At 71.3% G+C, this 56,979-nt stretch carries 59 protein-coding genes and 3 pseudogenes (1 of these 62 cut by a window edge); 29 read left to right on the forward strand and 33 right to left on the reverse strand.

Annotated features, from left to right (window positions below):
* Window positions 1–362: 362 nt before the first annotated feature.
* The 4 genes from I4I82_RS02810 to I4I82_RS02825 all read right to left on the reverse strand — a co-directional run bounded on the left by I4I82_RS02810 (window position 363) and on the right by I4I82_RS02825 (window position 3,088).
* Complete coding sequence (locus I4I82_RS02810) at window positions 363–566, reverse strand: hypothetical protein (protein ID WP_218595138.1); 204 nt, start codon at window positions 564–566, stop codon at window positions 363–365.
* Window positions 567–883: 317 nt separating this feature from the next.
* Window positions 884–1,453, reverse strand: coding sequence for a hypothetical protein (locus I4I82_RS02815; RefSeq protein ID WP_218595139.1), 570 nt, complete (start codon window positions 1,451–1,453; stop codon window positions 884–886).
* A 561-nt stretch (window positions 1,454–2,014) separates the two neighbouring features.
* Window positions 2,015–2,347, reverse strand: coding sequence for an NUDIX hydrolase (locus I4I82_RS02820; protein WP_218595140.1), 333 nt, complete (start codon window positions 2,345–2,347; stop codon window positions 2,015–2,017).
* A gap of 267 nt (window positions 2,348–2,614) precedes the next feature.
* Entirely contained in the window at window positions 2,615–3,088 is a 474-nt protein-coding gene (locus I4I82_RS02825) for an Rv3235 family protein (RefSeq protein ID WP_218595141.1), read from the reverse strand.
* Window positions 3,089–3,454: 366 nt separating this feature from the next.
* Here I4I82_RS02825 and I4I82_RS02830 point away from each other — a divergent pair, with 366 nt between their 5' ends.
* The 3 genes and pseudogenes from I4I82_RS02830 to I4I82_RS02840 form a co-directional block, all read left to right on the forward strand.
* The gene (locus I4I82_RS02830; RefSeq protein WP_218595142.1) at window positions 3,455–3,868 is read left to right on the forward strand and encodes an IS110 family transposase; all 414 of its coding nucleotides are present in this window, start codon (window positions 3,455–3,457) and stop codon (window positions 3,866–3,868) included.
* Window positions 3,817–4,053, forward strand: a complete 237-nt coding sequence (locus I4I82_RS02835; protein WP_218595143.1) for a hypothetical protein — start codon at window positions 3,817–3,819, stop codon at window positions 4,051–4,053. Before I4I82_RS02830 ends, I4I82_RS02835 begins: the two co-directional genes overlap by 52 nt.
* 395 nt (window positions 4,054–4,448) lie before the next feature.
* Window positions 4,449–4,655: pseudogene (locus I4I82_RS02840) on the forward strand (transposase domain-containing protein); the annotation flags it as partial.
* Here I4I82_RS02840 and I4I82_RS02845 read toward each other — a convergent pair.
* The 4 genes and pseudogenes from I4I82_RS02845 to I4I82_RS02860 all read right to left on the reverse strand — a co-directional run.
* Window positions 4,648–4,971, reverse strand: a pseudogene (locus I4I82_RS02845) (transposase domain-containing protein); the annotation flags it as partial. The pseudogenes I4I82_RS02840 and I4I82_RS02845 overlap by 8 nt on opposite strands.
* 929 nt (window positions 4,972–5,900) lie before the next feature.
* Window positions 5,901–6,071, reverse strand: coding sequence for a hypothetical protein (locus I4I82_RS02850; RefSeq protein ID WP_218595145.1), 171 nt, complete (start codon window positions 6,069–6,071; stop codon window positions 5,901–5,903).
* A 408-nt stretch (window positions 6,072–6,479) separates the two neighbouring features.
* The gene (locus tag I4I82_RS02855) at window positions 6,480–7,235 is read right to left on the reverse strand and encodes a CbtA family protein (RefSeq protein WP_218595146.1); all 756 of its coding nucleotides are present in this window, start codon (window positions 7,233–7,235) and stop codon (window positions 6,480–6,482) included.
* Window positions 7,236–7,252: 17 nt separating this feature from the next.
* Window positions 7,253–7,462, reverse strand: coding sequence for a CbtB domain-containing protein (locus tag I4I82_RS02860; protein ID WP_218595147.1), 210 nt, complete (start codon window positions 7,460–7,462; stop codon window positions 7,253–7,255).
* Between the two features lie 143 nt (window positions 7,463–7,605).
* Here I4I82_RS02860 and I4I82_RS02865 point away from each other — a divergent pair, with 143 nt between their 5' ends.
* Window positions 7,606–8,172 (forward strand): histidine phosphatase family protein, encoded by a 567-nt coding sequence (locus I4I82_RS02865; protein WP_218595148.1) that lies wholly within the window; start codon window positions 7,606–7,608, stop codon window positions 8,170–8,172.
* A gap of 386 nt (window positions 8,173–8,558) precedes the next feature.
* A complete protein-coding gene (locus tag I4I82_RS02870; protein WP_218595149.1) occupies window positions 8,559–9,809 on the forward strand; it encodes a VldE C-terminal domain-containing protein in 1,251 nt (416 codons plus the stop codon).
* A 294-nt stretch (window positions 9,810–10,103) separates the two neighbouring features.
* On the opposite strand, the gene I4I82_RS02875 is transcribed toward I4I82_RS02870, so the two are convergent.
* Entirely contained in the window at window positions 10,104–10,634 is a 531-nt protein-coding gene (locus tag I4I82_RS02875) for a DUF2269 domain-containing protein (protein WP_218595150.1), read from the reverse strand.
* A gap of 282 nt (window positions 10,635–10,916) precedes the next feature.
* Between I4I82_RS02875 and I4I82_RS02880 the strand changes: the two genes are divergently transcribed.
* The gene (locus I4I82_RS02880) at window positions 10,917–11,477 is read left to right on the forward strand and encodes a TetR/AcrR family transcriptional regulator (protein WP_226369842.1); all 561 of its coding nucleotides are present in this window, start codon (window positions 10,917–10,919) and stop codon (window positions 11,475–11,477) included.
* 217 nt (window positions 11,478–11,694) lie between these two features.
* Entirely contained in the window at window positions 11,695–13,005 is a 1,311-nt protein-coding gene (locus I4I82_RS34610; protein ID WP_218595152.1) for an ATP-binding protein, read from the forward strand.
* A gap of 28 nt (window positions 13,006–13,033) precedes the next feature.
* Here I4I82_RS34610 and I4I82_RS02895 read toward each other — a convergent pair whose 3' ends face one another.
* The 15 genes from I4I82_RS02895 to I4I82_RS02965 all read right to left on the reverse strand — a co-directional run bounded on the left by I4I82_RS02895 (window position 13,034) and on the right by I4I82_RS02965 (window position 27,621).
* On the reverse strand, window positions 13,034–14,476 hold the full coding sequence (locus I4I82_RS02895; protein WP_225920492.1) for an NADH-quinone oxidoreductase subunit N: 1,443 nt from the start codon (window positions 14,474–14,476) through the stop codon (window positions 13,034–13,036).
* A complete protein-coding gene (locus tag I4I82_RS02900; protein ID WP_218595153.1) occupies window positions 14,473–15,981 on the reverse strand; it encodes a complex I subunit 4 family protein in 1,509 nt (502 codons plus the stop codon). Before I4I82_RS02900 ends, I4I82_RS02895 begins: the two co-directional genes overlap by 4 nt.
* A 3-nt stretch (window positions 15,982–15,984) precedes the next feature.
* Entirely contained in the window at window positions 15,985–17,811 is a 1,827-nt protein-coding gene (locus tag I4I82_RS02905) for an NADH-quinone oxidoreductase subunit 5 family protein (protein ID WP_226369843.1), read from the reverse strand.
* Window positions 17,812–17,816: 5 nt separating this feature from the next.
* The gene (gene nuoK, locus I4I82_RS02910) at window positions 17,817–18,122 is read right to left on the reverse strand and encodes an NADH-quinone oxidoreductase subunit NuoK (protein WP_218589719.1); all 306 of its coding nucleotides are present in this window, start codon (window positions 18,120–18,122) and stop codon (window positions 17,817–17,819) included.
* Window positions 18,119–18,679: an NADH-quinone oxidoreductase subunit J gene (locus I4I82_RS02915; RefSeq protein ID WP_218589720.1), complete on the reverse strand. Its 561-nt coding sequence runs from the start codon at window positions 18,677–18,679 to the stop codon at window positions 18,119–18,121. The genes nuoK and I4I82_RS02915 overlap by 4 nt, the downstream gene beginning before the upstream one ends.
* On the reverse strand, window positions 18,680–19,630 hold the full coding sequence (locus I4I82_RS02920) for a complex I subunit 1 family protein (RefSeq protein WP_218589721.1): 951 nt from the start codon (window positions 19,628–19,630) through the stop codon (window positions 18,680–18,682).
* Window positions 19,623–20,657, reverse strand: coding sequence for a hypothetical protein (locus I4I82_RS02925; RefSeq protein WP_226369844.1), 1,035 nt, complete (start codon window positions 20,655–20,657; stop codon window positions 19,623–19,625). Before I4I82_RS02925 ends, I4I82_RS02920 begins: the two co-directional genes overlap by 8 nt.
* Window positions 20,658–20,662: 5 nt before the next feature.
* Window positions 20,663–21,013 (reverse strand): NADH-quinone oxidoreductase subunit A, encoded by a 351-nt coding sequence (locus tag I4I82_RS02930; protein WP_218595155.1) that lies wholly within the window; start codon window positions 21,011–21,013, stop codon window positions 20,663–20,665.
* A gap of 166 nt (window positions 21,014–21,179) precedes the next feature.
* Entirely contained in the window at window positions 21,180–23,453 is a 2,274-nt protein-coding gene (locus I4I82_RS02935; protein ID WP_218595156.1) for a heavy metal translocating P-type ATPase, read from the reverse strand.
* Window positions 23,454–23,473: 20 nt separating this feature from the next.
* Window positions 23,474–24,442: a DUF8832 domain-containing protein gene (locus I4I82_RS02940; RefSeq protein ID WP_218595157.1), complete on the reverse strand. Its 969-nt coding sequence runs from the start codon at window positions 24,440–24,442 to the stop codon at window positions 23,474–23,476.
* Window positions 24,443–24,465: 23 nt separating this feature from the next.
* Window positions 24,466–24,672, reverse strand: coding sequence for a heavy-metal-associated domain-containing protein (locus I4I82_RS02945; RefSeq protein WP_218595158.1), 207 nt, complete (start codon window positions 24,670–24,672; stop codon window positions 24,466–24,468).
* A 17-nt stretch (window positions 24,673–24,689) separates the two neighbouring features.
* Window positions 24,690–24,971, reverse strand: coding sequence for a metal-sensitive transcriptional regulator (locus I4I82_RS02950; RefSeq protein ID WP_218595159.1), 282 nt, complete (start codon window positions 24,969–24,971; stop codon window positions 24,690–24,692).
* Window positions 24,972–25,075: 104 nt separating this feature from the next.
* A complete protein-coding gene (locus tag I4I82_RS02955) occupies window positions 25,076–25,504 on the reverse strand; it encodes a carboxymuconolactone decarboxylase family protein (protein ID WP_225920493.1) in 429 nt (142 codons plus the stop codon).
* A gap of 182 nt (window positions 25,505–25,686) precedes the next feature.
* Window positions 25,687–26,175: a universal stress protein gene (locus I4I82_RS02960; RefSeq protein WP_218595161.1), complete on the reverse strand. Its 489-nt coding sequence runs from the start codon at window positions 26,173–26,175 to the stop codon at window positions 25,687–25,689.
* Between the two features lie 15 nt (window positions 26,176–26,190).
* Window positions 26,191–27,621: an MFS transporter gene (locus I4I82_RS02965; protein WP_225920494.1), complete on the reverse strand. Its 1,431-nt coding sequence runs from the start codon at window positions 27,619–27,621 to the stop codon at window positions 26,191–26,193.
* Between the two features lie 156 nt (window positions 27,622–27,777).
* Between I4I82_RS02965 and I4I82_RS02970 the strand changes: the two genes are divergently transcribed.
* Window positions 27,778–27,984, forward strand: a complete 207-nt coding sequence (locus tag I4I82_RS02970; protein ID WP_218595163.1) for a heavy-metal-associated domain-containing protein — start codon at window positions 27,778–27,780, stop codon at window positions 27,982–27,984.
* Between the two features lie 14 nt (window positions 27,985–27,998).
* Here I4I82_RS02970 and I4I82_RS02975 read toward each other — a convergent pair whose 3' ends face one another.
* The 7 genes and pseudogenes from I4I82_RS02975 to I4I82_RS03005 form a co-directional block, all read right to left on the reverse strand.
* Window positions 27,999–31,145 (reverse strand): ATP-binding protein, encoded by a 3,147-nt coding sequence (locus tag I4I82_RS02975; RefSeq protein ID WP_218595164.1) that lies wholly within the window; start codon window positions 31,143–31,145, stop codon window positions 27,999–28,001.
* Window positions 31,146–31,362: 217 nt separating this feature from the next.
* Window positions 31,363–31,611 (reverse strand): hypothetical protein, encoded by a 249-nt coding sequence (locus tag I4I82_RS02980; RefSeq protein WP_218595165.1) that lies wholly within the window; start codon window positions 31,609–31,611, stop codon window positions 31,363–31,365.
* Window positions 31,608–32,009, reverse strand: a complete 402-nt coding sequence (locus I4I82_RS02985; protein WP_226369845.1) for an arsenate reductase ArsC — start codon at window positions 32,007–32,009, stop codon at window positions 31,608–31,610. The genes I4I82_RS02980 and I4I82_RS02985 overlap by 4 nt, the downstream gene beginning before the upstream one ends.
* Before the next feature lie 11 nt (window positions 32,010–32,020).
* Entirely contained in the window at window positions 32,021–32,674 is a 654-nt protein-coding gene (locus I4I82_RS02990; RefSeq protein ID WP_218595167.1) for an arsenate reductase ArsC, read from the reverse strand.
* Between the two features lie 45 nt (window positions 32,675–32,719).
* Window positions 32,720–33,802, reverse strand: coding sequence for an ACR3 family arsenite efflux transporter (gene arsB, locus I4I82_RS02995; protein WP_218595168.1), 1,083 nt, complete (start codon window positions 33,800–33,802; stop codon window positions 32,720–32,722).
* The gene (locus I4I82_RS03000; RefSeq protein WP_218595169.1) at window positions 33,799–34,149 is read right to left on the reverse strand and encodes an ArsR/SmtB family transcription factor; all 351 of its coding nucleotides are present in this window, start codon (window positions 34,147–34,149) and stop codon (window positions 33,799–33,801) included. The genes arsB and I4I82_RS03000 overlap by 4 nt, the downstream gene beginning before the upstream one ends.
* A gap of 91 nt (window positions 34,150–34,240) precedes the next feature.
* Window positions 34,241–34,581: pseudogene (locus I4I82_RS03005) on the reverse strand (YnfA family protein).
* Window positions 34,582–35,977: 1,396 nt separating this feature from the next.
* Between I4I82_RS03005 and I4I82_RS03010 the strand changes: the two are divergent.
* The 8 genes from I4I82_RS03010 to I4I82_RS03045 all read left to right on the forward strand — a co-directional run bounded on the left by I4I82_RS03010 (window position 35,978) and on the right by I4I82_RS03045 (window position 44,580).
* The gene (locus I4I82_RS03010) at window positions 35,978–36,274 is read left to right on the forward strand and encodes a hypothetical protein (protein ID WP_218595170.1); all 297 of its coding nucleotides are present in this window, start codon (window positions 35,978–35,980) and stop codon (window positions 36,272–36,274) included.
* A 12-nt stretch (window positions 36,275–36,286) separates the two neighbouring features.
* Entirely contained in the window at window positions 36,287–36,940 is a 654-nt protein-coding gene (locus I4I82_RS03015) for a DUF8175 domain-containg protein (protein ID WP_218595171.1), read from the forward strand.
* Complete coding sequence (locus I4I82_RS03020; protein WP_218595172.1) at window positions 36,937–38,079, forward strand: TrbL/VirB6 family protein; 1,143 nt, start codon at window positions 36,937–36,939, stop codon at window positions 38,077–38,079. The genes I4I82_RS03015 and I4I82_RS03020 overlap by 4 nt, the downstream gene beginning before the upstream one ends.
* On the forward strand, window positions 38,076–39,566 hold the full coding sequence (locus I4I82_RS03025; RefSeq protein ID WP_218595173.1) for an SCO6880 family protein: 1,491 nt from the start codon (window positions 38,076–38,078) through the stop codon (window positions 39,564–39,566). The genes I4I82_RS03020 and I4I82_RS03025 overlap by 4 nt, the downstream gene beginning before the upstream one ends.
* Window positions 39,567–39,859: 293 nt before the next feature.
* Complete coding sequence (locus tag I4I82_RS03030; protein ID WP_218595174.1) at window positions 39,860–41,071, forward strand: putative type IV secretion/conjugal transfer ATPase; 1,212 nt, start codon at window positions 39,860–39,862, stop codon at window positions 41,069–41,071.
* On the forward strand, window positions 41,068–42,921 hold the full coding sequence (locus I4I82_RS03035) for a type IV secretory system conjugative DNA transfer family protein (protein WP_218595175.1): 1,854 nt from the start codon (window positions 41,068–41,070) through the stop codon (window positions 42,919–42,921). The genes I4I82_RS03030 and I4I82_RS03035 overlap by 4 nt, the downstream gene beginning before the upstream one ends.
* A complete protein-coding gene (locus tag I4I82_RS03040; protein WP_218595176.1) occupies window positions 42,918–43,436 on the forward strand; it encodes a DUF4913 domain-containing protein in 519 nt (172 codons plus the stop codon). The genes I4I82_RS03035 and I4I82_RS03040 overlap by 4 nt, the downstream gene beginning before the upstream one ends.
* 4 nt (window positions 43,437–43,440) lie before the next feature.
* Window positions 43,441–44,580: a VldE C-terminal domain-containing protein gene (locus tag I4I82_RS03045; protein ID WP_218595177.1), complete on the forward strand. Its 1,140-nt coding sequence runs from the start codon at window positions 43,441–43,443 to the stop codon at window positions 44,578–44,580.
* Window positions 44,581–44,587: 7 nt separating this feature from the next.
* Here I4I82_RS03045 and I4I82_RS03050 read toward each other — a convergent pair whose 3' ends face one another.
* Window positions 44,588–45,142: a hypothetical protein gene (locus I4I82_RS03050; RefSeq protein WP_218595178.1), complete on the reverse strand. Its 555-nt coding sequence runs from the start codon at window positions 45,140–45,142 to the stop codon at window positions 44,588–44,590.
* A gap of 277 nt (window positions 45,143–45,419) precedes the next feature.
* On the opposite strand from I4I82_RS03050, the gene I4I82_RS03055 reads away from it, so the two are divergent.
* The 13 genes from I4I82_RS03055 (at window position 45,420) to I4I82_RS03115 (ending at window position 56,828) form a co-directional block, all read left to right on the forward strand.
* Window positions 45,420–46,016 carry a hypothetical protein gene (locus I4I82_RS03055; RefSeq protein ID WP_218595179.1) on the forward strand — a complete coding sequence of 199 codons (597 nt, stop codon included), beginning with the start codon at window positions 45,420–45,422 and terminating at the stop codon, window positions 46,014–46,016.
* Between the two features lie 86 nt (window positions 46,017–46,102).
* Window positions 46,103–46,921 (forward strand): hypothetical protein, encoded by an 819-nt coding sequence (locus I4I82_RS03060; protein ID WP_226369846.1) that lies wholly within the window; start codon window positions 46,103–46,105, stop codon window positions 46,919–46,921.
* Window positions 46,918–47,565, forward strand: coding sequence for a hypothetical protein (locus I4I82_RS03065; RefSeq protein ID WP_218595181.1), 648 nt, complete (start codon window positions 46,918–46,920; stop codon window positions 47,563–47,565). The genes I4I82_RS03060 and I4I82_RS03065 overlap by 4 nt, the downstream gene beginning before the upstream one ends.
* Before the next feature lie 3 nt (window positions 47,566–47,568).
* Window positions 47,569–48,369 carry a CpaE/TadZ family protein gene (locus I4I82_RS03070; RefSeq protein WP_218595182.1) on the forward strand — a complete coding sequence of 267 codons (801 nt, stop codon included), beginning with the start codon at window positions 47,569–47,571 and terminating at the stop codon, window positions 48,367–48,369.
* Window positions 48,370–48,626: 257 nt separating this feature from the next.
* On the forward strand, window positions 48,627–49,757 hold the full coding sequence (locus I4I82_RS03075; protein WP_218595183.1) for a TadA family conjugal transfer-associated ATPase: 1,131 nt from the start codon (window positions 48,627–48,629) through the stop codon (window positions 49,755–49,757).
* Window positions 49,748–50,647 carry a type II secretion system F family protein gene (locus I4I82_RS03080; RefSeq protein ID WP_218595184.1) on the forward strand — a complete coding sequence of 300 codons (900 nt, stop codon included), beginning with the start codon at window positions 49,748–49,750 and terminating at the stop codon, window positions 50,645–50,647. Before I4I82_RS03075 ends, I4I82_RS03080 begins: the two co-directional genes overlap by 10 nt.
* Window positions 50,644–51,543, forward strand: a complete 900-nt coding sequence (locus I4I82_RS03085; RefSeq protein WP_218595185.1) for a type II secretion system F family protein — start codon at window positions 50,644–50,646, stop codon at window positions 51,541–51,543. The genes I4I82_RS03080 and I4I82_RS03085 overlap by 4 nt, the downstream gene beginning before the upstream one ends.
* A 25-nt stretch (window positions 51,544–51,568) precedes the next feature.
* On the forward strand, window positions 51,569–51,775 hold the full coding sequence (locus tag I4I82_RS03090) for a hypothetical protein (protein WP_218588791.1): 207 nt from the start codon (window positions 51,569–51,571) through the stop codon (window positions 51,773–51,775).
* A gap of 12 nt (window positions 51,776–51,787) precedes the next feature.
* Window positions 51,788–52,183, forward strand: a complete 396-nt coding sequence (locus I4I82_RS03095; protein ID WP_218595186.1) for a TadE family protein — start codon at window positions 51,788–51,790, stop codon at window positions 52,181–52,183.
* Window positions 52,180–52,623 carry a TadE/TadG family type IV pilus assembly protein gene (locus I4I82_RS03100; protein ID WP_218595187.1) on the forward strand — a complete coding sequence of 148 codons (444 nt, stop codon included), beginning with the start codon at window positions 52,180–52,182 and terminating at the stop codon, window positions 52,621–52,623. Before I4I82_RS03095 ends, I4I82_RS03100 begins: the two co-directional genes overlap by 4 nt.
* Window positions 52,620–53,054, forward strand: coding sequence for a TadG family pilus assembly protein (locus tag I4I82_RS03105; protein WP_218595188.1), 435 nt, complete (start codon window positions 52,620–52,622; stop codon window positions 53,052–53,054). Before I4I82_RS03100 ends, I4I82_RS03105 begins: the two co-directional genes overlap by 4 nt.
* On the forward strand, window positions 53,051–56,197 hold the full coding sequence (locus I4I82_RS03110) for a LysM peptidoglycan-binding domain-containing protein (protein WP_218599910.1): 3,147 nt from the start codon (window positions 53,051–53,053) through the stop codon (window positions 56,195–56,197). The genes I4I82_RS03105 and I4I82_RS03110 overlap by 4 nt, the downstream gene beginning before the upstream one ends.
* 7 nt (window positions 56,198–56,204) lie before the next feature.
* Window positions 56,205–56,828, forward strand: coding sequence for a prepilin peptidase (locus I4I82_RS03115; RefSeq protein ID WP_218595190.1), 624 nt, complete (start codon window positions 56,205–56,207; stop codon window positions 56,826–56,828).
* On the opposite strand, the gene I4I82_RS03120 is transcribed toward I4I82_RS03115, so the two are convergent.
* Window positions 56,818–56,979, reverse strand: partial view of a hypothetical protein gene (locus tag I4I82_RS03120; RefSeq protein ID WP_218595191.1) — the end only. The gene runs 732 nt beyond the window's last position; the window shows 162 of its 894 coding nt (coding positions 733–894); its start codon lies off the right edge, out of view — the gene reads right to left on this strand; its stop codon occupies window positions 56,818–56,820. The two genes, I4I82_RS03115 and I4I82_RS03120, sit on opposite strands and share 11 nt — an antisense overlap.

The raw sequence follows: 56,979 nt of genomic DNA on the forward strand, positions 1-56,979 counted from the left end.
GGACCCGAGGCACCGTCAGGGCCGCGACCTGCTCGCCGGGTTCGGCAACCTCCGCGCCCGGCTCCCACCGATCATGCCCTCCGCCGCAGCCGGCGTCGCTCCCTCCAACAATGCGTCCGGGCGAGCACTGCGTCGCCTTCCGCCGCAGCGGTAACAGGTGGTTGCCGATGGCACCCAGGCACCTCGACGAAGGCCTACTGGACATCACCCACAGAAGACAGGGTGGCCAGTGAGCGCAGGGCCCCACCCCGTCGCGGGCCAACCAGGCCAGGTCGTCGCGCTGCTCGCGAAACAGGGCCGCGTGAGTCGCCGTCGGCCTTGTCCCTCAGCTCGGACCTGATCTCTTGTTCGCAAGCGTCACATCACCTTTTTCTCCCGCTGCGGCCGTCCTCGTCCGCGGTGTACAGCGGAGTGATCCTGATCCTCTGCCCCGGCTGCCAGGGATACAGCTCGAGCAGGCGGTACAGGCCGTTCATCGGATTGGCCTCGATCACGCTGGCGGTGGTGCCGTCGATGTAGAACACCTCGAGACGGAAACTGTCAGCGGCCCTGTCCATCAGCGCCACCCTGTCGTCTCGTGATCAAATAAGCGTTCGTATGAGTTTCGCAACAGATCACCATTTCGCTCGGCTCATTGATGACGCAGCAGGCATAGAGCCATACCGCAGCATCGGAGGTAGTGAAGAAAAGAGGTCGACGTGCAGCGGATTGCGGTACAGTTCGCACACTTCCGGAAGTCGGCGATTGACGCCGTTGAATCGCTCCGTATCGGGACAGCGTCACCTCAGGTCCCAAACCGGTCGTGCTCAGGACCGGACGCCGCACCAGTCTCGAAGGGTCCGTTGACCCTCCGGAACGGAAACGAGTTGGCGCGCCACCCGCCTCAAACAGGCAGGAGTGTCCCGCGAATCACGTGCGGCGGTCCTCGCCTGACCACGGCGTCTCGGCAGACGAGGCGGCTCGACCGCTTCGGTGCCGACGCGGCGCGCCGCAGAACAACAGGTGGTGCAGGACGCACCGGATGCAAGGTAAGTCGGACCCAGCATGCGTAGATCGCGCCGGTCAGAGCAAGAACGAGTCGCTCGGCGAGACAGATCGCGGTGACGACAACAATGACCAAGGCGAGTTGGGTGCCACCGACAGCGACGTCAGCGTAGCCAACCTCGGAACCGTCTGCGTGCTGCAGCGAGCCGTGCGGCACGCGCTTCATCATCGCATGCACGGCCGGCTGGGCGGTGACGCAAGACGCGGAGAACTGGAGCACGTGCCGGTGGCGGCCGCCGAGACGTACTCGCAGACCGGCCACGGCGGCGACGACGGCACCCAGCGTCGCCACGTGGAGTGGCGCTTCACCGGCCGCGAGGTCGGAGACCACCGCGACCAGCACCGTGAGTACGGCGGTGACCGCCAGCACTGCTCGGCCAGGGAAGCCGCGCGGGTCGAGTGCCACCACCCTCGCAGCATACGTTCGGCAGCCGATCGCGGCTCGATCTGTCACGAGAGGTCCACCTACGTGCCGCAGCAGACCAACGATGTCGGCACCCTAGTCGATTTGCGTCGCCTGCGGACCACTGCCACGGTCCGTTGGCACCCGTGTCCGTGCCGCGCTCGTCCGGCCTCATCGAGTACCTGCGTCCCGCAGCCATGGCCACCCCACGCCGGGAGCCGGACTCCTCGGGCTGATGACGTCGCTCGGGACCCACCGGCTGCTGCTTCTGCTGGGCATGCACACCGGCCGAGCGATGTCGCGGCCCGTTGTGGCGGAAGCTCGTCTCAACGACAGCGTCCGATCCGCCCTTCGCTCCTCAGTGCCGCCGCTCGCCCGCACGCGACGCGAGGTAGTCGCGGACCGCGTCGCACAGGTCCGGCACCAAAGTCTCGACCTCCCCGAACTCCACCCACCGCATTTCGACAGCATCCTCAGGTGCAGCGACTCGGACCGCCGTTCCGGCTACCGGCGAGCAGGCCACGTAAACGGTCATCTCGCTGGTCTCCGGGCGTCGGCGCTGTCCGATCACCTGCTCCGCTGTGAGGTGCAGGCCGGTCTTCTCGGCGCATTCCGCACCGCTGCCTCACCCGGGGTGTCGCCTTCGATCCAGCCACCGGGCAACACCCAGGGCGGGATCCTGTCAGGGTGCCGCCCTACCAGCACTCCGTCCGGTCCCGTGACAACCGCGACGGCCAGGTCACGCTCCGAGGACAGCCAGTTGCGCGCGGATGGATCGTCCAGTGTCGAGACCTCGACGTGGTGCGACAGAGCGGCGAGCAGGGCGGCCAGCCACCGCCGCTCCTGCGCGTCCACCAGCCGGTCCGCCGCCGCGCCCAGGTGCCCGCGCAGCCGGGACACCGAAGATCGCCCCGCGCAGGCCGGCGGCCACGTCGTCGACCACACGAACCAGGTCGGGTATCGCGACCGCGACCGTGCGGGGTGCCGGTAGGAAGTCCAGGCCGCGTTCCTCCGCGACGCGCTGCCACAACTCGGCCACCTCACGCGCCGTCGACGCTCCAGCACCCGCAGACGGTTCGATCGGCATGACGTCATCGTCGCGGAAACGCCACGGCGGGCCCGCCCATCCACAGGCCCGCCGCCATCCACACCTTCCGGCCGGATCGGTCACAGGATCCGGACCGATGTGCACAACCACTCCCCCGCCTCGAGCTCCAACCCGGCCGCGACTGCCCGCACCCGCCCGTTCAGCGCCACCACCGCCGACGCCTCCACCGCATTCTCAGCGGGCCGCGATACCCGCCACGACCGCACCTGCCCCACCCGCCGCGGCCTGCGGGTCGGGCAGGCAGCCCGGACGTAGCGCAGCACCGGGGGCGCCGCGACCCGGCGCAACTGCTCCACCGGGCGCCGCCCGTCGACCACCTCCACCAGCGCGTTGAACAGCCGGGCCACCGGCGCCCGCACTGATTCGACCTCGAACACCACCACCGCAGGCACCGCACGCAGGACCGGGAGTACCCGCACCGGCGCGACGTCGACCGGGCCACCGCAGTGCGGGCACCCGACAGTCCGCTCCGCGGCGGCGGGCTCATACCGGGTCTGCGCGAGGTGCAGGTGGGGTACGGGGCTGCTGGTCACGGTGGCCTCCCGAGATCGGTGGGAGGGTCTGTCGGCCCGTCCCCCTGGGGTGGCGGGGCGTTGTTCCCCCGCCGCCTTGGGGCGACCCGGCACGGCCTGCGAGGCTCGCGGTCACTGGAGGAGCCTTGGTTCTGCCGGGCCCGTCGGGTTCGGTGCGCATCCCGGACCGTCGGGTCATCGCCCAGGCTCGCGTGGCCCTCGAGGCCCGCCTTGACAATCGCGAGGCCCGACGGGACGGGGCGTGCTGACCGGCGATGGAGTTGTGCGCCTCGAGCGCTTCAGTGACCGACCGGCAGCCGCGCCCACCCGGGAACGCTCACCCGCGGGACGGGAACGACGATGCCAGGAAGCAAGACAGAACCCGCCTTGACCAGCTCCGACACCGCCGGCAACGCCGACGCAGGGCCGGTCAGGTGGGCCGGGGTCGACTGGTCATGGTCCGAACACGCGGTCTGCGTCATCGACGACGCCGGCGCCGCGATCGAACGGTTCACCGTTCCCCACACCGCACCCGGACTGGCCAAGCTGGTCAAGTCGCTGCGCCGCCACCAGGTCACCGGGGTCGCAATCGAACGCGGCGACGGCCCGGTCGTCGCCGCCCTGCTCGACGCCGGCCTGGCCGTGTTCGTCATCGCCAGCCGCCAGGTCACCGCGCTACGCAGCCGCTACGGCACCGCCGGGAACAAGGACGACCGCTTCGACGCCTACTGCAGCTCGCCCACCCCGGCGTGGTCGGGCTGTTCCACCAGCTCGACGGGAAGATCTCCCTGGCCTTCCTGACCCGCTTCCCCACCCCGCGCCACGCCCGCTGGCTCTCCGAGAAGCGCCACGCCGCCTGGCTGCACGCCGCCCACTACACCCGCCCGAACACCCGCACCCCGGCCCAACTGTTCGACCACCTGCACCACGCCCCGGCCGGGCTGCCCGACGGTCCCGCCGCCGACGCCGCCCAGGCAACGGGTTGACCGTGTTTGTGCAGCTCAGGGGGCGGATCGGCGTTCCCCGGTCGCTTCGAGGGTGGACGGCGATCAGCAGCGCCGCAAGGTCGTTCGTCCTCGCTGCGCTGCGGGCGCTCCACCTTGCCCCGCTGCCGCTCGCCGTCCGGATCAGCTACTACCCGGGGGCCGGCCAGAAGGAAGGTCAGCGAGGTCGCGTTCGTGGGGCCCGGGCAGGTCGCTGGCCGATCGCCGGTGGTGGGCACGGCGCGGTGATCAATAAGGCGACGGGGCCTCTGGTAGGTGGGTCGGACCCTTCACGATCTTCCCCGAGACCACCAGAGGCCCCGTTGCCCCCGCAGTCTGACACGACGTCCCCTGCTGCCCGTTTCACCGCGCCTGCTCCACCGCCTGCCACGGCGACGATCACCCGGACGGTGACGGTCGCGGCCGGGGTGTTCGCCCCGGGTCATCTCGGCGAGCTGACCCGCTACCTACCCTTCGAGCTGGTCGACGACGTCCTCGTCCAGACGCGCACCGTGCAACGCCGGCTGCGGTCGTTGCCGTCAAGGACGGGGGTGTACTTCGTGCTCGCGCTCGGGTTGTTCCCGGACATCGGCTACGCCCGGGTCTGCGGCGCAGCTCGCGCAGCGCCTTCTCCGACACCACCGGCACCACCGGCACCACCCCTCCGCTGTTCGGGTCGCGTATGCCGGTGAGGCCGGCGCAGAGCTTGGCCCAGACCCGGGCGTAGCCGATGTCCGGGAACAACCCGAGCGCGAGCACGAAGTACACCCCCGTCCTTGACGGCAACGACCGCAGCCGGCGTTGCACGGTGCGCGTCTGGACGAGGACGTCGTCGACCAGCTCGAAGGGTAGGTAGCGGGTCAGCTCGCCGAGATGACCCGGGGCGAACACCCCGGCCGCGACCGTCACCGTCCGGGTGATCGTCGCCGTGGCAGGCGGTGGAGCAGGCGCGGTGAAACGGGCAGCAGGGGACGTCGTGTCAGACTGCGGGGGCAACGGGGCCTCTGGTGGTCTCGGGGAAGATCGTGAAGGGTCCGACCCACCTACCAGAGGCCCCGTCGCCTTATTGATCACCGCGCCGTGCCCACCACCGGCGATCGGCCAGCGACCTGCCCGGGCCCCACGAACGCGACCTCGCTGACCTTCCTTCTGGCCGGCCCCCGGGTAGTAGCTGATCCGGACGACGACGAGGAACGGGGCAAGGTGCAGCGCCCGCAGCGCAGCGAGGACGAACGACCTTGCCCCGTGACGAGCGTCGTCCACACTCTCAGCGCCCCGGACGACACGCCGCACACGGCCACGTCCTGGACCTGCACGCCGACCGGCTAACTCCGCGGCATTGGTCACGCAGTGACGCGCAGCGCAGCGGAGCGCCCCTGACCGGGAGACAGGCCGTGCGAGCCAAGGGCCGACAGGCCCCGCCGCAGGCGTCCATCAGGGCACTTCCGCTCGGCCCGCCGGCCTTGAGGTGCCCCGTGCCGACCCTTGCCCGTCGATCAGCTGCCGCCACATGCCGCACCAGGGCAGTCCTTGCTGGTCGTGCCTGCACACCTTTGAAGGCGGAGACGACGAGTAGCGCCGCGAGCACCGGGACGAGGACGAGGTCGGGGACAAACGCCGAGCAGGAGACGGCCGACGAGGACGATGGCGATCGAGCCCATCGACATGACGAGGACTAACCGGGCCTGCTGTCGCAGGACAACCAACCCGGCGTCGCGGCTGTAGCGGGCGAACGTGACCAGCAGCGTGGTGAGCAGCGAGACCGCCAGCGAGAGGCTGCCAGCAATACGGATGCAGGGCGTAGAGCAGGACGATGGTCGGGATGAGCAGCTCGCCGCCGGCGGCCGTCATCAGTGCCGCGACCAGCCCAATGCCGGCACCGACCATGATCTGCACAGGCCAGCAAGGTTCGGCGCGAGATGCCTGGCGAGGAGGATCGCGGCGATCAGCAGCACCAGCCCGGCCAGGACCAAGTGGAGAGTGGTCGAGCACAGCCGGTCGCCCAGGTGGCGCCGGGCCACGCGCCGACCAGGCTCTCGGCGAGCAGGTTGACGACCGCGGGCCAGTGCGGCGCGACCTGGTCGAACGAAACCGCGATCAGGCGGGCCTGAAGGCGGGGACTATCACGACCAGGCTCAGCGCCTTTCCAGGATTACAGCGGCGAGCGCGGCGAACTCGAACACCCCGATCAGCAACGGAAGCCGGGCGCGACCCCGGCCACCGAAGCGAGCGCCCTTCGAGATCGCGAAGCGGCCGCGCGTACCACCGATGTGGTCAGCAACTGCGCCGCCGCACAGGGGTGCCCGGCGCCTCGGTTACGTGCAATGCGGCGGGGTCGACCACGGCAAGAAGCGCAACGGAATCGGCACCGGCCCCGGGGCGCCGAACCTGGTCAATCAGCAGAGTTCGTCGCTGAGACACCTGATCAGCTATGGGTCCTGAACTACGGCGACGGTACCCACAGCGCTGCCGGAACGGCGCCATGAACTGCCGTCCATCAGTGCGCCGAACACGAGACCGAGGACGGCCCACAGGACCAGTTGACCGCCGATGGAGGCAACCCGGAAGTCGTAGAGCACGTCCGCTGGGAAGTCGGCGGGCGTCTCAGCGACCGTCGGGAGGAGGAACCCGAGGATGCCCACCGCGACCCAGTAGGCGCCGGTGGACACGAGGGTGGCGTTCCATGCCCCCATCCGTACGGCGAGGCTGCGGCCCAGCATCACCGCCCCGATTGCGAGCAGCACCGACAGGATGATGACCGCGACAAAGGGCCCGGTGCGCTGGCCTACCGTGGTGTCAAGGGTCGACGCGGGCGGATTGGCCGGGTACTTGAGGAACGGGACGAGTGTCACGGAGACGAAACCGATCCCCGCGATCACCGCCGCGGTGGCCCGGGCGCTGAGGCTGCCGACCCGGCCGACAACCGACGCGTAGACGAGCGACAGGATGCCGCCGATCACCGCACCGTAGACCAGCGCAGCAACGGCGAGGCCGAACGTGCTCTGGATGCCACGGCTGACGAGCGGCGCCTCCGTGGACACTTCGCCCGCGGCTGCGGCCAGCTGTTCCTCGTAGCCGATGGCCGCGTTGACGGGCGGCTCCCCGAACAGGTAGGCGAACACGAAGTAGGCCAGCCCGGCGACGAGTCCGGCGAGCATGCCCCGGACCAGCAGGGTCTTCACCATGGCGGGTGTCCCGGCCGTCAGTGGCAGGGGAAGCCGAGGAGGTGGCGACCGTCGTGCACGAACTCGTGCAGCATGCTGCCCGACAACAGCGACGTGGCGCCCTGGTCCATGCCGACCAGGTAGAGCAGCGACAGCAAGATGACCCCGGCGAACACCGCCCAGGGGACGAGCTCATTCAGCGGGATGGCCACCGGAGTGGACGCGGGGAATGCTGCCGCCTGGGACATGGTCGGGTCTCCCTGTCGAGGACGATGGCACCCGGATTCCTTCAGGTGACATCTTTGGTCATATGAAGACATGTTCAGGTATCCAGTTTGGGGCGTCGGTCGAACGCCGTCAAGGGGTCCGGCAGGATGCATCGGAGGAGCTGATGAACGGCAGGGTGACGCTGGTGTGTCATTCGTCCACATCTGCGACGAACGCCGCGGCGTTCGCCGCCGACGAGCCGCTCGACGCGCGCGGCGCCAGGTGGGCAACGGAGGCGCGCGGGCGGTTGACCCGGGCCGACCGGGTGCTGTGCGGCCCAGGGGCGGCCTGCCGTCAAACGGCCGAAGCACTGGGCCTCTCGGCCAAGATCGAACCGGCGCTCGGTGACTGGGACCTCGGCCGTTGGCGTGGCCGGACCCTCGACGAGGTCGCCGCCGACGAGTCGGACGCGGTGACGGCCTGGCTCTCCGAGCCGGACGCAGCCCCACACGGCGGCGAGGCGCAGGCAACCCTCCTTGCGCGGGTCGCCGCATGGCTCGCGGAGGCTCCGGGCGAGGGGCACACGGTGGTCGTGACCCATGCCGCCGTCGTCCGGGCGGTGCTGCTCTCCGTGCTCCACGCTCCGCCGACGGCGTTCTGGCGCATCGACATCGCCCCGCTCACGGCCACCCGGCTTCGCGGAGGACCGGGCCGGTGGACGATCCGTTCCACCGCGACTCCGCTCCGCTGAGAGCGCCCAGGATCAGCGCAGAGCGATTGCGACCGCGGCGGCAACCGCGAGGGCGTTGTGGACGCCGTTGTCGCTGCCTTCTCAAGCCTGAAGCCGTCTCCGCCACCTCATCGGACGACGACCGGGCTGGCCTCACTGATGATGTCACGCTGCGGTTCTGCGACGAGCGTCTCGTCGGCGCGGCTCTACCTGGCGGCGAGGGCACATCTGACCGGCCGAGGTGGTGCTGATGACCAGTTCGGCCCCGGAGGCGACGAGCTGCTCGGTGACGAGCACGGCGAACGGGCCCGACGGCAACGCCGACGACACCGATCTCGGTGCCGTCGATTTGCACGGTTCACATGTCGTTGTGGTAGCGGGCCCACCCGGGATAACGGCGTTCGTCCGTGAAGGCCGGCGCTCCGCGCTTGCGAGCAGGGCGCTGGTGCGCGGCTCCGGGCACCGGGCAAGCCTCCTTCCACTGCAAGGACCGACCGTGTCACGCTGGTACCGATGGCAGCCTGCACCTCAACCCCGCGCACCGCAGTCCCACCCGGAGGAACGGCCGGGTCGTGAACGGCTTCGAGCACGCCACCGTCGCGGTGCGGAGGCTGGGGCGGCGGATCGTCGTCCTGGGTGTCGTCGTCGCGCTGTTCGCGGTGGCCGGCGTCGCCCTGTTCTTCGCCATGACCGCGTTGATGACTCCCCCTGGCCGTCCAGGTGGGTGCGTGCCCAACTCGTCCGCGGTGCCGATCGAGGCGGCGGGCGAGGCAGCCGTCGGGCAGGAGCAGCTGGCCAACGCGGCGGTGATCGTCGCGACCGGTCGTGAGCTCGACGTCCCGGAACGCGGACTGTGGGTGGCGCTAGGCACCGCGTTGCAGGAATCCGGGCTCAGGAACCTCGACTACGGCGACCGGGACTCCCTGGGCCTGTTCCAGCAGCGGCCGTCCCAGGGCTGGGGCAGCCCGGCGGAGGTTCGCGACCCCCGCTACGCCTCGACCCAGTTCTACCAGCGCCTCGTCGCGATCCCGGGTTGGACGGACATGCCGTTGTGGCAGGCCGCGCAGACCGTCCAGCGCTCCGCGTTCCCTCTGGCCTACGCCAAGTGGGAGCAGACCGCCGCCGACATCCTGGCCGCGGTGGGCACCGCGACCGGGGTCCGCGCAGCGACGTACGGATGCGCGCCGGAAGGATCGGTAGCCGCGCTGCAAGGTGCCGCGAGCGGATGCACCGAGGACGATCCGACCACCGCGGGCTGCGTCACGCCGACGACGCGGTACGCGTTGGCCCAGGCGGAGGCCGCTTTCGGTGGGCTGCGCAGCGGGGCCCTGATCCGGTCCACGGGTTGCTTCGCGCAGCGGCCCGGCAACTCCACGAGCGATCATCCGCTGGGCAAGGGCTGCGACCTGTTCCCCGGTCAGGGCGGTCGGTTCGCGACCGGCGTGGAGATCGAGAACGGGTGGCGCGTGGCCGGCTGGTTCCGAACCAACGCCGAGGCTCTCGGAGTGTCCTACGTCATCTGGCAGGGCCGGATCTGGGCGCCCGGCGACGACGACGTCAACGGTTGGGGCCGGCGCTACACCGGCGGCGGCGTCTACGACCCCTTGGACGCGGTCGGCGGACACTACGATCACATCCACGTCAGCTTCCTGAGGTGACGCCTCGTTCAGCCGGGCGAAGCACCTGTCGCTCCGCCCGCCGTCGTTCTCGTGATCGATCCATCCGCCAGCGCGCCGGTCACCGTGCCGCCTATCACGGCGGCAACCGGAGCAGGGACACCCGCACCGCCGGCGCCGACGACTGGCGGCACGGAGAGACGCGACGAGCGCACTCGAAACTGCGTGAGCAGCTCGGTCCTCGTCGAACTCGTTGTGCCAGCTCAGCGGCGCACGGGCACTACCTAGCGACCGATGCCGATCTCGGCCGAGGCCACCCGACCGCGACCGTCGCCATCAGCGGCCTCGGACCCATCCAGTCTTCGGACGCTCGACCCCGCGCCCGAATCTCGTGAGGCCGCGCGGCTTGTAGATCGAGAGGACCATGGGCACGAGCAGGACGACCAGGCCGGCGCCGGCGTGCACGACCAGGGAGATCCGCGCCCCTCCGAGGACCTCGTCGGGCGGCTGTGGGCGTGCCATCGCCTCTGCGAGGAAGCCGATCGAGTCCACCTGCAGAAGCAGGACGGCCACGGCGACCACGGTGACGAGGAGCTTGACCACGACCCAGTAGTGCCTCAGCAGGCCCCACTCGGTGCCCACGGCCTGCACCAGCCCGGTGATCAGCGAGGCAAGTGCGAGCGGGACGATCGCGTACCCGGTGAGCAGGTCCATCGCCACGTAGGAGCTCCGCACCACCACGTCGCCGGACGCACTCACGCCGGCGACGGCGAGGACGAGGAAGGCGGCAACGGCGCCGATCCACCCCACCGAGCACGCGACGTGAGCGAGGAGCGCCGCCTTCCGCACCCGAGGGCGCATCCTCACGACGTCGACACCGTGCCACTGGAGGGTTCCGTCGACCCGAGGTGCCGACCAGGGCCGTGACCGCCCCCCGTCACCAGCTGGAGTACGAGGAACAACAGCACGAGGGCGACCGCGCTGATACCCAGCACCCGCACCCACCGGGGCGCGCGTTCCCGACCATCCATGACCGATCCTCCGGATTCCGACCGACGTCCGAGACAGACTGTCTCGCTCATCAGACGTATTGTCCACCCGAGCGGCGGACCGTATCATGCCACGGTGCCGAGGCTGTGGGACGAGACGGTGGACGCCCACCGCCGTGCGGTGCGCGCCGCCACCGTGGAGGCCACCGCGGAACTGGTGCATGAACACGGGCTCCGAGCCGTGACGATGTCGCAGATCGCGAAGCGCGCCGGGATCGGCCGAGCGACCCTCTACAAGTACTTCTCCGACATGAACTCGATCCTGGTGGCGTGGCACGAACAGCAGGTCACCGTCCACCTCGAACAGCTGGTGTCGATCAAGGACGGCCCTGGGGAGGCGGGCGCACGCCTTTGCGAGGTGGTCACGCGTTATGCCGAGATCACCCGTTCGTCGCGGTCGCCCCACGCCTTCGACTTCCCGGATCTCCACGGGCACGAGCACGCCGTCGCAGCTCAGCGACGCCTGCGCGAGCTTCTGGGCGAGCTCATCGCGGAAGCGGCGCAGTCCGGTGCGGTCCGCGATGACGTGGCGCCGGCGGAGTTGGCCGAGTACTGCCGACACGCTCTCGCGGCCGCTTTCGAACTTCCGTCCGACGACGCTGTGCACCGGCTCGTCGCAGTGGTCCTGGCCGGACTGTCGGCGTCCGACGCTCGGTCGTAGCGATCCGGTCTGTCCGACCTGGGGTGAATCGGGGCCGCCGACTCGAGTGCTCGCTGTCTGCGGGCGCTCAGTGGGCCCTGCGCCAGCTTCCCGTCGCAAGCCCCCTGGCAAAACTTTGGTATGCGCAGAGCATGCGGACAGTAAAGCGCGACGATCGCCGACCACGCATGCCTACGATCCGGCCCGGCTGCTCTTCTGCAGCATCGGCAGGGCACCAGTGGAGGTGATCGCAGTTCGCGCGCAGATCGTCGGGTTCGCGGTCCTAGCCGCGGCAGTGGCCGTCGTCCTCTTCGGTTTTCCGCTGGCTGTCACTGCGGCTCACTACGCGCAGCTCTACAAGGTCCTGGATCTCGAGCGCCAGGCGGAGAAGGCGGCAAGCCGCGTCGCCGCGGACATGTCCGTCGGCGCCGGTCCCGATCCTGACGAACTGCACGACGACGGGGAGCTGACCTTCCTGTCCGTCTACGACACAAACGGGAAGTGGCTGCTCGGGCGCGGCCCCTCCCAACCCGACGAGTTCGTGCTGGAGGCCGCGGGAGGCCGGGTGCAGACCGGAGTCGACGGCGGCGACCTGGTCGCCGCAGCCCCGGTCACCCATGACGGCAACGTCGTCGGTGTGGTGCGGGTGTCGGGTTCGCGCAGCACTCTGCTCTGGCCACTCGTCGTCGCCTGGGCGGGCATGGCTGCTCTGGCGCTCGCCTCCGTCGGCGGCGTGTGGTTGCTCGCCCGCCGGCAGGTGGTGCGGCTGACGCGCCCACTGGACGATCTGTCCGAGGCGGCTCGTCGAGTGGGCGACGGCGATTTCAGCGTGCGCCTTCCGGCGGGGCGCTACCCCGAGATCGATGCGGTCGGAAGTTCGTTGAACCGGACCGCGGTGCGGCTGGACCACCTCGTCACCCGGGAGCGGACGTTCTCTGCGGAAGCGTCGCACCAGTTGCGCACTCCGCTCACGGGCCTGCGACTCGCTCTGGAGGCGGCGCTCGAGCCCGGCGGCGACGTACGAGGTGCGATCGCGTCCGGGATCGGCTCCGCCGATCGCATCGAGCGGACCATCGAGGAGCTCCTCAGGCTCGCCCGGGACACCCACCGCGCTCGGCAGGCTTTCGATGTCTGCGGTCTGATTGAGGAGCTCGTAGCTGAACGGAACGCGCAGCTGAGCCGTGAGAAACGAGCGGTGAAGGTCGTGGCCCTTCCCGGAACCCCGCGGGTGCAGGCGTCGATGGCTGTGGTCCGGCAGATCCTCACCGCCCTGCTCGACAATGCGGTGACGCACGGCGAGGGCGAGATCGAGGTGCGCGCACGTGAAGCAGATACAGCTGTGGCCATCGATGTGTCCGACGAGGGACCGGGCGTCCACGTGCCGCTCACCGATCTCTTCGTGGATCGCCCGTCGGTGGCGGCAACCGGTCACAGGCTCGGTCTCGCTCTCGCGCGCCGTTTGGCGGCGGCCGAGGGAGGCGATCTCCGACTGGTCCGGCCCCATCCACCGCAGTTCACCTTGCTCCTCCGTGCGGAACCGGCGCCCTGACCGCACAGCACGACGCCGCCGGACACGGTCACGGTGCGACCGCAGGCGGCCCGGAAAGCAGCGGCAGCAACACGCCCCCGCCTAGACCCAGCGCGACAGACGCGGCCGCAGCGAGGTAGGCGGTGCGGGCCGCGCCGAGCGCAGGCAGAGTCTCAGCACCGTGTTCGTCGTCGGCATCGCGGAACAACGGCGCGATCCAGCGCAGGTAGTAGAAGACGCTGGCGACGGTGTTGACCACGGCGAGGACGGCGAGCCAGCCCAGACCCCCCTCGACGGCCGCGGTGAAGACGGTGAGCTTCCCGAGGAACACGGCGGTGGGTGGGGTGCCGACGAGTCCGAGCAGGCAGACGATGAGTGCGGCGACGAGCAGGGGGTGTCGCCGCGCCGCTCCCCGGTAGTCGTCGAGCTCGCTGTAAGTCGGCAGCGCGGCGACGACGGCGAAGGCACCCAGGTTGGTGATCGCGTAGGCCGCAAGGTAGAGCAGGAGGGCGGGCTGGGCCAGCTCGGACCTGCCTGCCAGGGCGACCGCCATGAGCAGGTAGCCGACCTGGCTGATGGTCGAGTAGCCGAGCATGCGCTGCACCGAAGTCTGGAAGAAGGCGGCGAGGTTGCCCAGCGTCATCGACGCGGCGGCCACGACGGCCACCAGCAGGGTCGCGTCGACGGCCTCGGGTGGCACGGCGACGAGCAGCAATCGGTAGACCGCGACCAGCGCACCGATCTTCGGGATGGTGCTGACGATCGCCGCGACCGCGGGTGGTGTGCCGGCGGTGACGTCGGGGACCCAGAAGTGCACCGGGACGGCGCCCGCCTTGAACAGCAGACCGGCCAGCAGGGCGACCACGCCGACCGCGACGACGGCCGTACCGGCGCCGGCAAGACCGTCACGCATCGCGCTGTAGGCCGTGGTGCGGGCGACGCCGTAGAGGATCGCGGTGCCCGTCAGCATCGCGACGCCGAGGAATGCGCCGGACAGGTAGTACTTCATCGCGGCCTCGGTGGACAGCGCGCGGGCGTCCCACCCCGCGAGTGCGTACAGGGGCACGCTGGCCAGCAGGAAGGCCGCGAACAGCAGCAGCAGGTCGTTGGCTCCGCCCAGCACGATCGTGCCGAGCGACCCGAGCAGGAGCAGCACCACGAACTCGGTCTCGCGCCGGTGTCCCCGGGTCGCGTCCGCAGACAGCGCCAGCGCGATCAGCAGGGCCACGAGCACGATCGCCCGGGTGGCGTGGGTGATGCCGTCGATCGCGTAGCTGGTGCCGAACACGACCTGGTCGGGCTCCCGGGCCGCGGCGGCGGTGGCGGCGAGCCCGGCAACGGCGGCCGCCGCGGCGAGGAGCCGCACGGGGTACTGCCGGCGCCGTGGGAGCCACGCGCCCAGAAGCAGCCCGACGACCGCGGCGGCGAGCAGCAGCAGCTCCGGCACCAGCGCGCCGGGGTTCTCGTTCATCGTCATCGCGCCGCCGGTCATCGCGCCACGAGCTCCACCAGGGTGCGCGACGCCGGCTCGATCACATCGAGCAGGAAGCGCGGCAGGACCCCGATCACCGTGGCCAGCACGAGGAGCGGAACGACGGCTGCGGTTTCGCTGGGGCGCAGATCAGCGAACGCGCGTGGTGTCCCAGGTGCGTCGGGCAGGCGCAGCGGCCCGAGGAAGAGCCTCTGCAGGGCGAGCAGGAACAGCCCGGCGGTGATGACGATCCCGGTGGCGGCCACGACCGTCGGCACCGGTGCGGCTGGCAGGGCGCCGGTGAAGATCTGGAACTCGGCGATGAACCCGGAGAAGCCGGGCAGCCCCAGTGAGGCGAAGGCGGCGACCGCGAACGCAGCGGCGAAACTCGGGGTCCGCGCCGCGAGGCCGGAGTAGGCGCGCATGTCGTAGGTGCCGCCGCGGTCGTGCAGCACTCCGGCGAGCAGGAACAGCGCCGCGGTGATCAGCCCGTGGCTGACCATCTGGGTCACCGCCCCGGTGGTGGCCAACTGCCGGGCCTGCTCGTCGGTGCCGGCCAGCATCCCCGCCGCACCGACGCCGAGGACGACGTAACCCATGTGGTTGACCGAGGTGTAGGCGATCATGCGCTTGAGATCGGTCTGGGCCAGCGCGAGAAGCGCTCCGTAGATCACCGACACCGCCCCGACGATGACCGCGACCAGGGCGTACTGCCGCCAGGTATCGGGCAGGATCGGCATCGCGATGCGCACGAAGCCGTAGGTGCCCATCTTCAGCAGCACCCCGGCGAGGATCGCCGAGCCGGTCGCGGGCGCCTCGGTGTGCGCGGGCGGCAACCACGTGTGGAAGGGCACCGTCGGGGTCTTCACCGCCAGGCCCAGCGCGATCGCGAGCAGGGCCAGTGAGGCGTACGGACCACCTCCCGCGAGCGGGTCCGCGGCGATCAGGTCGACGATGTCGAAGGTCCTCGGCTCGGCGACGAGGTAGAGCAGGATGAACCCGAGCAGCAGCGCGAGCGAGCCGAGGAAGGTGTAGAGGAAGAACTTCAGCGCCGCGGCGCGAGCCCGGTCCCCGTGGCCCCAGCCCGCGATGAGGAAGTACATCGCGACGATCGACAGGTCGAAGAACAGGAAGAACAGGATCAGGTCCAGCGCGACGAACAGCCCGAGGCAGACGGTCTGCAGCCCCAGGAACAGCGTCACGTAGGCCTTGGTCCGCCGCGTCTCCCGCAGCGCGAACACGGCGCAGGCCCCGAACAGCACGGCCGTCAGCGCGACCAGCGGGAGGGACAGTCCGTCCACCCCGACGTGGTAGGAGATCCCCACGCTGGGGATCCACGGCACGCGCTGCTCGAAGGCGAACCCGCCACCGGCCGGGAGCGCGAGCCAGACCGCGGCGATGAGGACGAGTTCGAGGACGCTGACGCCGATCCAGGCGCCGACGAACACGCGCGGCGGCGCGGTGCCGGGCACCAGGAGCAGCACCGCGGCGAGCGCCACGGGCAGGAACACGATCAGCGACAACATCTGCTACCCCACCACGATGACGAGAACGGCCAGCACCACGAGGGCGACGACGGCCTGGGCGTAGTACTGGTGGACCTGCCCGGTCTGCGGGCGCCGCGCCAGCCGTCCCAGGCGGCGCGTCCCCGCCGCAACGGCACGCACGGCCCCGTCGACCGACAGCTCGCCCCGCCGGTCGAGGCTCCGCGCCACGGCCACGGTCGCGCGACCCGCACCGTCCACGGCGCGGTCGAGGACGCGGTCGTCGAAGCGGGCCAGCGCCGCAGCGAGGACGAGCACCGGACGGACGACCACGGCGTGCGCCGCCCGTCCCATCCCCAGCCAACCCACCAGTGCGCGAGGCGAGGGCAACCGCGAGGCCGACCGCCAGGTCGACAGCACCACGACGACCGCGATCGACGCGGACACGACCAGCTCCCACACCTGCGGCGCCGGCGCGACGACCAGCGCGCCCGACAGCACGAGCGGAAGAACGCCGAGCACCGTCGCGAGCACGGCGAGCACGACCAGCGGCGGGGCGAACGCCCCGCTCACCGCGCCGACCGGCTCCTGCTCGACGGGCGGCGAGCCGCCGGCGACGATCTCGGTGGAGGGCTGCCACACGAACCACACCGCCTTGGCGCTGTAGACCGCGGACACCGCGGCGGCGAGGAGTCCGACGACGTAGAGCACGACGCTCTGCTCGAGTGCCGCGGCGAGCACGGCGTCCTTGCCGACCCACAGGGACAGCGGCGGTAGCCCGGCCAGCGACGCCGCGCCGATCGTGAAGGCAACCCCGACGAGCGGGAACCGGCGCGCGGCCCCGCGGAGCCCGTCGAGCTGCTTGGTGCCCAGAGCCACCAGCCAGGCCCCCGCCGCGAGGAACAGCAGGCTCTTGGTCGCGGCGTGTGCGACCAGCTGAACGGCACCGCCGGCGACGGCCCCGGAGCCGGCGGCCAGGACCATGAAGCCGATCTGCGCGCAGGTCGACGCCGCGAGCAACTGCTTGAGGTCGGTCTGGGCCACCGCGACCAGGCCCAGGACCACGGCCGTGGCAGCTCCGACCCACGCCACCATCGGCGAGGCCCATCCACTGCGTTCGAGCAGCGGTACCAGCCGCAGCAGCAGGTAGGCCCCGGCCGCGACCATCGTCGCCGAGTGCAGCAGGGCCGAGACCGGGCTCGGGCCCCGCATCGCCCCGGACAGCCAGAACGAGAACGGCAGCTGTGCCGACTTGCCCAGCGCGGCGAGCACCACCCCGGCCGTGACGACGTGCAGCCATGGACCGGAGGCCGCGGGCAGCTCGGCCAGCGCCAGCGACCCGACCCCGCCGGCGAGCGCGGCACCGGCGGCGACGTAGAGGCCCAGATCGGCCAGGCGGGTGGTCAGAAGAGCGGTGTGCGCCGCGTCGACGGACGCGGGCTCGCGCCAGCGGTAACCGATCAGCACCCAGCTGGTCGCCCCCATCACCTCCCACGCCATGAGCAGCACGACCAGCGTCGTCGCGGTCACCGTCACCAGCATCGCGCCCGCGAACAGCAGGACGAACCCGACGAAGCGCGCGGTGCGCAGGTCCGACTCCCCGGCGGCGAACACCAGCACGGCAAGGGTCACGACGGCGACCGTCACGACCATCAGGGCCGAGAGACCGTCCACGGCCAGACCCGCCCGGATGCCGACGAGCAGTGGGGCGTCGACGGCGGGCCGGACGACGGCGACCGGCACGGCGAGTGCGAGTACGGCAACGCCGAACAGCACACCGATGCCGGCGGAGGCCCGGTCGAGGCGAGGGCCCGTCACGGTGAGGAGCGCACCGCCGAGCAGCGGGACGGTGACGAGAGCCCACAGCAGCACCGGCGTCAGCCCTTCAGGTCCGCGGCGTCGTCGGTCATGTCGACCTGCCGGGAGCGGTAGATCGCGGTGGCCACCGCGAACCCGGCAGCCATCTCGATCGCCATCGCCGTGATCACCACGACGATCAGCACCTGCCCGTCGGTGCCGCCGGGCGCGACGTAGTACCAGAACGCGGCCGTGGCGACGATGACGCCGTTGAGCATCAGCTCGAGCCCCATCATGATCATGACGATCGACATCTGCGACAGCGCGCCGAACAGCCCGATCGCGAACAGGCCGGCAGCCAGGAGCAGGAACAGCTCGAGGTTCATCCGACACCCCCACCGGCCGGGTCGTCGGCGGGCGAGCGGTCCAGGTCGTCGCCGAACCGGTCGTAGCGACCGCGGCGGGTCGAGAGCACGACGGTCGCGACGATCGTGGCGAACAATGTCACGCCCAGGGTCATCATCGTCAGCATCTGCCCGCCCATGAGCGCCTCGCCCAGGGCGAGGGTCAGATCCTGGGCGGGCTCCCCCTGCCGCGTCGGCCAGTCGACGAGCAGGATCCCGGCGGCCAGGGCTACGAACACGACCGCTGCTATGACGGCGGAGCCCTTCGTGTTGTGGAACATCGACATGGGCATCAGGCCGGCCGGGTTCATCATGTACATGATCATGAACACGGCCATGACCACCATCTCGATGATCATCATCAGCACGATCACCACACCCAGGTAGCTCAGACCCAGCAAGAGCACCAGGCCGGCCACGGCGAGGAACGACGCGAGCAGCGCGAACGTCACCTGGGCCATCGAGTCCAGGCGGAACACCAGTGCGCCGAAGACCAGCGCGGCGATGGCCAGCACCCAGAACAGGACGATCGACGACACCTACATCCCCCCTCGCTGCAGCACGACCACCGCGACGACCAGCGCCTGGGCGATCGTCAACGGGATCAGCACGACCCACGCGATCTCGGTCCAGCGGTCCATCCGCAAGGTCGGGACCCGCCGCCGCATCCAGATCAGCAGGGCCAGCACCGCGGCGGTCTTGAGGCCCGTCCACAGCCACGCGGGCAGCCACGGGCCGGCGCCACCGCCGAGGAACAGCGGCACCGCCATCGCCGCCGCCACCACCAGCAGCAGCCAGCGCCCACCGGCGAACACGAGCCGGTCGATCCCGGACAGCTCGGCCACCGCTCCCCCGCCCAGGTCCCGGTGCACGGGCGCGTCGAAGGGCCCCCAGAACGCCATGGCCGCAGCGGAGAGGAGGTAGGCGCCGAACGCCACGGGCATGAGAACGACGAACCAGAGATCCTGCTGGGCCTCGACGATGTCGCTGACCCGCAGGCTCTCGGCCGCCAGTGCGACGGTGATGATCGCGAACATGTGGGGCAGCTCGTAGGCCAGGCCCTGCACGACGAACCGGTAGCCGCCCACCAGCGACAGCGCGCTGTTCGAGCCCCACCCGACCATCCACACCGCCGCCCACGCCACCACCTCCATGGCGTTGAACCACACGACCCCGACGTCGAGGTCCGCGACCGCGAGCCGCCCCCACGGCAGGACCGCCGCCGCGAGCAGTGCGGCCACCGGGAGCACGGCTGCACCCGTGCGCCCGAGGACCGTGTCGGCGGCGACGGTGCGGCGCCGCTGCCCGACGAGCAGGCGCGCGGTCTCGCGCACCGGGGTCAGCACGGCTGAGCCGAGCCCGCGGGGGCTCCCGGCGGCGCGGGCGGTCAGCGCGGCGTCGAACGCCACAGCGACCCAGGTGGCGACACCCAGCAGCAGTGGGAGCAGCAGCACCGACCAGACCGGGAGAACTCCGGCGGAGTCACTCATGACGCACCGGGCCCGTGACCGGATCCAGCGCGGCGACGATCAGGCGGGCAGCAGCCAGCTCGGCCCCGACCACCATCTCGGCGAGGTCCTCCACCACCGCCGGCGCGGGGCCCGGTACACCGCGCACTGCGGCGCCGGCGGCGGCCAGGCGCCGATCGACCAGAGTGGCGAGGTCGGTGGGGCCGGCCGGTACGCCGCGCACCAGCCGGCGCAGCGTCCGGGACCGGCGTACCTGCGCCAGCAGCGCGACGGTCCGGTCCGTGACCCGCTCCACCGGGCCACCGGCGTGCAGCTCGTCACGCAGCTTTCGGGCCCGCGCCGCGGGGTCCGCCCACCCGGCGACGGCGAGCAGCCGCGCGAGCGCGTCGAGCTCTCGTACCGCGTTACGACCGCTGTCACCCAGGTCTTCCGCTGCCGGCTGATCGCCCCCGTCCAGGACCTCAGCGTGCGCCTGCTGGATGACGTCGCCCTGCAGCGTCACGCGCAGCACCAGTCCGGCGGGCCAATCCGGGAGCACGGGCCCGAGCGGCACGTGGAGCCGGTCCAGGGTCAGCCCGTCCCGGTCCTCCCCCAGGTCGGCCATCGGCAGGCCACCCGGCATGTCCATCCCCCCGCCGTGATGGTGATGGCCGCCGTGCTCACCGCCGTGCTCACCGCCGTGCTCACCACCGTGCTCGGCTTCCTGCACCGTCGCGAGGTCGTGCGGTACCGGTGAATGCGCACGCTGGTGGGCGTGATCCCGCAGCAGTGCAGCCGCGCCGTCGAGTGCAGACACCGCGCGAGACGGGATGCTGATCTCGGTTCGTGCGCGGGGGGCCGGCACGGTCGCCCAGGTGCGCTCCACCACTGCGGCCAGTTCCGGTCCGGCCGAGCCCGCGACGACCAGCAGGTCGGCATCGGCCGGGCTCGTGGCGAGCGGCCAGCCCCGGTGGGTCAGCTCCGCCTCGATGGCGAGCCGGACGTCCATCGCGCCGGGCACGGGTACGAGCAGGACGTGCGGGCGGGCGGCACCGAGGCGCAGCAGCACGGCGGTCAGGTCCATCGCAGTGCTCCCTCCCGCCAGGCGTAGAGCACGCCGGCGAGCAGGATGGCGAGGAAGAGGAACATCTCGATCACGGACGCGACACCGACGCGGGAGACGACCAGTGTCCACGGGTACATGAAGAGCATCTCCATGTCGAAGGCGAGGAACACCAGCGTCACGGGGTACCAGCGGACGTGGAACCGGGACACGGCGTGCTCGGTCGCGGGAAGGCCCCCGGAGAACGGCGGCACGTCTGTGGCGATCCGGGCGACTGCCAGGAGCCTCGACAGTCCGTAGCCCGCGAGGACCAGTGCGACCGATACGCCGAGCAGGGCCAGGACCGGACCGAACTGCGTCATGTCACCGCTCCTCGGGTCATGTCACCGCTCCTCGTGGGGTGTGGGGACGGTCAGTTGATCGTGTCGGCCAGGGGTGTGACTACCCCGAGCGGCCGAGAAGAACCTGACGGGGCCGCCCGGGTGGCGCCGGCTCGATGACCGAACCGGTGCCATCCGGGCTGCCGGCTCAGGTCTGAGCGGTGAAACCGCGCAGGCGCAGGCTGTTGGCGACGACGAAGACCGAGCTGAACGCCATCGCCGCGCCGGCGATCATCGGGTTCAGCAGCCCGGCCGCGGCCAGCGGCAGAGCGGCCACGTTGTAGGCGAACGCCCAGAACAGGTTGCCCTTGATCGTGCCCAGCGTGCGGCGTGACAGCCGGATCGCGTCGGGCACCGACCTCAGGTCCCCGCGCACCAGCGTGATGTCGCTCGCCTCGATGGCGACGTCGGTGCCGGTGCCCATGGCCAGGCCGAGGTCGGCCTGAGCGAGCGCGGCGGCGTCGTTGACGCCGTCGCCGACCATCGCGACGACCTTGCCCTCGCTCTGCAACCGCTTGATCACCTCGAGCTTGTCGGCGGGCAGCACCTCGGCGATCACCTCGGTGATGCCGACCTCCGCCGCGACGCTGCGTGCGACGGCGGTGTTGTCTCCGGTGAGCAGGACGGGGGTCAGCCCGAGCGCGCGGAGCTGCGCGATCGCCTCGGCCGAGGTCGGTTTGACCGTGTCGGCGACGACGAGCACCGCCCGTGCCGTGCCGTCGACGGCTACCGCGATCGCGGTGCGCCCCTGGTCCTCCGCGGCGGCCTTGTGGACGGCCAGCGCGTCGGGCAGCGGCTGGCTCCACTGCTCCAGGAGCGCCGTGCGGCCGGCCAGGACCGCGTGCCCCTCGACGACGCCCTGCACGCCCAGGCCCTCGATGTTGGAGAACTCCTCCGCGGGCGGCAGGTCGCCGACGCGCTCCCGGGCACCGCGGGCGATCGCCGACGCGATCGGGTGCTCGGAGGCGTCCTCGAGCGCGCCCGCGAGCCGCAACAGCTCATCAGGGTTCTCGCCCTCGACCACGTGCACGTCGACGAGCGCCATGCGCCCGGTCGTGACCGTGCCCGTCTTGTCCAGCACGACGGTGTCCACGCGTCGGGTGGACTCCAGCACCTCGGGACCCTTGATCAGGATCCCGAGCTGGGCGCCGCGGCCGGTGCCGACGAGCAGCGCGGTCGGCGTCGCGAGCCCCAGCGCGCAGGGGCAGGCGATGATCAGCACCGCCACCGCGGCCGTGAACGCCGCGGCGGTCCCGACGCCCGCGCCCAGCCAGAAGCCGAGCGTCGTGGCGGCCAACGCGATGACGATCGGTACGAAGACCCCGGAGACGCGGTCGGCGAGGCGCTGCACATCGGCTTTGCCGCTCTGCGCGTCCTCGACGAGCTTGGCCATCTGCGCGAGCTGCGTGTCGGTACCGATGCGGGTGGCCCGCACGACCAGCCGGCCGCCGGCGTTCACGGTGGCTCCGGTGACCACGTCGCCCGGGACGACCTCGACCGGCACGGACTCGCCGGTCAGCATCGAGGCGTCCACGGCCGACGAGCCCTGCTCGATGACGCCGTCGGTGGCGATCTTCTCGCCCGGCCGTACGACGAACCTGTCGCCGACTGCCAGTTGAGCGGTGGGGATCCGGAGCTCGACACCGTTGCGCAGGACCGCGACCTCCTTCGCGCCGAGTTCCAGCAGAGCGCGCAGCGCTGCACCGGCCTGCCGCTTCGACCGTGCCTCGAAGTACCGGCCGGCGAGGATGAAGGTGGTGACTCCCGCGGCGACCTCGAGGTAGATGTTGCCCGCCCCGTCCGACGGGGCGACGGTGAGCTCGAAGGGGTGCACCATCCCCGGCACCCCGGCGGTACCGAACAGCAGCGCCCACAGCGACCACGCGAAGGCGGCGAGCACGCCCATCGACACGAGCGTGTCCATGGTCGCGGCACCGTGGCGCAGGTTCGCCCAGGCCGCGCGGTGGAACGGCCACGCCGCCCAGGTCACGACGGGTGCAGCGAGCGTCAGCGAGATCCACTGCCAGTAGGTGAACTGCCACGCCGGGACCATGGCCAGTGCGATCACCGGAACGGCCAGGGCCGCGCTGGTGATCAAGCGGTCGCGCAGGGGACGTGTCGCGTCGACCTCGTCGACGGCGGCGTCACCGTCGCCGGAGGCGGGCGGACGAGGTAGGACGGCGGTGTAGCCCGCCGCCTCGACCTGCGCGACCAGCGTCTCGGGGTCGACGCCCTCGGGGGCCTGCACCCGGGCCTTTTCTGTGGCGTAGTTGACGGATGCGGTCACGCCGTCGATCTTGTTGAGCTTGCGCTCGATCCGGTTGGCGCAGGAGGCGCAGGTCATCCCGGCGATGGCCAGCTCGATCTCGGTGACCGGTGTCGTGGGTGCGGCGCCCTCGGGCGCCGACGTGAACGTGCTCATGGTGCGGTCTCCTCTCGCGATCAGTGGCCGTGGCCGGGCTCGCCGTGCGCGTCCGTCGGGGCGGGCGCGACGACAGGTGCGGCACCTGTGGTCGAAACGGTGAACTCCGCGGTGCGCACGGCACCGCCGTGCCGGAAGTCCAGGAACAGCCGGTAGGTGCCGGCGCTGGGCACCTCGGCGACGAACGGGATCTGCGGTCCGGCCGGGCCGGCCTCGGGGTGCACGTGCAGGTATGCCAGGTCCCCCTGCCGCAGCGCGACCAGGTGTCCGTAGGCACCGAGGTAGGGCTGCAGGTCGCTGACGGGAACGCCGTCCTTGCTGACCGTGAGGGTCACGGGTGAGGACTGTCCCGGGACCAGGTCGCCCGCCAGTTCGACGGAGTAACCGTCGACCTGCGCGACGCGACTCGGCGCGTGGACGACCGGCTCGAACGTTCCGGCCGCCACGAGATCCACTCCGAGGGTTGTGGCCGCGCCACCGGTGGGGACGAAGTCGGCGAACGCGCGGTAGGACCCGGCGGTGTCGACCGTCGTCGGGGCCGTCCAGGTGCCGTCCGGGGACATCTCCGGGTGGAGGTGCTGGAAGCCGGCCGTGTCGCGGCGCACCAGGATCAGGTGCATCCGCTTCTCGTGCTCGACGTCGAACGCCGTGACGGCGGTCCCGTCCGGGCCGGTGATGCGGAAGGTCAGGTCTTGCGTCGTGCCCGGGGTGAGCGTCACGTCGGCGGGGGTGAGGGTGTAGCCCCCCGCGCTGGACGCCAATCCGCCGGGCTGGTCGGTCGCGGCGTCCGCGACGGTGCCGCTGTGTGCGTCCCCGTGTCCGGCTTCCTCGGCGCCCGCGGGCGCCATGCCGGACATCGTGCCGTTCTCGCCGCTTGAAGCGGCGGATGCGGTGGCGAGGGGACCGACAGCGGATCCGGTCGCCCAGCCTGCTCCTGCGAGCAGGACGAGCGCCGCACCGTAGGCGGACAGCTTCGCTGTGGTGTTCATGTCACATCCTCGGGTCGAGCCCGCTAGCTCGCGAGCTTGTAGCCGGCCTCCTCGACGGCGGCGCGGACGCGCTCGTCGTCAAGGGGCTCGGTGCTGGTGACTGTCACGGCGCCGGATGCCAGGTCCACGACCACGTCCTGCACGCCGTCGATCTCACCGATCTCCTCGGTGACCGAGGCGACGCAGTGGTCGCAGGTCATTCCCGTCACGGTGTAGGTGCTCTGGTTCATCAGTTCTCTTCCTTGTCTCAGGACTTCACGAGGCGGGCGATGGCGGCGCTCGCCTCGGCCACCTTCTGGTTCGCGACGTCGCCGCCTTCAGCCGCTGCCTGGGTGACGCAGTGCTTGAGGTGCTCATCGAGCAGACCCAGTGCCACGGCCTCCAGCGCCTTGGTGGTGGCTGACACCTGCGTCAGCACATCGATGCAGTACTTGTCGTCCTCGATCATCTTGGCGATGCCGCGCACCTGGCCCTCGATGCGCCGCATGCGCTTGAGGTAGGCGTCCTTGTCCTGCGCGTAGCCGTTCATGGCCACTCCTTCCGCCGGCTCGTTGAGTATACCATAGGGGGGTATGGTACCCGAATGATTCACGTAGGACGCTGGTGACCGGTGTCCATCGGGGGTCCTCGCCGTCACGCCGCGCCGGAGGAGGGTTCGGCCGGGTTCAGACCGGCAACGAGGTTGAACGAGCCGGTCAGCTGGTTGAGCGCGACGAGGCCGATGACGTCGGCGAGGACGCGGTCGCTCCAGCCGTGCCCGCGCAGCTCGGCGAGGTCGGTGTCGCGCAGGGAGTCGGGTTCGGTGAGCACCCGCACTGCGTAGGTGATGAGGGCCGCCTCGCGGGCGTCGGTCGCCGTGCCCTCCCGGGCGAGCGCGATGTCGGTCCCGCTGAGGCCGACCGCGCGCGCGGCGGCGGTGTGCGCAGCGAGGCACAGTTCGCAGGCGATCCACTCCTGCAGGGCGGGTGAGATCTTCTCACCGAGCGGGCGCGGGACGGCAGCCCGCTTCATCGCGCGGGAGAGCTCGAGGTAGCCCTGGAGCAGGGCCGGGGAGTGGGCCATGGTGCGGACCATGGTTCCGGCGTCGCCGTGCTGGTGGATGATCTCGCCGAGGAGCCGGGCTGAAGCGGCGGGTGCGGTGTCGGGATCCAGGGGACGTAGGCGGGGCATGGGGGTGGCCTTCCGTGAGAGGGGATCGGGGGCCGACCGCCGCGCCGGGTGGCGACCGGCGCGGCGGGCCGGCGTCAGCTCGTCCGAACCGAGCGCGGAGCGCCGGTGACGCCGGCGGGCGGGACCACGAGGGTCGGGCGGTGGCCGTGGTGCAGGACCGTGGTCGAGGTGCTGCCGAGGACGGCGGCCCGCAGCCCGCGGCGACCGCGGGAGCCGAGCACGATCGCGGAGGCGTCAACGGCGTCGGCGGCCTCCACGATCGCCTCGGCAGCGGTCTGCCCGATGGCTGCGACCCGCGGTGCGGCGTCGAGCCCGGCGGCCCTGGCCTCCCGGGCACCCTCGTCAGCGACCCGTTCCGAGCCGTCGAGTGTGCGGGCGTCGTCGGCGCGCAACTCCTCGATCGCCGGGTGGTTCTCGAGGTGGGCGGCAACGGCCTCGAGCGGTTCGCGGGCGTAGAGGACGACAGCCGGCGCGCCGGGGAAGAGGTGCCCGGCGACCTTGACCGCCGCGCGGGCGTCGGGCGATCCGTCATAGGCGATGAGGACGGGATGGGTGGTGTGCATGATGGTTTCCTTCGCTCAGGCGGTCGTTGCCGGCTGGGACTGGCTGGCGGGGCGGGAGGTGCGCAGGGGGACGGCGGCCAGGACGGCGCCGGCCGCGGCCAGCACGGCGGCTCCAATGAACGCGGCCGAGTAACCGTCGGTCAGGGCGGTCAGGTCACCGAGCCGGCCCGCGCCCTGGCTCGTGGCCAGCGCGGTGATCGCGGCGAGCCCGAGCGCGGACCCGACCTGGTAGCTGGTGTTGACGATCCCCGCCGCCAGCCCCCCCTCCTCGGGGCGCGCCGCGGACAGCGCGGTGCCCAGCGTGGGGATGAAGGCCATCGACATGCCCAGCGCGGCGACGATCGAGGCCGGCAGGACGTCGACCGGGAAGCTGCCGTCGGGTCGGACCATCGCGAGCCAGGCCATGCCGGCGGCGAGCACCGCGAGCCCGCTGACCGTGAGCGTCCTGGGGCCGAAGCGGGCGATCAGCCGCGGTGCCAGGACGATCATCCCGAGCATGATCACGATCGTCATGGGCAGCAGCGCCGCTCCGCTCGGGAACGCTGTGTATCCCAGGACCTGCTGCAGGTAGAGGTTCAGGAAGAACCACATGGGGATCCAGGCCGCCCCGAGCAGGAGCTGCGCAACGTTGGCTGCGGCGAGGTTCGGCGCCCGGAAGATGCCCAGCCGCATCAGCGGTTCTGCGCGGCGGCTCTGGATGGCGACGAACAGCGCGAGCAGCAGCGCGGCGCCGCCGAGCGTGACCAGCGTCGTCGCGGACGCCCACCCCGTCTCCGGCGCCTGCACGATCCCGAACACGGCGAGGGCGAGACCGGCGGTGACGGTCACGGCACCGGCGACGTCGACAGCGCCGCTCCGTCGGCCGCCCGCGGGCATCAGGGCCGGGGTGGCCGCGAGCACGAGCAGCGCGATCGGGACGTTGAGGTAGAACACCCACGGCCAGCTGACGTACTCGGTGATGACGCCGCCGAGGAACACCCCGGCGGTCCCGCCGGCCGGGGCGGCGGCGCCGTACAGCGCGAGTGCCTTCGTCAGCTCGCGGGGCTCGGACCCGAAGATCATCATCAGTAGCGTGAGGGCCGCGGGCGCGATCAGCGCGGCGCCCGCGCCCTGCACGGCGCGCCCGAGGAGCTCCCAGCCGGCACTGCCCGCGGCGCCGGCCACGACGGACCCGACGAGCAGGGTGAGCCAGCCGATGGCGAAGATCCGCCGCGCGCCGAACAGGTCCGACAGGCGCCCGCCGAGCAGCAGCAGCCCACCGAACGCGACGACGTAGGCGTTGAACACCCAGGACAGGCCCTCGGGGGTGAAGCCGAGGTCTGCCTGCATCTTCGGCAGGGCGACCCCGATGATCGACGTATCCATGATGACCATGAACTGTGCGGTGGCGATGAGGAGGAGACCCCATCGCCGTCGGAGGGGTGTGGAAGTGGTGGTCGCGTCCATCGAGCGCTCCAAGGTGAAGGGATCTGACGCGACGGAGAGTGCGTGCCCGGTCTGTCCTCGTGCTGTCCCACGGCGGGGCGCGCTGTCCACGCCGGACAGCACCCGGACAGCACCGGCCCCCACGCTCGTGACGGTCACGGAAGCGATGGAGTCGCCATGCAGACGCTGCGGGTCTCGGTACCGGCCATGTCGTGCCGGCACTGCGTGCGCGCGGTCAGCCGGCACCTCTGCGACGTCCCCGGAGTCGAGACGATCACCGCGGACGCCGCTGCCGGCATCGTCACGCTGAGGGGAACGATGACCGTCGCGGAGGTGGTCGTCGCGTTGCGGGAGGCCGGTTTCCCGGCCAGCGCGCTTCCCTGACCATGTTCCCCGGTTCAGGGAGTGCGGGCGGCCTCGGCCCTCTCGTGCGGCGGCAACGGCCGGTGCGCCTCGGCCCGGACCGCCGCGGCACGGGCCGACAACGTCGCGGCCCGCAGGGTGTCTCCGCGCGTCGCCGCGATGCGAGCACGTCCCTCCAGCGCTCTGGCGGTCAGATCGGGTTCGCCCGTGTCCTCACCCGCGCGCAGAACCTGCTGGTAACGGTCCTCCGCCGCGTCGACCAGCCCGTCCTCCTCGTCGCACCGGGCGAGACCCGCGAGGGCGAGTCCAGCGGGGAGGGGCGTACCGAGCGCGCTGAACCCGGCGAGGGCGTCCGCGAAGCCGGCTCGAGCCGCCCCCCATTCCCCCGCCGTGCTGGCCAGCACGGCGTACCCGAAGGCGGCGAGCACCTCGCCCGCCCCGTCGCCGACCTGCTCGGACGCCGAGCGCGCCCGGTCGAAGCACCGCCGAGCGGATCCGGGATGGCCGAGGTGCACGTGAGCGATGCCGAGGTCGGCGAGCGCCCACTGCACCGTGTTGTGCAGATCCGCCGAGGCCGCGACGGCGATGGCCTCTTCCAGGACCGGGACCGCCTCGGTGTACCGCCCGAGCTGCCGCAGACCCCACCCCAGGTGGTACAGCACCGCGGACAGGCCCCACGGATCGTCGAGCGCGCGAAACGCATCCGCGGCCGCCCGCCCTGCGGGGAGGGCCCGGTCCTCGTCACCGGCCTTGAGGAAGGTCTCCAGCCGGACGAACGCCACAACGGCGCGCCCCCAATGGTCGAAGTCGCGGGTGAACTGCTCCTCGGCCTCCTCCAGCAGCCGCTCGGAGCCGTCCGGGTCGACGCCCGTCACACCCTGCACGGCGAGCAGGACGCGCGACACCGCCGCCCGTCTCGCGTCCCCGATCTCCGAGAACAGGGCAAGGCTCGTCCGCGCTGCCTCCTCGCAACGGGGACTCGGATGCACCAGACAGGCCCGAGGCCGCTCCACCAGCGACACGGCTTGCAGCGCCCGCGCCCGTGCGGCCGGTGATCCGCCCTCTCCCGGGAGCCCGCGCAGGATGGCCCGGCCCTCGATGTGCCGCCCCAGGTGCCAGAACCAGCCCAGCGCGCCGGCCAGACGGAGCCTCTTCTCCAGCCGGGACGGGTCGGCCCCGAGCCAGGCCAACGCCGCGCGCAGGTTCGACTGCTCGGTACGCAACCGCCGCAGTGTCAGGCGCTGGCCCCGTCCGCGCAGCGAGTCCTCGGCGGTCTCGGCGAGCTCCCGAAACCAGCCGGCGTGCCGAGCAGCGACGTCGTCGCGCTCGCCGGCTGTCTCGAGCTGCTCGTCCGCGTACTGCTGCAGTGTCTGCAGCATGCGGTAGCGGGTCGGGAGCCCGGGCTCTGCGATGACCATGGACTGGTCGACGAGCCGACCCAGCAGGTCGAGCACCTGGTTCCGTTCGACCCCGGGACCGGCGGCGACCGCCTCGGCGGCGTCCAGGGTCCACCCACCGTGGAACACAGCCATCCGTCGGAACAGGACCTGCTCCGGTCCGGTCAGCAAGGTGTGGCTCCAGTCGACGGTCGCCCGCAGCGCCCGGTGCCGCGCGTCGGCCGTGCGGGCCCCACCTCGCAGCAGCGCGAAGCGGTCGGCCAGCCGGTCGGCGAGCTCGGTGGGCGACAGCGACGACGCCCGCGCGGCGGCCAGCTCCAGAGCGAGCGGCATCCCATCCAGGGCGGTCACCACCCGGGCCACCGCGACGAGATCGCTGTCGTCGAGTCGGAACCCGCGGCGGACGGCCGCCGCGCGCTGCACGAACAGCTCGGCCGCCGGGTAGCTCAGCACCCGTTCCGGCGCTGTCCCGACCGGTGGGACGGCCAGCGGGGCCACCATCACCTGCACCTCGCCCGGGACAGCGAGAGCCTCTCGACTGGTGGCCATGATCGTCACGCGCGGGCAGCCCGCGAGTATCTCGACGGCGAGCCGGGCAGCGGCATCGATGACGTGCTCGCAGTTGTCCAGCACCAGCAGCAGCTCACGCCGCGCGAGGTAGGACACGAGCCGCGTGCTCGCCTTCGATCCGTGCGCCCCGCCGTCCAGCGGCACGCCGAGCGCGTCCGCCACCGCCAGGGCCACGTCGCCCGCGGCCGCCACCGCGGCCAGCCCCACCACCGATGCTCCGTCCGGGTACGCCGACGTCCGGCTCCGAGCCAGCGCGAGCGACAATGCCGTCTTCCCCGCACCACCCGGCCCCACCAGCGTCAGCAACCGCGTCGAGCCGAGGAGCTCACCCATCGAGAAGAGCTCGTCGGCGCGACCGACAAGGGGTGTGACCTCGGCCGGGATGTTGCCTGCGGGTCGGGAGGAAGCAGCGGCCTCAGCGCCTGGATCAGGGATTGCCGGCGCCGGATCGAGTCGCGGATCCTGGCGCAGGACGCGCTGGTGCAGCGCACGCAATTCCGCGGACGGCTCCAGGCCGAGCTCATCGGCCAGCACCGCCCGCGTCCGGGCGAAGACCTCGAGCGCCTCGGCCTGTCGACCGTCGCGGTACAGCGCCGTGATGAGCAGACCGACGAGTCGCTCCTGCGTCGGCTCCGAGGCCACCAGAGGACCGAGATCTGCTGCGACCTCGCCGTGCCGACCGATGCCGAGACCGATCTCGGCCCGTTCAGCCAAGGCGGCGAGCCGCATCTGCGAGAGCCTCGTCGCCTCGATCGCCGCCCACTCGTGCGTCACGAAGTCGATGAGCGGGTCGCCGCGCCACAGACGGAACGCGGCATCGTACTCGCCCAGTGCGCGTACCGCGCCGGTCGCCTCCCGGACCCTCGCCAGTGCCCGCCCCCGGCGCACGGCCCCGACGAACCGCTGCACGTCCACCGCGTCCGGATCGACGTCCATCCGGTACCCGACACCGTCACGCACGACGACGTCCTCGCCGTGAGCCGACAGGAACCGGCGCAGCTTGGACACCCGCAGCTGCAGGGCGTTCATCGGATCAACGGGAAGTTCCGCGGACCCCCAGAGCTGGTCGACGAGCGTCGTCGCGGGTACGGCGTGCCGCCCCGCCAGCAGAAGCAGCGCCAGTAGCGCCCGCTCGGCCGCACCGGGCACCCGCACCGGCTCACCACCGACGTGGACCTCCAGAGGACCGAGGAGCCGGAAATCGATGCCCCTCATCCCCCTCCCCTCCTCTGCGCGGCGATCCTGCCGGAGCGTCCTCCGAACAACAACCACAGCACGCTCTCGCGGTGGGATCCCCGCAAGTCAGTCATCAGGCGCTGCGCCACGCCACGACCGAATGCTTAGGTGTCCGCGTCCTTGCCGACGAGAGGCAGGTAATCAGACGCATCCGATGGCATCGACACTATCGATGCAAACTTCGTCGGGAGCGATGTCACGTGGCCGGAGGCAGCTCCTGCAGCAGGTCCCGCACCCGCGGCCCGTCGATGTGGTCGCAGACCAGCCGCGTCTGCTCGACGCCGTCGATGCCCCGCTCGGACGGCTCGTCGGTGTTCCAGTGGCGCAGGTCCGTGCCGGGCGGGACGTCGAGCCGCGCCTCCCGGCCCAGCGTGACCACGACGTCGACGGCCATCTGGGACTTGCCGCCGTTGCGGACGCAGACGAACAGCACGGACGGGGTCACCGGACCGTCAGCTCGGCCAGCAGCGCGCGGACCCGGGCGTCGATGTCGTCGCGGATCGGGCGGACGTCCTCGAGGCCCTTCCCGGCGGGGTCGGTGAGCTCCCAGTCGAGGTAGCGCTTGCCGGGGAAGACCGGGCAGGCGTCGCCGCAGCCCATGGTGATCACCACGTCAGCCGCCTCGACGGCGTCGGTCGACAGCTTCTTCGGGACCTCCCGCGACAGGTCCAGCCCGATCTCGGCCATCACCTCCCGCACGGCCGGGTTGATCGTGTCGGCGGGCGCGGACCCGGCGGAGGCGACCCGCACGGCGCCGGCGGCGTGGTGCGCGAGCAGCGCGGCGGCCATCTGCGAGCGGCCGGCGTTGTGCACGCAGACGAACAGCACCTCGGGGACGGTCACCGTCTGCTCCGTCATCGGGCGGCGGGGACGAGCTCGGCGAGCAGGACGCGGACCCGCCGCTCGATCTCGTCGCGGATCGGGCGGACGTCGTCGACGGTGAGTCCGGCGGGGTCGTCGAGGACCCACTCCTCGTAGCGGCGGCCGGGGAAGACCGGGCAGGCGTCGCCGCAGCCCATGGTGATGACCACGTCGGCGGCCCGGACGATCTCGTCGGTCCAGGGCTTGGGGTACTCGGCGGAGATGTCGATGCCCCGCTCGGCCATCGCGGCCACCGCGGCGGGGTTCACCGAGGTACCGGGCTCCGAGCCGCCGGACCAGGCGATCGCGTGGTCCCCGGCGAGGTGGGTGAAGAACCCGAGCGCCATCTGGGAGCGCCCGGCGTTGTGGGTGCACAGGAACAGCACCACCGGGCGGCCGTCGCTGCTGCGGCCCTCGACCCTGGCCAGCGCCTGCAGGCGCTGGCGGGCGAACTTCTCCGCCAGCAGCGGCAGGTAGTTGAGCACGACCGCGCGACCGGCGAACTCGTCGTAGGAGGAGTGCAGGAACCGCTCGATGGTCTCGGTGCCGAACGTCCCGTCGAACTGCCGGGCGAGGTTGCCCGCGGCGGTCTTCAGGGCGAGCCGCTGGTCGATGGACAGGGTGTCGCGGTGCCAGGTGCTGGTCACGACGGCCTTCTTCCTGCTGGAAGCGATGGGCGGACGGGGAGGGACTCAGGTCGTGGGACGGCCGGCGCCGGTGCGCCAGCGGCGGCGAAGCGCCAGTGAGACGTAGACGAGCCCGACGAGCACGGGCACCTCGATCAGCGGCCCCACCACCCCGGCCAGCGCCTGGCCCGAGGTGACGCCGAACGTGGCGATCGCGACCGCGATGGCGAGCTCGAAATTGTTGCCCGCCGCGGTGAACGCGAGCGTGGTGGTGCGCTCGTAGCCCAGTCCGATCGCCCTGCCCAGTGCGTAGGACCCCGCCCACATGACGGCGAAGTAGACCAGCAGCGGCAGCGCGATCCGGGCGACGTCGAGCGGACGCGAGGTGATGGCGTCGCCCTGCAGCGCGAACAGCACGACGATGGTGAACAGCAGCCCGTAGAGCGCGAACGGGCCGATCACGGGCAGGAACCGCGTCTCGTACCAGTCCCGGCCCTTGGCGCGCTCCCCGAGCCGCCGGCTGAGGTAGCCGGCCACGAGCGGCACGCCCAGGAAGATCAGCACGGACACCGCGATCTGCCAGGGCGAGACGTCCAGGTCGGCCTGGGGCAGGCCCAGCCACCCGGGCAGGACCGACAGGTAGAACCAGCCGAGCACCGCGAACGCGAACACCTGGAACACGGAGTTGATCGCGACCAGCACCGCCGCGGCCTCGCGGTCGCCGCACGCCAGGTCGTTCCAGATGATCACCATCGCGATGCAGCGGGCGAGCCCCACGATGATCAGGCCGGTGCGGTACTCGGGCAGGTCGGGCAGCATCAGCCAGGCCAGGGCGAACATCAGCGCCGGACCGAGGACCCAGTTCAGGACCAGGGACGCGACGAGCAGGCGGCGGTCGCCGGTGACGGTGTCGAGGCGGTCGTAGCGGACCTTGGCCAGCACCGGGTACATCATCACCAGCAGCCCGACCGCGATCGGCAGCGAGACGCCGTCGATCGCGACCGCACCGAGCGCGGCGCCCAGCCCCGGGACGAGCCGCCCCGCGACGAGCCCGACCACCATCGCGGCGACGATCCAGACCGGCAGGAAGCGGTCGAGCGTGGAGAGCCGGGCGACGACGGGCGCGTCGGCCTCCGGAGTGGCGGTCATGCCGTCACCGCGGCGCTCGACGGGACGAGGACGTCGGAGAGCAGCTGGATGCGGTCGGGCACCACCCGGTAGTAGATCCACGTCGCCCGGCGCTCGCCCACGATCAGGCCGGCCTCGCGCAGGACCTTGAGGTGGTGACTGATGGTCGGGCCGGTCAGCTCGAAGGAGCCGGTCAGGTCGCAGACGCACGCCTCGCCGCCCTCGTGCGCGGCGATGAGCGAGAGCAGCCGCAGCCGCACCGGGTCACCCAGCGCCTTGAACGCCGACGCCAGCTCCACCGCCTCCTCGGCGGTCAGCGGCGCGCGCGTCCGCACCGACGAACACAGCTGCCGCTCCTGTTTCAACACCCGCCTATCTTCACCGCGATCTAGCCAGCTTGCCAAGTGAACAGCTGGCGAACTCGACGTTCGTCTAAACAAGGGCCGGGGACGTGCGCGATCACGCAGCTTCGGACCCGGGTGCGTACATGATCACGGCGACGCCGGCGAGGCAGACCAGTTACACCCATGACGTCGTAACGGTCGGGCCGGTAGCCGTCGGCGCCCATGCGCCAGGCCAGCGAATCGGCCACGAAGACCCCTCTGTAGGCCGCGAGGATCCGACCGAACTGCGCGTCGGACTGCAGGGACGCGACGAACCCGTAGACGCCGAGTGCGACGACGCCGAGACCGATCCAGATCCAGCCGCGGTGCTCGCGGACGCCCTGCCACCAGCCACGCCCCGCCGATCTCGAACAGGGCGGCGACGAGGAACAGGACGACCGAGCGGGCAATCAGCACGGACAGGCTCCCTGCTCCGGGCCGTGGTCGGACAGTGCGGCCACGAACGCTTCGCCACCCTCGGTCGCACGTGCGGTCAACACGATCCACCTGCTGGCGAACTTCAGGTCGAAGGAGAGGAACGGGCAGCACTGCTGTTTGGCCACGACCAGGCGGCCCCTCCTCGGCCCTGCTCACGGGCATTCGTGTGGAAGACCGCGCACGAACGCTTGCGAATCTGGACCGCGGACGACACCTGGGAACGCGTCTTGGACCAAGTCACCGTCCAAGACGACTCGATCGGCAACGTGGATGGACGGTCAGCATCGACTCCAGGGCGCCCGGGGCCACCAGCACGGTGCTGGGGCCCGGAAGAAGGCGGCTGCACCACCGCGGCTGGGTCGAGGACCTCGCCATCGACGGAAAGCCCTGGGTCGGTCCCGCAGGGGACTGACCAGCAAAATTTACCTGCCGTCGTGTTCGTTGTCGTGATATGGACGGTGCTGCACTCCCTCGCCCCTCGCGCAGCCGCCCCGCTGCCCACCTGTGCTGCCCGCGGACGCTCTGGGCAGATCGAGAAACGGTCGTGACCGGGACATAGCGGCGCACGGCCGGGTCGGGCCATTCGACTGCCGCCGAACAGGTCGCGCCACTACTGCAGCACCGCGTCGCCCGGCCGGCCTGGCGGCGGCACTGCTGCAGTGCCGCACCCACGCCGCCGCATATGAACTGGAACGCGAAGCGCGCGCTACCAACTGGAGTCCGCAGCTGTGCCCCGCAGTTCCCCAACCCGCCCGACACCCAGGGGGAACGCAGCCGGTCCGAAGTAATCGCACTCTGTTGGTCGACCAGCTCATCTCGATCCAGGGAATCTGATGTCCGAACAGGCTACGCGTCGCTCCGACCAGCCCCGCAGGCCCTCCATTGCCGGGGTCGGCGGTGGCGTAGGAACGACGACGGTCGCCGTTGCGTTGAGCGGTTCGGACTGCGGGGTGTTCACCGGGCGTGCAGTCGACGTCCTCGTGTGTCGGAGTACCGCCGACTCGGTGATTCGGGCGGGTCGGGCGGCGCAGCTGGTCAATGGGGTCGGGTTTCGGCCGGTCCTCGCGGTGACGGCGGTCGATGGGACGCGGCCGACCCGCGCGCTCCTCGCGCGGCTGCGCCTGCTCGAACCTCACGCTGCCGCGGTGGTGTTGTTGCCGCACGTCGGCCTCTGGCGCGCTTCCGCGGCTCCGCTCGACGGCCTCCGCCAGATCCTCGGCCGATCGATCGACGAGATGCCACGCCCTGCTCGCGGATACGCCCGCGCCATCGGGGAGCTGAAAGCCGCACTCGGCGCAGGTCCCCGCGCACCCGCGACAGCAGTCGGGCATACAGCAGCACGCCACACGCCGTTCAGCCGAAGGGAATCCTCATCGTGAAGATCGATCTGCATAGCCTGAGCACCGCCTGGCTTGTCGTCGCACCGCCGAACCCTGACGCCACGGTGCCGCCCGGGCTCGGCGACTTCGCCGACCAGATTCTGGGCTGGTTGAAGTGGGGGGTCCTGTTCTCCGGGGTGCTCGGCATCCTGGTCTGCGCGGTGATGATCATCATCGGGCGGCGGAACCGGTCCGCGACCGCCTACGAAGGGCTCGTCGGATCGGCGTGGATCCTGGGCGGGCTCGCGTTGGCCTCCGTCGCGGCCGTCATCGTCGGCGCGTTCCAGGTATAGGCGGACGAGACGATGAGCCTCGCGCGAGCTATCGACGACCGCCATCCGCGCCGTCCGCGTCACGCTCTCGCCGCAGCCGGCCTGACAACCTCCTTGCTGGTGCTCGGCCTGGCACTGTCCGCGCCGACCGACCAGGCCGAGGTCGTTGCACCACCGGATGTGGTGAGCCTGACCCGGGTTCCAGGCGGGGTTGCCGCCGTCTCCCAACGCCACGGCCCGGCACTCATCGAAGACGGTCGCGCTGCGGGGTTCACCCATGACGAGCTCGGCGCTGCACTCGCGGCCAGCAACCTCCCACCGCGCGTCAGCTCGGCTGCCGGACCAGCGGTCTATGAGGCGACTCTCACGGAGCAGGCCTGGGGTGACCCGGCCGGCATGCTCGCGCGCCTACGCGGCGAGTTGCCGGCGTCGGATTCGGCGGCGTCGGGACCCCCGACGGCCGCACGGTCGTTGTACTACCGGATCATCGCCGGTGATCCGCGTGGCGACTACGTCGTGGTGTCGCTGCTCGCCGACACCGAACAGGCCCGTAACGCCGGTGGCCTGGCCCGCGTCGACCTGACGCTTCGGTGGGACAACGGGGACTGGCGACTTCGCGTCCCGACACCGCGTCCGTCCCTGCACCCGGACACCACCGGCTACGTCTTGCTCGGAGCCCTGCCGTGATCACGGTGCTGGCCCAGGCGCAGGAGGAGTGCGGGACGTTCGACCTCGGCTGCAAGGCGGGCCAGGCCGTCGGGGGCGTTCTTGATGGGCTGGTCGCCACCGTCGCCCAGGGCGCCGCGGACCTGGTCGTCTCCACCTCGACGTGGTGGGCGACCACCGACAGCGTTGATCCCCGCGACTCCGCGGTCATCGCCGCGCAGGGCGCGACGAGCTGGGTCGTCGGCGCGGTCCTGGTCGGCTCGGTGCTGGTCCAGGCGATCCGGCTGATCCTGTCCCGCAAGGCCGAGCCGCTGATCATGGTCGCCACGGGGCTGTTCCGCTTCGCTGTGGTGTCCGCGCTCGGGCTCACAACGCTGCACCTGGCGTTGCAGGCCGGTGACGCGCTGGCCGTGCAACTGCTGGCCGACGCCGCGAACAACTTCGCGTTGTTCATGGTCGACGCCCTGACCGCGCCCGGTGACAACGTGTTCGTCACGTTGATCGTGGCAGTCCTCGCGGCCATCCTGTCGCTGATCCAGTGGCTGTTGATGGCGATGCGTCAGGCCGGGCTGCTCGTGCTGGCCGCGATGCTCCCGCTGGCCGCGTCCGGGTCGCTGACGAAGTCGACGCGAGGCTGGCTCGACAAGCTCATCGTCTGGCTGCTCGCGATGGTCCTCTACAAGCCGGCCGCGGCGTTCATCTACTACATCGGGTTCTCCTACCTGTCCTCGCCGAACTCCAACGCGCCGGGCGACGTCTCCACCCAGATCGCCGGGATCATGGTGCTGCTCCTCGCCGTCATCGCGATGCCGATCATGCTGAAGTTCTTCTCCTGGTCCGGGACACAGATCGCCGGCTCGGGCGGAGGCGGATCCGGCTTCATCGGCGCCGCGGGCGCGATCGCGCTGGCCCAGGGATCCGGGCGCTCACCCGCCGTGCAGCGGGCCGTGGACCTGGACGCGTCCGGGCCCGGCTCGGCCGGGCCCGGCGCGCCAGCACCGGCAGGCGCCGCCCCGGGTGCCGCCTCCGGGGGAACCGGGGCCGCAGCCGGCGCGGCGGCCGGCTCCGTGGCCGGTGCTGCAGTTCTCGCGGCCCAAGTCACCAAGACGGTCGGAACAGGCATGACGTCGGGCTCCCCGGATTCGGGCGGGCCGCCATGACCGCCCATTCCGACGGGCGCGCGGAGGGTCCGCGGCTCTACGGCAACTGGCGCCCCGAGCGCGGCTGGGGCATCGGGTCGCTGTCGACCTCAGCGACGGTCGCGGTGTTCCTCGCCGTCCTCGCACCCGTTCTGGCGATCTCGACGGTGCCGCGTGCGGCGCTGCCGCTGGCCGGGATCGGCGTGGTCGTCGTCGGCGCGGTCGTGGTCCGCGTCGGCGGCGTCACCGCCGCGGAGGCCCTGACGCGACGGTTCCGGTTCAGCCGGGCCCGCGCCGGCGGGTGGACCGAGCTGTCGGCAGGGGTTCTCACCGATCACCCACGCGCGTACGACCTGCCTGGTGTCCTCGCCCCGCTGGTCCCCCTCGATGTCGACGACGGGCGCGGCGGGCGGCACGCGCTGCTGTGGGACCGGAACTCGGGGACGCTCACCGCGGTCCTGCGCTGCTCCCCCATCGGTCTCGACCTCGCCGATGCGGCGCAGACCGACCTGTGGGTCGCGTCCTGGGGCGTGTTCCTCGCCGACCTCGGCTACCAGCCGCTCGTCCAGCACGTCGCGGTCACCGTGGACACGGCGCCCAGCGGTGGTACCACGATGCGCGACCACGTCGCGGCCGCGCTCAACCCGCGGGCACCCGCGTTGTCGCGAACGGTGCTCGACGAGCTCATCGCGATCACGCCGACGACGGCGTCCGAGGTCGACGCACGGATGTCTGTCGTGTTCGACCCGAACCGCGCCAACCCCCGACCCACGGACCTGTTGTCGGCCGTGGTCGATGTCGGCCGTTGGCTGCCCGGCATCGAGACCGGTCTCGGCGCCTGCGGCGTTGCGGTCCTGGGCCGGGCGACGACGAGCTGGCTGACCGGGCGTATCCGCGTCGCTTTCGATCCAGCCGCTCGATCCGAGATCACCCGCCTCGACGACCGCGCCGCGATACTCGCCTGGTCCGAGGCCGGGCCGGTCGCCGCACTGGAGAGCTGGGACACCTACCGCCACGACTCGGGCATCTCGGTGTCCTGGGCGCTGCGCGAGGCGCCCCGCCAAGCCGTCGCCCCCCGCGTCCTCGCCTCGCTCCTGACCCCGGGCCCGTACCCGCGGCGCGTGACCTGGCTCTACGAGCCGTACCCCGCCGACCACGCCGCCGCCAAGGTCGAGGCCGAGGTCACCTCCGGACAGATCCGGCGAGCCTGGGCCGCCCGAACCCACCGCGACGAGACCCAGCGCGAACGCGACGACCGCGACCGCGCCCTCCAGTCAGCCCGCGAGGAAGCCGAGGGCGCCGGCGTCGGCCGGTTCACCGTGTACCTCACCATGACGGTCACCGACCCCGACGACCTTCCCGCCGCGGTCGCCGACCTCGAGCAGCGCGCCGGGCAGTCCAAGCTCCGGCTCCGCCGCCTGCGCGGCGCGCAGGCGGCCGGCTTCGCCGCCGCCCTCGGCGTCGGCATCAACCCCGCCGAAACAGCTCGCAACCGCACACGGCGCTGAACCCCAGGCCCGAGGCTGAGGAGACTCCCATGCAGGACACCCACGTTGACCCCGCACTGAGCTTCCGCGACCGGCCCGTCCCCCGACGCTGGGGATGGCCGATACGGGGCGGTGGCCGCGCGGCGCATGTCGAGGCGGGCGTCCGCTACGCCGCCACCACCAGCCAGCTCTGCGGGCTGTTCCCGTTCGCCGTGTCCTCCGGGGCATCGGTGCACGGCGTGCCGATCGGGCGCCACATGCACACCGCGGAACCGATCGGGCTCGATCCCGCCGAGTGGCTACGCACGGGGCTGGTGTCCAACACCGGCGTCTGGGTCCAGGGCCAGCCGGGCATCGGCAAGAGCTCCATCACCAAACGCATGATCACCGGACTGGTCGGCTACGGCATGACCGCCGTCATCCCGGGAGACATCAAGGGCGAGTACACCCCACTGATCACCGCGCTGGGCGGCTCGGTGTGGCGCATCGGGCGAGGCCTGCACGCGCTCAACCCCCTCGACGCCGGCCCACTGTCCGCCGCCCGTGACCGATCGAGCGGAGCCGTACGCGAACGGCTCCACGAAACGATCAGGGCGCGACGACTATCGCTGCTCGAGGCGCTGATCACCATCGTCCGCCGGGGAGACGTCGACGTCACCGAACGTCGACTGCTCGGTGCCGCCCTCGACACCGCAGTCGACGGCCGGGACCGGTCGGAGCCCGTCATCCCCGACGTTCTCGACGTCCTGGCCACAGGCGCCGGCCCGCTGCAACGGATCGCGGCCAGCAGCGACGACGCCGACTACCGGCGCGCGACCCGCGAGCTCACGAACACACTCGGCCTGCTCTGTGAAGGCGCGATCCGGGGGATCTTCGACCGCCCGTCCAGCGTCGTCGCCGACCCACACACGGTCGCATTGTCGCTCGACATCTCGGCGCTTGATGACGACGACGACGAAGTCGTCGCGGCGGCAATGCTCTGCTCCTGGGCCTGGTCGGCGAGCCTCATCGACGCCACCCACGCGCTCGGACTGCGCCGCAACGTCGTCCAGGTCCAGGACGAGCTGTGGCGCGCCCTGCGGGTCGCGCCCGGTCTGGTCGAGCGCTCCGACCGGATCACCCGGCTCAACCGGCACCGCGGCGTCGTGTCGTTCCAGGTCACCCACTCCCTCGACGACCTGGAAGCCCTGCCCACCGAGGCCGACCGCGCCAAAGCCCGCGGCATGGCTTCCCGTAACGGGATCCTGCTGCTGGGCGGTATGGCCGACAAGGAACTCGACGGGCTGCGCCGCATCACCTCGCTGACCGACGGGGAGGCCTCCCTCATCACGTCCTGGGCGGCCCCGCCGACCTGGCACTCGGGACGCCTGCACCCCGGCCGGGGCAAGTATCTGATCAAGTCTGGTGAACGGATGGGCCTGCCGGTCGCGCTCACCCTCACCCCCACCGAACAGTCGCTCTACGACACCGACGGCGCCTTCCGGCGTCCCGTCACGTCCGCTCCCCCGGCCGGGCACCGGCCATGAGCAGCCCGAGCTCGTCGATCCTGCGCGATGCCGCTGCGCCGCTGCTCCTCCTGGGCGCCATCGCGTCCGCCGGGATCGCCGCCTTGGACGTCTGGGTGGCCGCGGCGGTCTCCGCGGGTCCGGGGCCGGTGCCCGCACTGTCGTTCGACCTGCCCCTGCGGGTCGCCCGTGACGGCATCGACGTCGTCCTCTCACCCGCCGCGTCGACGACCGCGTTCGTCACGGCCCTGGCCGCTCTCGTCGGTGTCGAGCTCGCTGCCGTCGCCGGAGTTGTCGTTCTGGCCACCCGCGGTGGGCGCCTCGGCGACCCGCGCCGTGCGCTGCTGCGCCGCCGCGACCTCGGAGATCTCAGCGGCCGCGGGTCGGCTCGGCGCGCGCGGCACCTCCGCCCGTCGCTCGACCAGCGTGGCGACGTGCCCGCGGCCGAGCGGGGCATCCGCATGGTGCGCATCGCCGGACGCGACGTGTGGATGTCCTGGGAGGACGTCGCGCTGGTCATCATGGGGCCGCGGTCCAACAAAACCAGCGCCATCGCGGTCCCCGCGGTGCTCTCGGCCCCCGGGCTGGTCGTCGCGACCTCGAACAAGGCCGACCTCTGGGCGCTGACCTCCGGCCTCCGAGGCCAGGTCGGCGCCGTGTGGACGTTCGACCCGCAGCAGATCGCGCACGCCGAACAGCGGTGGTGGTGGGACCCGCTTCGGTCAGTCCGCGAGGCACCGGACGCGCACCGATACGAGGCGGCCAGCCGGCTGGCCGAGCACTTCATGGGCACCATCGGCGGCACCCGGCGCGACCCCTTCTTCCACGCAGCCGGCGAGCAGGTCCTCGTCGGGACGCTGCTGGCCGCTGCGCTGTCCGGCGGCAACCTGCGCGACGTTCTGCTCTGGCTGCAGTACGGACGCCGCGACGCCATCACCGCGCTGGACAACGCCGGCGCCGGGCTGGAAGCCGCCGACCTGGAAGCGAGCCTGGCCGGCGCCGACGTCACCACCAAAGGCATCTTCCAGACCGCCCGCACGGCGACCAAAGCCCTCACCTCCGAGCGGATCCTGCGCTGGATCACCCCACCGGAGACCTGGCGGACACCACCCAGAGACCCGCAGCGCTTCCTCGAACTCGACCCCTGGCTACTGCTGGCCGAGGCCGCTATTGGGCCGGTGACAATGCACCTGCTGTCGAAGGAGGGTGCCGGCACCGCGGCACCGGTGGTCGCCGCTCTCGTCGACCGCATCCTGGAGGTCGCCGAGCTGTCCGCGCAGGCCCGCGGCGGGCGGCTCGACCCACCCGTCGTCGCCGTGCTCGACGAGGCGGCGAACATCTGCCCGATCAAGACCCTCCCCCAGCTCTACAGCCACTTCGGCTCCCGGGGGATCCAGGTGATCACGATGCTGCAGAGCTACCAGCAGGGCGTCGGGGTCTGGGGCAACCAGGGCATGGACGCGCTCTGGTCCGCAGCCACCGTCAAGCTCGTCGGAGCCGGCGTCGATGACCACGAGTTCCTGCGCCGACTTTCCGGGCTCGTCGGTGACCACGATGTCGAGAAGATGTCCACCAGCTACGACCGGTCACGCGGCCCCAGCCGGCAGTACTCGACGACCCGCGAACCCGTCCTGCCGGTGTCGGTCCTGCGCGCCCTGCCCCGCTCCCAGGCCGTGCTGCTCGCGACCGGACGGCGAGCCGGGCTGGGCGAGCTGCAGCCCTGGTACCAGGAAGACGACGCCGTCGACATCCGCACCTACTCAACGGTCGCCCTCGCCGAACTCCGGGCCGCCGCACAGGAAGCGCTCGGGCTGGACAACCCGTTCACGACCAGCGCCGGGACATCGACCCGGGGAGGCGAGGCGTCGTGACCGACGACCCGACCACGGCGAGCCGACTGCTGATCGAGCTGCAGGCCCGCATCGGCGTCCTCGAGGGCTGGCGCGCCCACCAGAGCGAACTCCTCGACGGCGTCATCAACGGTCGATCCGAGCCGACTACCGAGCACGACGACGACGTCTCCCAGGACGACCTGCCCGATGAGGACACGGGGATCGACGCCGACAGGCTGATCGGCTGGGTTCATCGGCACGTCGCCGCGGTCATCGCCCGACCCCTGCGCGGCGAGATCAAGTGGTGCCCGCTGTGGTGGGAGCACCCGGAAGCGGTGTTCCGCTTCGAGGCATTGCGGCGCGCATGGACGCAGCTCGCGCCCGAGGCAGGGGTCGGGATGTCGGTGTGGATCCGCGACCATCTCGACCCGTGCCTGCGCGAGCTGCTCTCGCCGCTCGGCCCGTTCGCCGACTGCTCGCACAACGAGCGCTTCCGAACGCTCACCGAACACGTTCCGCTGCCCACGCTCCCGACCGCGTCGCCCGACAGGTAGCGACGTGAACCGCGCCGCCGGGGCCGGGGCCGCTGGACTCGCCGCGATCACCGCACCGATCGTGCTCATCGTCGCGCTGCTCGGCGGCCTCACCGCCGTCGCCGCCGAGACAGCGACCGGCGGCGTCGACGCGACGAAGATCCCACCCCTGGCCCGGGAGCTACTCCCCCACATCACGGCCATCACCACGGCCACCTGCCCGGAGCTGCCGCCACTGTGGGTCATCGCCGAGATCACAGCCGAGAGCAGCTGGGACCCGACCGCGTACAGCAGCGACCGCAACGGCGGCGCTGCGGGGCTCTACCAGCTCAACGAGGCCAACTGGACCACCGCTGGCGGGAGGCCATGGGAGACCTCACCACCACCCGCCGACGCCGACGTCCTCGACGCCCGCCGGCACCTGGAGCTCGCGATCCCGTTCGTATGCGCGAACCTCAGGGCCGCCGCCACGCACCTGCTGGCCACCGGCAAGTCGACGTCCGCGCTGGACGGGATGCTCGTCTGCCACATCGCCGGCTGTAGCCGGGTGACCGACTCAGCCACCGGCGTCCCCGCCGCGGGCGAGGCCGGATGCGACCGCACCTGCGCCGACCTCATCGCGAACTATCTCGACCGGGTCCACACCCTCGCCGCGCGGTACAGCGCCGAACCGGGCCCGGTGTCCGTGGACGACCTCCCCGTACCGACACCCTTCGACGGCGTCAGCGTCCTGTGCACCGCCGACGACCCCACCGGCGGCCGCTGCCTCACCCCCGCCACCCGACACGCCCACGACGAGATCGTCCGCGTCTTCGGCCCCCCTGGCCCCGATTCGCCGATTCGGTCGGCGGGCTGCTGGGACGAACACGCCTGGAACCCCGACAGCGACCACCCCCGCGGCCAAGCCTGCGACTACTTCCCCGACACCGCCGGTGGCTTTCCGGAGGGCCAGGAACTCCAGAACGGCTGGCGCCTGGCCACCTGGCTCCGCACCCACGCCGCCACGCTCAAGCTGAAGTACCTGATCTGGCATGGCCGCTTCTGGTCACCCGACTCCGCCGACACCGACGGCTGGGGCCGCCCGTACACCGGCGGCGGCATCTACGACGCCGACGACGCGACGGGCGGGCACTACGACCACGTCCACGCCTCGTTCGAGCTGTAGCCCTTGATCACCGACGAATGATCAGTATCGGTAGGACACGGCCAGCACGAATCGCACTCACCATCCCGGCGAGCAGCAGTGCTCCGCCGACCCCAGCGAGGGGTGGAAGGTAGCTCCACGCAACGCGTCCGCCGTCGTCGAACAGGCGCGGAGTGTCGAGCGCGGCGTCCCGCGGACCGAAGTCTGCGGCCAGCTGCTCCCGCTCGAGGAGGACAGACCGCGGCCGGGTTCGGCGCGGCTCATCAGCCGTCCGATACATGGTCACCATGACCGAGTCGAACCGGTACGTCGGTGTCGACCAGATCGCCCGTCCCATGGCTCGGACTGCCTCCGCGTGCCCCACCAGTTCGCCGGTCCGCCGAGGATGCGCAGCGACGCATTCCTCGACGCTTACCGACAGGACGACGCGGTTTCGCACCTGCTGGTAGTCGACCGCCGCCGCGCCGCCGCATCCCGTCTCGGCCAGCGTCCGCACCAGATCCCGCTGCGCCGCCGGACCGGCGCAGCCAGACGCGAGAACCAGGAACGCGAGCGCGGCGAGCGCGAGTCGGAGGTGAGCCATGCGCTGACGTTCCGATCCTGAGCGCTCCGACGCAACAATCATCGCCGTCGTTGTTGACCGTCTGCACAGATGTGGACAACTTCTCGGGCACGGCTCGCGGAAGCGCGTCGGGATGTCAAGCCGTTCCCTCCTGTGCTCCATTCGGGGGACCTGTCGCGATTCGCCCTCGCCCGCCGACGCCGCCTGGTACTCCGTTCCCCGTCAGCTTATGACGCGGGCCGGACCGGCACAGCAGCCTCGGGGAACGGCAGGGAACGGAAGGGGAACGGTCATGGCGATGATCAGCTACGTGCACGATCGGCCTGCCGCACCGGCCCGGCGTCGGCGTCTCGCCCGCGCCCGGCAGCACGCTCTGGCTGCCGTGGCAGGTGCGTCGCTGTTGTCAGCATGCTCGGGAACCGCTCCCGCACCGCCGGAGCCGCAAATGCCGACCGTCACGTCCACGCACGAAATCGCACCGTCCGCCGCGGGAATTGCCGCATATGGGGAGTTCTGGCGGGTGAGCGAGCTGGCGTTCGCAGCACCGACGGCGCAGGACTGGGAGGCGGAGTTGAGCATGGTGGCCCGTGGGCAGGCATTGACCGACCTCGTCATCGAGGTACGGAACTACGCGAGCGTCCCGGCGCATGTCGAGGGAGCGATCACCCACGACGCGCGTCCCGATCCCGTGCTCGCCCCGAAGCCCGATCGCGTCTCAGTGCTCGACTGCATCGACATCAGCGGGTCGATGCTGGTCGCCGACGCGGACGGCGCGGTGCTCGACGATCAGGCCAGTCAGACCCCGCGCTATCAGTACCGGGCCGAAGTCGTGCGCGACGCCTCCGGCACGTGGCTCGTCGAGACGACCGCGCCCTCACTGGATCAGCCATGTTGAGACGAGCGGGTTGTCTGACTCTGGCCACAGCGCTGCTCCCGCTGGCCACCGCCGGCGCCGCCTACGCCCAACCCCGGCCGTGCGAGGTGGTGGTGAGCAGCGGGCGATGCCTGGTCGAGGCGATCGACCCCGGACGGCCGGGCGGGCCCGCCGAGGCCGACGACACTGGTCCGGATCAGGACGAGAACGGCGGTGTCGGCCCGAGTCGAGGCAACCCGCCGAGCGGGCGTCCCACGCAACAAGACGTCCCTGAAGAGCCCGCTCCCCGCCGGCCGTCGCTTCAACCGTTGATCGGCGAGAACGGCGGTCCGACGGGGTTCGTGGTGGGTCCCGATCGCACCGATGAGCTCCTGGCGCTGCTGGCCGAGGGGGGCGACCCCGACGCTCCGGCACCGCTCGCAGTCGATCCGGCGATCCCTGCCCAGCTCGCGATCAACGAGCTGGAGCTGAGCGGCCCGGTGATCAGGCTGTCCACCAGTGACAACGGATTCGTCGGTGTGCCGGTCTGGTTGTGGATCGAGCGCGACCAGGACCTGACCGGCCCCCGGAGCGCGACGGCCGCCGTCGGCAACGCCGAGGTCACCGCCACCGGTCGCCTGGCGTCGGTGGAATGGGAGTTGGGTCCGTCCGGCGAGAGGGTGGTCTGCGAGGGGCCCGGGACGCCGTGGACGGGTCAGGCCGGGCCATCGCCCGACTGCGGCTATGTCTACGAGCTGCGGTCGCTGCCCGAACGGACCGGTGGATCGGGGCGCTGGCCGATCGTGGCAACGATGGTCTGGCAGGTCGGCTGGGTCGGGATCTCCAGCGGCGCGCCGGTCTCCGGGCAGCAGACGGTACGGGTTTCCGCCGACACCAGCGTGTCGGTCGGCGAGATTCAGGTTCTCGTTTCCGGAGGTGGATCGTGACAACAGGGATCGCGACGCGTAGCAGCACCGCAGCGAGCGGATCGCCGATCACGAACGGAACGCCGACGGACATTCGGCGCCGAGGCCGGGCACGACGGTTGTCGATCGGCGCATTGATGATGGTGCTGGGGGCGGTGGGCAGTGTGGTCGTGTTCCAGCAGATCGGGGACCGCGTGCCCGCGATCGGCATCGCCCGGACCGTCCCGTTCGGCCAACAGGTCACCGAGCAGGATCTGCGCCAGATCCTGCTGCCGACCGGGTCGGAGCTGGCCCTCGTCGAATGGGAGCGCTCGGACGAAATCGTCGGCCGGTACGCGGTGACCGATCTGCTGCCCGGCCAGATCATGACCCGCGACGCCGTGACCGCGGATCGTCTGCCGGGCCCGGGGCAGGCGATCGTGGGAGTGGCCGTGGAGCCGGGCCAGGTTCCGGTCACGCCGCTGACACCGCAGGATCAGGTGCTGGTCGTCGACGCCGGCGAGAGCAGCGGGTCGGGGGTCGACGCGAGCGTCCTGCGCACCGGCCCGGTCGACGTGGGTAGCCGGCGGACCGTCGATCTCCTGGTGTCCGATGTCGATGCACCTCGCGTTGCCCGACTGGCCGAGGCGGGACGAGCCGTGCTCGTCCTGGTCGAGCGGCGGTGACCGATGCTGATCTCCTTCCTCTCCGCCAAGGGCAGTCCGGGCGTCACCACCTCGGTGCTCGCGCTCGCCGCGCGATGGCCACGCGCCGCGATCGCCGTGGACCTCGATCCGCAGGGTGGCGACATCCTGGCCGGGCTGGGCGGAGGCAAGCATCCCGCGCGGCACGGGATCGTCGAACTGCTCGTCGAGGCTCGCAACGAGAGCCTGCACGCGGCGATGGGCCGGCACGTCGTTCGGCCTGCTCCGCACAGCCCGCCGGTGCTCGCCGGCTTCGGGGCCCCGGGCCAGGCGGCGAACGTCCCGTGGGACCTGGTCGGGAGCCATTTAGTCGATGTGCCCGGGGCGGACATCCTGGCCGACTGCGGCCGATTCGTTCTCGACCATTCGGTGTCGGCGGTGCTGCGCCGCAGTGACCTCGTCGTCCTGGTTGCCGGTTCGTCGCTGCGGGTCGTGCGCGCCGCCGCGCGGACGCTGCCGCTCATTCGTCGTGAGCTGGGGACAGCCGGCGAGGCGAACCACGGGCACGGTCCGGTCACGCTGGTGATCATCGGCCCCGACATGCCCTACACCGCCGAGGAGATCGCCGGCGGTTGCCAGACCGAGGTTGCCGGGACGCTGCCGCATGACCCGGTGGCCGCGAGCGTGTGGAGCGACGCAGCACCCACCGGCCGTGGCTTTCAGCGGTCCCGACTGCAGCGCGCGGCCGGTGTACTCGCCCGGGCGCTGGCCGAGCGAGCGACGGTATGCCGCGGCGCGGCAGCGTCGCGGCCGGGCGCCGGGCTCAACGGCAGGGTGCTGCGATGAGGGAGAGTGCGACGGCCGTCGCCGACCGGCGACTCGTGAACACGATCCGGACGGCGGTGCTGCACCGTCTGGGTTCCGATGCCCGCCGGGACGGCCTCAAGGCCACTGATCAGCGCGAGCTTCTGCGGTCCTGGGTCGAGGACGAGCTGGCCGTCGAGTCGCGGCGACGGATGACCGACGGGGAGCCGCAGCTCGACCGGTTCACCGAGGTCGCCGTCCTGCGCGCGGTGGAGAACACCGTCTGGGGCCTCGGGCGGTTGCAGCAGCTCCTCGACCTCCACGACGTCGAGGACATCCACATCGTCGGCGCCGACCGGCCGATGCTACGCATGGCGGACGGATCGCTGCGACGTGCCGCAGAACCGATCGCGGATTCCGACGACGATCTCATCCAGCAGTTGCAGTTCATCGCGGCACACCACGGCGCGTCGGAACGAGCGTTCTCCCCGGCGCAGCCGTGCCTGAACCTCCAGCTGCCCGACGGGTCGCGACTCGCAGCGATGCGCGACGTCGTGCCGCACCCGGTCGTGACCATCCGCCGTCACCGCCTGCTCGACGTCGGTCTCTCCGACATGGTCCGGCTCGGCACGCTCACCGAGCACGCCGCACGGTTCCTGGCCGCGCTCGTGGGAGCCCGGTGCAGCCTGCTCGTGACCGGAGCACCCGCCTGTGGCAAGACCACGTTGGTGCGCGCGCTCGCGAAGGAGATCCCGGCCGGGGAACGCATCGCCACGCTGGAGACCGAGTACGAACTGGCCCTGCACCGGCTACCCGGCGCATCACCGTTGCTGGTCGCGTTGGAGACCCGTCCCGGATCCACCGAGATCGACGCCGCAACCGGGCAACGGGCCGGGGAGATCACGTTGTCCGAACTCCTGCACCAGACCCTTCGCATGTCCGTCACCCGGGTCATCGTCGGTGAGGTCCGTGGCGCCGAGGCGCTGCCGATGCTGGAGGCGATGAACGCCGGGATGCCCGGGTCGATGTGCACGCTGCATGCCGGGTCCGCGGCCGACGCCATCGAACGTCTTGTCACCGCCGCGCTCAAGGCGGCCGGCCAGGGCTGGTCGGACACCTTCGTGACCCGCCTCGCGGCGCAGGGCATCGACTACGTCGTGCACATGCGCCACACCGCGCATCCCGGATCCGAGGGACGCCGCCGGTTCGTCGCCGAGATCGCCGAGGTCACCGACGTGAACGAGAACGGCAAGGTCGCCATGAACCGCATCTTCGCCGAGGACCCGGAGTCCGGCGATCCGCGCGCGGCCTTCCGGATGGCCCCGCAGATTCGGTGGCCCTTCCACGAAGCCGGCATCGACATCGGGTTTCTCACCGGCGAGCACCGCGGGACGTCGCCGGTTCACGCGAGGAGGACGCCGTGGAACTGAGTCCGATGACCTGGCTGGTGACGGCATCCGGAGCGCTTGTCGTGGCCGGCTTGACGGTCATGATCGCCGGCCCAGACCCCGACCCTCCCGCAGCCGGGTCGCGAGTGCGCCGTCGGCCGAACTCGCTGTGGACACTGCTGCGGGCAACACACATGGCAGGAACGGAGCGGAGGCAGCACCGCTGGCGGATCGCCGGGTGGATCGTCGCGGGCCTGCTGGTGTGGATGATCACTGGCTGGCCGGCCGCCGGGGCCGCATTGGCCGGCATCGGGGCCTGGTCGCCGTGGTTGCTCGGTTCGGCGCACGCGGCGCAGGACCAGATCAGCAAGATCGATGCGCTGTCCACGTGGTGTCGCCGAATGGCCGACACGCTGACAGGCGGCGGAGCGATCGGCCTCGCGCAAGCGATCACCCTCACCTCCGATCACGCTCCGCCTCAGATAGCGGGCCCGGTGCAGCAGCTGGCCGAACGACTCCGATCCGGGCACGGCACTCCGCTGGACGCGGTCCGGGAGTTCGCCGACGGCATCGACGACCCGGTCGGTGACTCGGTCGCGGCCGCGCTCGGACTGGCGCTGCACCAGCAGAGCAGCGGCGTGGCTCGCGTCCTGCGCCAACTCGCCGACGGCGTGTCCCGGGACGTGCGCGCCCGTCGCGACATCGAGGCGGAGCGCGCCGAAGCGCGCCAGTCCATCCGGATGCTGCTCCTCATCCAGGGCGGGGTGCTCGCGATGCTGGCCCTGGTTCCCGGTTTCGCTGCTCCGTACGGGAGCCCGCTCGGGCAGCTCATCATGGCCACCCTGCTGGCCGGCACCTTCGCGCTGCTGATCTGGATGCGCAGGCTCGCAGTGGGATCTTCGGCTCCCAGGTGGTTCGGGGCGAGCCGATGAACGCGCTGCTCCTGGCCACTATCGGTGCCGGCGCACTCATCGGCGCAGGGTTGGCGGTCATCCTGGCCGGGCTGACGAGATGGCATCCGGTCCTCTCGGACGCGTTGGCGATGCTCGATGAACGCCATCCCCTGCCAGCCACCGAAGCAAGCGGAGCACCCGGGACGCGCGCGGCGGTATTCCGCGTCCTCGTCGACGTTGCACGGCGCCTGCCCGGGTCGGTCGGCGAACGTGATCTGGAGGTCCTCCAGCTCGACCGGGACCGCCACCTGATCGGACGGCTCGGGACCGCGCTGGCGTACGCAGGGATCGGACCGGCGCTCGCCGTTGTTCTGCTGGTGCTGAATGCGAGCCTTCCCGTCGTCGTGCCGACCGGGTTCTGCGTGGTCGGCGCCGTCGTCGGCTGGACGAGCTACGGGCGCCGCACCCGAGATCGGGCCGACGACGTCCGAGAAGAGCTGCGGTACGTCCTCGTCGCCTACCTCCAGCAGGTGAGCCTGCTGCGCCGCGGTGGGGCGGGCATCGCCACCGCGCTCGGCCTCCCACCCCAACTGCTCGACGACAGCGAGCCGATGCGTCGCATCGGCCGTGAACTCGAGCTGGCCGAACGCGCCGGCCTGATGCCGTGGGAGGGCCTGCGTCGATTCGGTACCCAGATCGACGTCAGCGAGCTCGAAGACCTCTGCACGATCGCCGAGACGGCGGGACACGACGGCGGCGCCGTGATCGACACCTTGCTCGCCCGGGCCGAGAGCCTCAACGACGAGCTAATCGCCGACGCCCACACAGCCGCGAACCGGGCGACCGGCCAGATGAGCACACCCGGCGCGATCCAGGTCTTCCTGATCGCGGCGTGGGTGCTGTTCCCGGCTGCGGCCACGCTGCTGAGCTCGTGACGACATCGAATCAGAGGAGGAACCGATGGAGAAGATCCGTATGACCCTGACCCTGCTGGTGATGGATGTGATCGGACGCCTGGGCGCCCGACTGGGCCCGGTCGACGAGCGCGGCGGAGGACGCAATACCGACGAGGGCTTCCACATCTCCGGCGGCGCCATCGTGGCGGGCGCGATCGCCGCCGGCGTCGGGGCGTTCATCGCTCAGAAGCTCGGCGCCCTCGGCGAATGATGCGGAGTCGCCATGACGACGCCGACAGACACCGGAGAACGGGGCGGAGCGACCAGCGTGCAGATGGCGCTCCTGTGGATCGCCATGATCACGTTCATCATGGCCGTCGTCCAGACCGCGCTGCTGTACCTCGCCGGCCAGCTCGCACTGACCGCGGCCGAGGACGGTTTGCGGTCGGGCCGCTACTACGGCGTCGGATCCGCGGAGCAGGCCCGCCGCAACGCCCAGGACTTCATCGCCCGCACCGCGGGCACCACCCTCGGCGCACCGACGGTGGAGGCCGTGCTCAGCGACGACGGCGCAACGCTGCAGGTGACCGTCAGCGGGACCGTGCTCGCGGTCGTTCCCGGCCTGGAGCTGCACGTCGCCAAGCAGGCGACGGGCGCGATCGAGCAGGTCACGCCATGATCGCGCCCGTTGACGCGCGAGGGGAACGGGGAGGCGGGCCATCGGTCGAGGCCGCGTTGCTGGCCACGTTGATGGGTTTGCTCATCGGTTTCGTCATCGCCGTCGGACGTCTGGTGGCTGCCGAGTCGGCCTGTGACCAGGCTGCCCGCGCGGCCGCGCGCATCGCCTCCATCGAGCGCGACGCGGCCCAGGCGCAGGTGCAGGGCCAGAAGGCGGCCGAATCCGCTGTGGCATCCCAGGGCCTGACGTTGGCGCAGCTTGCCGTCACGATCGACACCACCCAGTTCGGCCGACCACTCGGCGAGCCGGGCGTCGTACGAGCCGACGTCGCGTGCCAGGTGCGATGGTCAGACCTCGCAGTGCCGGGCGCGCCTGGATTTCACGATCTTGAAGCATCGTTCACCAGCCCGATAGACCAATTCCGGGAACGACAGCGATGACCCGGACCGAGGACGAACGGGACCGTGGCGGCGGATCGGTCAGCGCACCGATGGCCATCGCGATGCTGACGCTGATCGCGGTCAGCGGACTGGCGATCGACGGAGCCCGCAAAGCCCAGCAGATCGCCACTGCCGACGCCACGGCCGAGGAAGCCGCACGCGCGGGCGGTCAGGTCGTCGACCTGGCCGCGGTCCAGCGCGGCGAGGCGGCGCTGGACCCGAACAATGCACGCGCAGCGGCCCAGGAGTACCTGGAGGCCGCTGGCGTGACCGGCGAGGTGTTCCTTGTGGCCCCGGACCGGATCCGGGTAGAGGTCGTCCTCCGGCAACCCACTGTGCTCCTCGGGCTGGTGGGTGTGGACGAGATCTCGGCGACGGGCTCGGCCGAGGCCGATGTCGTGCCGTCGCAGCCCGGACCGGCTGGTGGGTGATGATCATGTTGCGGCTGGTGCGCGGGCTGATCGCGCTCGTCACCCTGGCCGGGCTGGTCGCGGGAGTCCCGGCAGCGCTGTGGTCGCTCGGGTCGCCGTTCCTCCCCGACCGACTGCCGACCGTGGACCACGTCGTCGTGGCGCTCACCCGACCCGATGACGGCAGCCTGCTGCTCGGACTGCTCGTGCTCGTCGGCTGGATCGTCTGGCTACAGCTCGCCTACTCGATACTGGTCGAGACCGCGGCCCAGGTTCGCTCGCTGCCGATGCACCGTCCCGATCGGTTCGGGTTCCGGACGACCCGCACGCTCGCCGCCCTGCTCATCGGCTGGGTCCTCACCATGGCCGCCACACCGGCGACCGCATCCACCCCGGCTCCCGTCACGGTGAGCACATCCTTACTTCCCGCTGCCGCTGCGTCGGCGCGGTCGGCACCCGTGGACGGGCCCATCCACGTCGTGCAGGCTCGTGACACGTTGTGGGACATCGCGGCCCGCGTCCTGGGCGATCCGCTGCGGTGGCGCGAGATCTTCGATCTCAACGACGGACGTCTCCAGGCCGACGGCGGCCGGCTGAGCGACGGATCGGTCCTGCATGTCGGGTGGGAGCTGCGCCTGCCACCCGAGCCGGACCCTTCCGACATACGAGTGCGCGTCGAGGTCGGGGACAGCCTCACCGGTCTCGCGGACCAGCACCTCGGCGACCCGGCCCGGTACCCGGACCTCTACGAGGTCAACGTCGGTGTCCGGCAGCCGGACGGCGGCTATCTGAACGACCCCGACGTGATCCGACCCGGCTGGCTCCTCTCCGTCCCCACCATCGACGGACCCGTCGATCAACCGATGGACGACATCCCGCCGCCTGTTGACGGCACCGGTCCCGATCCGCCACCCCTCACCACCTCGACACCGACACCCGAGCTCCAGGTCCCGACCGGGGATCCGCTGACGTCGATCCCGCTGCCCGAGACATCGACACCGACCCCGCCGAGCAACCCGACTGGCGGCACCGACACCGCACAGACGTCGTTCGCAGTTCCAGCAGCGCTCGTCGTCTCCGGGCTGGCGGCCAGCGGGATCGTCACCGGAATCGTCGCCTACCGCCGCCGTCAGACGCGCTGGCGCCGCGCCGGCCGTCAGATCGCCCTGCCGGATCTGGACCACTCCCGGCTCGAGTCCGCCACCTTCACCGCAGCGCAGACCGCCGGGACACGGTTCCAGGACACCGTGCTGAGATCCCTCACCGTCACGCCCGGCCTGCGGCACGGGTTGCCGTCGCTGGAGGCTCTCTGGCTCGCACCGGCGGGTATCGATCTCGTGCTCACCGAGCCACGGGACGCGGTCCCGCCGTTCGTCGCCGAGGACGACGGATCGGTGTGGCACGTCGATGCGGAGGCGGCCTTGCCGATCACGGAACTGGAGGCTGTCGGTATCGCGAACCCGTTCCCCGCTCTCGTCTCCCTCGGCACCAGTGAGGACGGCGCGACCCTGCTGATTGACGCCGAACGAGCCGGGGCGCTCCACCTCGTCGGCGATCCGACCAAGACGATCGACCTGGTCAGGAACATGGTGGTCGAGCTCGGCACGTGCCGTTGGGCCGATGACACCACGGTCATGGTCGTCGGACTGGAGGCCGGCCTGACAGACCTCCCCCCGAACCGGGTCGAGCACGTACAGGACGTCCGGACCGCGGCCGGTCGTCTACGAGCGGCGATATCAGCGACGCAGGAGCACCTGGCGAGGGTTGACGGCGGCTCCGTGGTGGACATGCGGGTCCAGGACCAGCTCAGCGACTCCTGGGTCGTCAGCGTCCTGCTTGTGGCCGAGCCCGACGAGACGCAACTGCAGATGCTCAGCGAGCTGTGCCGGGAGCTCGCAACCGGTGAACGAACCTCGGCCGCCGTCATCACCGCCGGAGCATCGACAACGCTGCCCGGGGAACAGGTGCACATCGACTCAGACGGCACGATGCAGATACCGCGGCTGGACACGGGAACGTTGCGCGCCGAGCAGATGCCCGCCGACATCGCCCTCGGGCTGCTCTCGGTCATCGGCACCGCGCTGGAGCACGACGTACCAGTACCGTCCGCGACCGAACCTCAGCCCTGGGCCGACAACATGCGCAGCGACGGGTCCCTGCAGCCTGACACGGATTCCCCAGAGGCCGGTCCGCTCGTGATCGAGATCGACGATTCGGATGAATCCCCGGCTCGCCAACCGCTCCTTACGGAGGTTGCTGGTCAACAGCCTGACCCAGCTGCCCACCGGCGGCTGCTCCTGGCGGAGAAGCAGGACCCCGAGTTGGACGACGACATCGCGCTATGGCGCGCCCAGGGACCGTCAGCGCGCCCGCTCGTCTCGATCCTCGGCGAACCGGCCTTCGCCGCTGCCGGTCCCCTGCCCGAGAAGCGGCACAGCTGGTACGTCGAGGTCGTGGTTTACCTGGCGCTGCACCCGACGGGCGTCGACCGGGACAAGATCACAACGGACCTCTGGCCGGAAGGGAGCACCGTGCGGCCCCCGACCATCCGGCGGGCCGTCGCGGAGGCGCGGCAGTGGGCCGGCAAGAACCACAGCGTCGACCCGCCCGTCGACCACATCCCGAGCATCTCACCCGCCGGCGGTGACCGATACCGGATCACCGGGCACCTCATGGACTGGGACCTGTTCCGGCGCCTGCGCAAACGCGCCCAGGCCCGCGCCGCCGCCGGTCGACGAGCCGACGCGACGCACGACTACGAGAACGCCCTGCGGCTTGTCCGCGGCCCGGTCCTCCACCCGCTGCGGCAGCGGGGATACGGCTGGCTGCACAACCCCGACCAGCGCCACGAGCACCTTATCCCCGGCTTCATCATCGACACCGCCCACGAGCTGGTCGACCTCGCACTCGACGACGGCGACATCGAGCTCGCCCGGTTCGCGGCCGAGACGGCCCAACGGGTCGACCCGGACCGCACCTTCGATCGCCCGTTCACCGACCTGATGCGCATCGCCCACGCAGCGGGCGATCTCGCCGAGATGCGCGAACACGCCGAGCTGCTCCTCGCCGAGCGAGGGTTCGAGGTCGGCGAGGACCTTCCACCCGAGAGCTTCGCCGTGTTCGACGCGCTGTTCCCGCACGGCCTCCGCGTCCCGACCAGCTGAGGACCCGGTGGCGGCGATCCTCGTGACGGCAAGCTGCGCCGTCGGCGCGGCCGCACTTATGCCCCTGCTGGTGCGCCTTGCAGCGGCGACGGCGCATCGCAAAGCCGTGACCACGACGCCGGTTCGCCTTGCGCTGGCCGCGGCGCTCGGAGGCGTCGGTGCCGCAGCGGGCGCACGGCTCGACACCGCCCACGCGGTGGGGCTGTTCCCCATACTGATCCTGGCCGGTGCTGCAGCGCTCGTCGACGCCCGTGAGCGCAGGCTCCCCGACGTTCTCACCGGCTGCCTTGCGGCCGTCGTCGCGGTGGCGATCACTCTGGCTGTCGTCGGCGGGCGCGCCGACGGCACACGCGCGATGTACGGCTTTCTCACCGGTCTCCTCCTCGCGATCATCGGGAAGTGGGTGAGCGACCAGGCGGTGGGGTGGGGCGACGTCAAGCTCGCGCCGAGCCTGACCGCGTGCCTGGCCTGGAGCGGCTGGTTCACCGTGTACCTCGGCCTGCTCGCCTGGGCATTGCTCATCCTGGCGACCGCAGCCCTGCTGGCCGCTCGTTCAGGTCGGGCCGTGATCGTGCCGTACGGCCCCGCGATGGTCACCGGAACTCTGATGGCGGTGCTGGTCACGGCCTGATCGCGCCGCGACCGGGCTCAGGTCGGTGGCTTGATGGTTGGGCGGGGCGCGGGGAACGGCCGGGCCCGTCGCCGAGTGCTGCGCGGGCGCCGGACGCTTCGTTCTGCTGATTGAGGAGTTCGACGGCGTCGTCGTCGGCTTCAACTGCCAG

Source organism: Pseudonocardia oceani (assembly GCF_019263585.2).
Taxonomy (GTDB): domain Bacteria; phylum Actinomycetota; class Actinomycetes; order Mycobacteriales; family Pseudonocardiaceae; genus Pseudonocardia; species Pseudonocardia oceani.

Bases quoted from the DNA above. Each gene is read 5' to 3' on its own strand.
- I4I82_RS03105 (WP_218595188.1), top strand. From the start codon at position 52,620: ATGACCCGGACCGAGGACGAACGGGACCGTGGCGGCGGATCGGTCAGC.
- I4I82_RS03095 (WP_218595186.1), top strand. From the start codon at position 51,788: ATGACGACGCCGACAGACACCGGAGAACGGGGCGGAGCGACCAGCGTG.
- I4I82_RS03100 (WP_218595187.1), top strand. From the start codon at position 52,180: ATGATCGCGCCCGTTGACGCGCGAGGGGAACGGGGAGGCGGGCCATCG.
- nuoK (WP_218589719.1), bottom strand. From the start codon at position 18,122: ATGAACCTCGAGCTGTTCCTGCTCCTGGCTGCCGGCCTGTTCGCGATC.
- I4I82_RS02950 (WP_218595159.1), bottom strand. From the start codon at position 24,971: ATGAACGGCTACGCGCAGGACAAGGACGCCTACCTCAAGCGCATGCGG.
- I4I82_RS02940 (WP_218595157.1), bottom strand. From the start codon at position 24,442: ATGAACACCACAGCGAAGCTGTCCGCCTACGGTGCGGCGCTCGTCCTG.
- I4I82_RS03085 (WP_218595185.1), top strand. From the start codon at position 50,644: ATGAACGCGCTGCTCCTGGCCACTATCGGTGCCGGCGCACTCATCGGC.
- I4I82_RS02970 (WP_218595163.1), top strand. From the start codon at position 27,778: ATGCAGACGCTGCGGGTCTCGGTACCGGCCATGTCGTGCCGGCACTGC.
- I4I82_RS02975 (WP_218595164.1), bottom strand. From the start codon at position 31,145: ATGAGGGGCATCGATTTCCGGCTCCTCGGTCCTCTGGAGGTCCACGTC.
- I4I82_RS02860 (WP_218595147.1), bottom strand. From the start codon at position 7,462: ATGTCCCAGGCGGCAGCATTCCCCGCGTCCACTCCGGTGGCCATCCCG.
- I4I82_RS02865 (WP_218595148.1), top strand. From the start codon at position 7,606: ATGAACGGCAGGGTGACGCTGGTGTGTCATTCGTCCACATCTGCGACG.
- I4I82_RS03025 (WP_218595173.1), top strand. From the start codon at position 38,076: ATGACCGCCCATTCCGACGGGCGCGCGGAGGGTCCGCGGCTCTACGGC.
- I4I82_RS02935 (WP_218595156.1), bottom strand. From the start codon at position 23,453: ATGAGCACGTTCACGTCGGCGCCCGAGGGCGCCGCACCCACGACACCG.
- I4I82_RS03055 (WP_218595179.1), top strand. From the start codon at position 45,420: ATGATCAGCTACGTGCACGATCGGCCTGCCGCACCGGCCCGGCGTCGG.
- I4I82_RS02955 (WP_225920493.1), bottom strand. From the start codon at position 25,504: ATGGCCCACTCCCCGGCCCTGCTCCAGGGCTACCTCGAGCTCTCCCGC.
- I4I82_RS02900 (WP_218595153.1), bottom strand. From the start codon at position 15,981: ATGTTGTCGCTGATCGTGTTCCTGCCCGTGGCGCTCGCCGCGGTGCTG.
- I4I82_RS02895 (WP_225920492.1), bottom strand. From the start codon at position 14,476: ATGACCGGCGGCGCGATGACGATGAACGAGAACCCCGGCGCGCTGGTG.
- I4I82_RS03035 (WP_218595175.1), top strand. From the start codon at position 41,068: ATGAGCAGCCCGAGCTCGTCGATCCTGCGCGATGCCGCTGCGCCGCTG.
- I4I82_RS02855 (WP_218595146.1), bottom strand. From the start codon at position 7,235: ATGGTGAAGACCCTGCTGGTCCGGGGCATGCTCGCCGGACTCGTCGCC.
- I4I82_RS03070 (WP_218595182.1), top strand. From the start codon at position 47,569: ATGCTGATCTCCTTCCTCTCCGCCAAGGGCAGTCCGGGCGTCACCACC.
- I4I82_RS02945 (WP_218595158.1), bottom strand. From the start codon at position 24,672: ATGAACCAGAGCACCTACACCGTGACGGGAATGACCTGCGACCACTGC.
- I4I82_RS03090 (WP_218588791.1), top strand. From the start codon at position 51,569: ATGGAGAAGATCCGTATGACCCTGACCCTGCTGGTGATGGATGTGATC.
- arsB (WP_218595168.1), bottom strand. From the start codon at position 33,802: ATGACCGCCACTCCGGAGGCCGACGCGCCCGTCGTCGCCCGGCTCTCC.
- I4I82_RS03050 (WP_218595178.1), bottom strand. From the start codon at position 45,142: ATGGCTCACCTCCGACTCGCGCTCGCCGCGCTCGCGTTCCTGGTTCTC.
- I4I82_RS03015 (WP_218595171.1), top strand. From the start codon at position 36,287: ATGAGCCTCGCGCGAGCTATCGACGACCGCCATCCGCGCCGTCCGCGT.
- I4I82_RS02930 (WP_218595155.1), bottom strand. From the start codon at position 21,013: ATGACGCAGTTCGGTCCGGTCCTGGCCCTGCTCGGCGTATCGGTCGCA.
- I4I82_RS02965 (WP_225920494.1), bottom strand. From the start codon at position 27,621: ATGGACGCGACCACCACTTCCACACCCCTCCGACGGCGATGGGGTCTC.
- I4I82_RS02920 (WP_218589721.1), bottom strand. From the start codon at position 19,630: ATGAGTGACTCCGCCGGAGTTCTCCCGGTCTGGTCGGTGCTGCTGCTC.
- I4I82_RS02960 (WP_218595161.1), bottom strand. From the start codon at position 26,175: ATGCACACCACCCATCCCGTCCTCATCGCCTATGACGGATCGCCCGAC.